Consider the following 46,344-nt stretch of genomic DNA (forward strand, 5'->3'; position numbering starts at 1 on the left):
GGCCAAGGTCTGGGTCCCGGTCGGCGCGAGCAGGAGAGTGGCCGTCAGTTCGGTCACCACCGCGATGAACACCAGCGCGGCACCGGCGCCGAGGCCGGGCGCGATCAACGGCAGGGTGACCCGTCGGAGGGTGGCGGTCCGCGACAGCCCGAGGCTGTGCGCGACGTCGTCGAGCACGGGCGGGGCCTGCGCCAGCGCGGCACGGACGTTCACCACAGCGCGCGGAAGGAACAGGATCACGTAGGCGGCGATGAGCAGGCTCGTGGTCTGGTAAAGCGCGGGGAAGGCGTGAACCCCGATGGTGACCAGTGCCAGTGCCACGACGATGCCTGGCAGCGCGTTGCCGAAGTAGGTGCTGCGCTCCAGCATCGTGGCCGGCCAGCCGGAATGTCGCACGTACAGCCACGCTACCGGGATCGCGAACACCACCGTGCAGACCGCCGCGATCGCACCGAGCCCGAGCGAACTGCCCGCGGCAGTGAGCAGATCGGCGAGCGTGACGTTGGCGGAGCGGCCCGTTACCAGCCAGAACACGAGGCTGCCCACCGGAACCGCGAGCGCGAGGGCGATCAGCGCGCCGAGACCCGCCAGCACCGGGGCGGTCCAGCCACGCAGCCGGAGCCTGATGGCCGGCCGGGCCGCTCCCGCGCCGACGCGGGCGTAGCGGGCGCGCCCGCGCAGTCGCAGTTCCGCGACCAGCAGCAACAGACAGCACAACACGAGCACCGCGGCGAGCATGTTCGCCGCCGGGCCGTTGTAGGAGGACTGGAACTGGTCGTAGATCGCCGTGGTGAAGGTGGGAAACCGCAGCATCTGCAGCGCACCGAACTCGGCCAGCAGGTGAAGCGACACCAGCAGGCAGCCACCGAGCAAGGCCGGCCGCAGCTGCGGCAGCACCACGGACACGAACGTCCGCAGACAGCCGTGACCGAGGGCGTAGGAGGTCTCCTCGAGCGCTGGGTCGAGCCCGCGCAGGGTGGCCACCACCGGCAGGTACACGAGCGGGAAGTACGACAGCGTGACGATCAGCAGGGCGCCCAGGTAGCCGCTGGCGCCGGGGAGCAGCGAAACCCAGCCATAGCTGTTGACGAAGGCCGGGATCGCCAGCGGCGCCACCAGCAGCACGTGCCAGATCCGCCGGCCCGGCAGGGTCGAGCGTTCCACCAGCCAGGCCGCGCCGGTACCGAGGACCGCGCACAGCAGCACGCACCCCCCGGTGAGCCGGACCGTGTTCCACAACAGCTCTGCGGTGCGCGGCCGGAAGATCAGCCGTTGGGTCTCGGCCCAGCCGGTACTGATCGTGTAGCCGACGATGAAACCCAGCGGCAGCAACGCGAGTATCGCCACGAGCGCTGCCGCCACGAGCGTGCCGACCGGGTATGAGGACCCGCGCGCACCGCGGAGAAGGGAGGGGAGGGGCGCCATGCCGCTCAGAGCAAGCCTGCCTGCTGCATGAGCTCGACCACCTTGGGGCCGTTGAGCTTGCTCATGTCGACGGCCGGCGGGTCCAGCTCCGACAGCGGCTTCAGCCTCGGGTTCGGGTTGACGTCCTTGCCGATCGCGTATTCCAGCGCGGTGCTGTCGGCGAGGATCTGCTGTCCATTGTGGCCGGTCAGGTACCGCACGAGCTGCTGAGCTTGTTCCTGGTTCTTGCCCGACTTCAGCACCCCGGCGCCGGAGACGCTGACGAAACCGCCGGGATCCTTGCCGCCGAAGAACTCCAGCTCCGTGTTGCTGCTGTTCGCGCCCGACTCCGCGCGGTCCTTGTACCAGTAGTAGTGGTAGATCACGCCGGCCGGTATCTCACCGGCGTCGACGGCTTTGAGCACGGCGCTGTTGCTCTGGTAGACCTTGGCGTTGCTCTTGAGCCCGGCCAGCCACTGCTGAGTCGCCGGCTCACCCTTGAGTTCGAGCACCGCGCTCACGATCGCCTGGAAGTCGGCGCCGGCCGCCGCGACCCCGATCTTGCCCTGCCATTCGGGCTTGGCCAGGTCCAGGATCGAGGCCGGCAACTGCGCGGGCGTGAGGGCCTTGGTGTTGTAGGCCAGCACGGTGGAGCGAGCGGCGAACCCGGTCCAGTTGTGGCTCGACGGCACGAACTGAGCAGGCACCTGGGCGAGCGTGGCATCGTCGATCTTGGCGAAGAGGTCCTTGCTCTCCACGAGGCTCATCGCGGGCGAGTTCTCCGTCAGGAAAACGTCGGCCGGAGACGCACCGCCCTCCTGGACGAGCTGGTTGGCCAGCTCGAAATCCTTGCCCGAGCGGAGGTTGACCTTGATTCCGGTCTCCTTGGTGAACCCGTCCACCATCGCCCTGACCAGATCCTCGTGCTGGGCGTTATATACGGTGAGCTCGCCGGGGGCGGACCCGCTGCCTGCCCCGCACGCCGTCGCGACCAGCGCGGCCGCCACCGCCACGATCGCCGCGATGACGGACCTTGACCGACGCATATCTCCTCGCCTCCGCTTCCCGTAACCATTAGGTTAGGCATACCTTAGGTTAGATCTTCGGGTTTGGGCACGGTGATGGGCGTCATAGTCGGTCGGCCGGGCGCGAAGCCGACGCCCGAATCCAAAGTGGACAGTCGGGTTCCAAGTGCCGAACACGCGCGAGTCCCACACTCCCGTAGCGCGAGTCCCACACTCCCGTAGCGCGAGTCCCACACTCCCGTAGTGCGAGTCCCACATTCCGGTAGACGGGAACGTGGGACTCGCGTGTCGGGAACGGGGGACTCGCGGGACTACGAGCCGGACGTCGGGACGGCGCCGGTCACGAACTGGGCGCGTTTTGTCCAACCCAGTGCGGTGTAGAGCTTCTCGCCGTCCGGGACGGCGCACAGCAGGCCGGTGGTGGCGCCGTGCGCGGTGGCTTCGCGGCACAGCGTGGACATGACCACGCTGCCGAGACCACGACGGCGATGCGCCGCTTCGGTGACGATGCCGTGGGCGACGGCGTCCTCACCGGCCAGCCCCGCAAGGCCGCGTGCGGCCACTTCGCCGTTCCCGTCGACCACCTCGACCCGGAGCACCGAGCCGGCCAGGGCCGAGCGCACGTGGTAGCCCTCGGGCACCGGCCGAACCGGATGCTCGGCCAACGAGATGCTCATCAGGTAGTCCAGGGTGCCGATCTGGCGCAGGCCACCGTCGGCGAAGGCGCGCAACGCCGGAGCGACATCGGCGGCGGGCACGCTCAGCCAGGTCGGCCGCTCGGCCTTGACCGTCTCGGGCACCAGCCAGTGCACCGCCTCCGGGTCGATCGTCACGAACTCCCGGTACCGCCCGGGCAGATCGAGCGTGACCTCGAGCGCTCGCGTTCCGTCCACGCCGGATATCGGTTCGGCCGGCGCCAGTTCCCGCGCCAAACCCCAGCCGTGTTGCCAACGGCGAATCAGATCAGCCTGCTCCACGCGCGATATCGTAGCTAGATCAACTGCCCTCCTTGGCCGGCTGCTTGGCCGGAGCCGGCGTCGGCGCGCTCGACACATACCGCCCGGCGAGCAGGATCGAAATCGTGCTCACGGCGGCGAGCGTCATGATCCAGAAGCCGGGCGCGAGCTTGCTGCCGGTCACGGCGATCAACCACGTCACCACCAGCGGGGTGAGCCCGCCGAAGATGGCGACGCCGATGTTGTAGCCGATGGACAACCCGGTGCTCCGGGTCCGCACCGGGAAGATCTCCGCCATCAGCGCGCCGAGCGGACCGCTGTACCAGACCTTGACCAGACCCATCAGCGTCACGACCACCGTCACGACGGCGAAGCTCGGAAAGCTCTTGATCAGCAGGAAGAACGGCAGGCTGGTCAGGAAGATCAACACAGCGGCGGCGGCGAGCATCCGGATCCGGCCGATCTTGTCCGAGAGGTGGCCGGTGAGCGGCGAGCACAGGGTGAGCACCACGCCGGTGAGGATGGTCGCGGCGAAGCTGGTGTTGGTGGGCATGCCGAGCTCGCGGATGGCGAACGTCGGCATGTACGAGAGCAGGTACGAGAACCCGGTGGCCACCGCGAGCACACCGATGGTGAGCAGTATCCGCGACTTCTGGGTCCGTACTACCGTGCGCAGCGGCTCCGGCTCGGCGCTTGCCTCGGCGCGTGCCTCGAGGAACTCCGGCGAGTCCTTCAGGTGCCGCCGGAGGTAGATGCCGACGGGCCCGAGCAGCAGGCCGATGGCGAACGGGATGCGCCAGCCCCAGGAGTCGAACTGCGCCGGGCTGAGCGTGCTGGAGAGCACCGCGAGGAGCACGGTGGCCAGCAGCGTGGACGCCGCCTGACTGGCCCCCTGGAAGCCGCCCATGAACCCGCGCCGGCCGGCGTTCTGTTCGATGAGGTACGCGGTGGCGCTGCCGAACTCACCGCCGGCCGAGAACCCCTGCAGCAGCACGGCGATCAGCATGCCGATCGGGGCGAACACGCCGATCGTGTCGTAGTCGGGAATGAAGGTGATGACGAACGTGGCCACCACCATGATCCTGATCGCGATCATCAGCGCCGGCATCCGGCCGGCCCGGTCGGCGTATCCGCCGAGCACGATGGCCCCGACCGGGCGGATGAAGTACGCCGCTCCGATGCTGGCCACGGTCAACATCAGCGAGGTCACCTGGTTGGTGGTCGGGAAGAACTGCCGCGCGATCACGTCGGCGAGCAGCGCGTACGAGCTGAAGCTCATCCACTCCAGCCCGTTGCCGATCGACGCGGCGGCGACCACTCGCGCCTGTGCGGTCACCGTTGTGCCCCGGCGATGCTGAGCAGCGCGCTCGCGGCCGTCACGATGCCCTCGTGGAAGCGGCGCAGCTCCAAGTTCTCGTTGGGTGCATGGTTGCGCTCGTCGACGTTCGCGAGCGGGATGCCGTAGCACGGCAGGCCGAGGCCGTCGGTCAGCGCGGCGATCGGCAGGCTGCCGCCCTGCGCCGGCACGAGCAGCGCGGGCTTGCCGGCCGCGTCGCCGACCCCATGCACCACCGCCTCGGCGAACGGCGCGTCCGGCAGCGTGCGCGACGGCTCCATCCCCACCTTGAACCGCACTTCGGCGTGCGGCAGGTGTGCCTGTACGTGCGCGCGCACCGCGTCCTGAACGGTTTTCACCCGCTGTCCGCACGCCAACCGCATGTCACAGCGCGCGACCGCGACCGCGGGGATCACCGTCCGGTGGTCGTCGCCGTCCAGGCAGGACAACGAGTTGATGCTGAAGGTGGGCAGTGCCAGGCGCTCGTTGTAGCCCGGGCCGTCCGCGGGGTCGGCGCCGTCCGGCGCCGGGTAGGCGTCCATCCTGTCCAGCCCGGCGCCGGCGAGCACGGCGGCCGTGTCGACCGGCAGCGCGCGCAACGCGTCCCGCTCCTGGCTGGTCAACGGCGTGACGCCGGCGTCGTGGCCGCGCATCGCGATCCGCCCGTCCGGCCCGCGCATGCTCGCGAGCAGCCACACCAGCTCCCACGCCGGGTTGGGCGCGACGTTGCCCCAGTTGCCCGAGTGCAGCGCGGTGTTGCCGCCCCGCACGATGATCTCGAAGCTCAGCGCGCCGCGCACGCCCAGCGACACCGTCGGCTCGTAGGCGTCGTGCACCGGCCCGTCGCTCCACACGGCGAGGTCGGCGTCGATCTCCTCGCGCAGGGAGGCGAGCGTGTCGGTCAGGTGCGGGCTGCCGATCTCCTCCTCACCGTCGAGCACCACCGTCACCGAGCACGGCAGGCCGCCCTGGTCACGCAGCGCCCGCAGCGCGAGCAGCTGGGCCAGGTGCTGTCCCTTGTTGTCACCGGTGCCGCGCCCGTACATCCGGCCGTCGCGGATGCTGGCCTGGAACGGCGGACTGTCCCACTCCCCGAGCGGACCCGGTGGCTGCACGTCGTAGTGGCCGTAGATCACCACGTGCGGGCTGCCGTCCGGCCCCGGTGCGTGGCCGGTCACCAGCGGCCAGCCGCCGGTCTCGACGATGCGCGGGGTCAGCCCGCTGCTCTCGACCAACAGACGCGCATGCTCGGCGGCCTCCGGCATGCCCTCGCCGGTCGCGCTCACGCTCGGCACCGCCACCCACTCCGCCAGTTCCTGCTCGTGCCGGGCCCGGTTCCGCTCGACGTACGTCCTGATCGCGTCCATTGGCGCTCCGATTTCATAAAGTGATATCGATCGCTATCTTGCGAATCGGTTGTGCTCCTGTCAATGGCCGGGCAGGCAGTGGTTACGCTCTTGTTGATGGCCGAGCAGGCAGCGCACGAGTCCGCGCCGCGTCCCCCGACGACGCCGGCGCAGCTCCGCGCACTCACGCATCCGTTGAGCTGGCGGGTGTTGCGGCTGTGCCTGGACGAACCGTGGACGAACCAGCAACTCGCGGACCGCCTCGGCGTCGCCCCGGCGACGCTGTTGCGCCGGGTGCGGGCGCTCACCGAGGCGGGCTTCCTGGTCGCCGAGGCGCCCCGGCAAGGCCCGCACGGCGCGTGGGAGCGTCCCTACCGCGCCACCGGGCGCACGTGGCGGCTCGACTTCGGTCCCGACGACGGGGAACACCTGCAAGCGAAGGTCGAGCTCGCGGTGCTCGACGCGCACCGGGCCGAACTGCGGGAGAACGACCCGGCGGCGCCTCAGCACGTCCGGCGCGCGGTGCTCCGGCTCGACGACGACGCGCGAGCCGAGCTGACCGCCAGGCTCGACGCGTTGCTCGACGAGTTCATCGCCCGCCCCGACTCGGGCGGGACCCCCGTCTCGATCCTGTGGAGCGCCGCGGAACGCAAGCCCGCCGCCGCGGACCCGCTCGACGTGGGCATCTCCCCGGAGCCTTCGGAGCCGGCGGACTAGTTCCGCTGTCCAGCGATCTTCCCCAAGCCCTCGGCGTCACCGATACATATCACGGCCGTCGCCCCCGTGCGGTGACGTTCGTACGAACGGTTGCCATAGGTGACCGAACGGCATGCAATTCGCGGCGAGAGGTGACTCCTTGCTGATGGAAACAGCGCATCGTACACTACGAGATTCACCATTTACCTCGCCCGTAACCTAAGGTCAACTTCTCCAGACGGGGGTTCGATGATTGAGGTACTCGCTCTCGGATTCTTTCTCAGTCTGGACAACTTCAGGTCGTCGATCGCGATCGGTACGATTCCGTTCGGCTTCCGCCGGGCCGTGCAGATCGCCCTCGTGTTCGGCATCTGGGATGGCCTGGCACCGCTGGTCGGAAGCGTGTTCGGCCACTACGCCGGCGAGGCGATCGGCCCTGTCGCCGACTACGTGGGACCCGCATTGCTGGGCATATACGGCCTGTACCTGCTGTTCGGGGCGCTTCGAAAGCCTGCGCCGGACGAAATCGACCAACCCTGGGTGACGCTGTTCGGCATGCCTCTTTCCCTCAGCGTGGACAATCTGCTCGCCGGTACGGGATTGGGACTGCTCGGATTCTCCCCGTTCATTCCCGCCGTGGTATTCGGTGTCATGACCGCGATAATGTCGCTGGCCGGGTTGTGTGTCGGGCGATTCGCGGCCCGCCTGATTCCCATACGCTCGGACATAGTGAGCGGGATTTCCCTCGTCGCCGCGGCGATCATCCTGCCGATAGTATTCGCCTGAGCGGGGCGGACCAGGCTCCGCGCGACCGGAGCGAACTCATTCTCGTCCGTGCCGCGATGTCCGGACCAGTGGCGTGGCTTCGACGTCTCTGCTGAAGTTCCCGGTGGAGAGGAGAAAGCCCCATGAAGTATATGATCATGTTGCCGCTGACGCAGAAGGACGTCGACGCGATGGCCAAGTGGTCGCCGCAGGACCTGGCCGCGTTGCACGGCTTCATGGCGAAGTGGAACAACGACCTGGTCGAGTCGGGTGAGTTCGTCGACGCCCACGGGCTGACCGCACCCGTGCACACCCGGCGAGTCTCGCTCAAGGACGGCGTTCCGGTGGTGACCGACGGTCCCTACGCGGAAACCCAGGAGGTCTTGGGCGGGTACACGATCGTGGACTGCGCCGGCTTCGACCGTGCGACCGAGATCGCGGCGAAGCTGGTGAACACGCCGCATCCGGCGGACGCGTCCCTCGTGCACGACTGGCACGTGGACATCCGGCCGATCGCCGAGCAGGCGGCCGAGTCGCTGGAATGACGGACATGATCCCCGAGGACCTGCTGCGTGAACTGGCGCCGCAGGTCCTCGGCGCGGTCGTACGGCGGTACGGGCATTTCGACACGGCCGAGGACGCCGTCCAGGAAGCCCTGATCGCGGCCACCCGGCAGTGGCCGCGGGAGGGCGTGCCGGACAACCCGAAAGCCTGGCTGATCACGGTCGCGTCCCGGCGGCTGACCGACCTGCTGCGTGCCGAGCAGGCCCGGCAACGCCGGGAGTCGGACCAGCGGCCGGTGGTCAGCGGGCCCGTCGCGGACGTCGACGACACGCTGATCCTGCTGTTCATGTGCTGCCATCCGTCGCTGTCGCCGGCATCCCAGATCGCGCTTACGCTACGCGCGATCGGCGGCCTGACCACCGGCGAGATCGCGCGGGCGTTCCTCGTGCCGGAGGCGACGATGGTGCGGCGGATCACCCGAGCCAAGCAGTCCATCAAGGACAGTGGGATCCCGTTCGGCCTACCCGCCGACCACACGGAACGGCTCGGCGCGGTCCTGCACGTGCTCTACCTGATCTTCAACGAGGGCTACGCCACCACGTCCGGCCCGCACCTGCACCGCGCCGACCTGTCCACCGAGGCGATCCGGCTGGCCAGGATTCTGCACCGGCTGCTGCCGGACGACCCCGAGATCACCGGCCTGCTGGCGTTGATGCTGCTCACCGACGCCCGCCGGCCCGCGCGCACCGGACCGGACGGCGCCATGATCCCGATGGACGAACAGGACCGCAGCCGGTGGCACACCGAGTTCATCACCGAAGGTGTCGCGCTGGTGAGCGAGGCGCTTCCGCGCGGCCCCGCCGGCCCGTACCAACTCCAAGCCGCGATCGCCGCCGTCCACGACGAGGCTCCCACCTCGGACGACACCGACTGGCCGCAGATCAAGGCGCTGTACGAAGTCCTGCTGCGAATCCACGCGAATCCGGTCGTGGAGCTGAACTACGCGGTCGCCGTCGCGATGGCCGATGGCCCCGGCGCCGGGCTCGATCTCCTTGGCCCGCTGGAGAAACCGCTCGCCAAGGACCACCGGCTGCATTCGGTCCGCGCGCATCTGCTGGAGATGGCGGGAGACAAGGAGGCGGCCCGCGCGTCGTACGAACACGCGGCCCGCTGCACCATGAGCCTGCCGCAACAGCGTTACCTGCTGGCCCGTGCTACGGCGTGTGTGCCAGACGGGACGCACTCGGCTCGATGTCGCCGCTGACGGCGACGAGGTGTTCCGCCGAGCTGACTTCACAAGACGTCATGTATGTCAAAAGACATTTCGTTTCATTTGTGCGCATAACGTATCGTTGCGTCCCTGCCGATGCTGGGGGGAACACGATGACGAGCACGCGCCGCAGTTATGACTTGGTGGCCCACCGCTACGCGACCGAGATCGGCGACGAGCTTCGGGACAAGCCACTTGACCGCGCACTGCTGGACACCTTCGCCGAAGTCACCGCCGGTGGCCCAGTTCTCGACGTGGGCTGCGGTCCCGGCCACGTGACGGAGTACCTGGCCGGCCGCGGAGCCCGCGCGGTGGGCCTGGACCTGTCGCCCGCGATGTGCGCGATCGCCCGCCGTTCGACGGCTTTGCCGTTCACCGCCGCGGACATGACCGCACTGCCGATTCGGGCACAGGCACTCGCCGGGATCCTCTGCGTCTACGCGGTGATCCATCTGGGCCCGTCGCAACGGAGCGCCGCATACGCGGAGTTCGCCCGCGTGCTACGCCCTGGCGGACACGCCTTGATCGCGTTCCACACCAGCGACGCCGATGCCCACGCCGGGCAGGCCAGGAAACTCGCCGACTGGTGGGGTCACGAGGTCGACCTGACCTTCCATTTCCTCGACCCGCAGGCGGAGACCGCCGCCCTCGCACGAGCCGGACTTCAGCTGACCGCGCGGGTGGACCGGGAGCCGCATCCGGGCGCGGAGCACGCCAGCCAGCGCTCCTACCTCCTGGTCCGACGCACCGACAACCCGACGCACAGCGCCGGTGCGCATGACAGCCGATGATCACGGTCCGGCGAGCGCGGCGCGGAGGGCCGGGAGATTGTCGAGCAGGGTGCGGACGCCGAGCCGGTTCGCGGCTGCCGCGGCATAGACGAACTGGATGTCCAGCCGCCAGCCGGTGAAGCGGAGGGGGAGTGCGACGGTGTGGCCGTCGCGCACTGATCGCGCCGCGACGAACCGGGGGACGATCGCGACGTAGCCGGATTCGGCGGCGAGCTGGATCGCCGTGGACGGCAGGCCCGTGGTGTGCACCGGGGCGTCGATTCCGCGGTCCGGGTGGTCGAACGAAGCGGCGAGGTCCTGCGCTTCGCGGCCCCACCGGTACACGATCACGCCGGTGCGGTGCAGGTCGTCGGCGCGCAGCCCGCGCCGTCCGGCGAGCGGGTGTTCCGGGCCGGCGAGGGCGACCAGGGACGCGCGGGCGAGCGATTCGGAACGCAGGCTGCGCAGTGGCACCTTGGGCACGACCACACCGGCGTGCACAGTGCCGTCGACGAGGCGTCCGATCACTTCGCCGCTGTGGGCGATCCGGCAGTGCACGGTGACCGCGTGGCCGGACACGGCGCGCAGCGCGGCCGGGAAGACGAGTTCACCGAGGCTGGCCGGTGCGGCCAGCACCAGCCGTTGGGTGTCCTGTGTGGACACTCCGATCGCGGCTTCGTCGAGCAGGTCGAGACAGCGCTGCGCGTAGTCGAGCAGGCGTTCGCCGGCCGGGGTGGTGGTGCTGCCACGGGCGCCGCGAACGAACAGTCTGGTGCCCAGTTTGCGTTCCAGGGCGGCGATCCGGGTGCTGACCGAGGGCGCGGACAGCCGGAGTTCGGCGGCCGCCGCGCCGAGGCTGCCGGTGCGGACGACCGCGGTGAACACCACGAGGTCCATCGTTTCGATATGGTGGCCGGTGGTGGGGAAACCTGGTGCAGTCATAGGCGGTGCCTAACTCTCGCCGTAGGAAGATTGTGTCTACCTAAAGCTTGTCGTGACGTCAATAGTGCTGGGTATGACAGAGACGTCACGCGAGCCCGGTTCGCTGTCCGCGACCGTGTCACCCGGCGAGGATGCTCGGCTGCGGCGCGGGCTGGGCACTGCTTCCCTTTCCCTGATCACGTTTTCCAGTGTGATCGGTTCCGGCTGGCTGCTTGCGCCGTACACGGCGGCGAAGGCGGCGGGGCCGGCGGCCTTCCTGTCCTGGACGATCGCGTCGGTGGCGACCTTGCTGGTGTCACTGGCTTTCATCGATCTCGCGTTCCGGCACCCGATGTCCGGCGGCAACGTGCGCTGGCCGCAGCTGGCTTCCGGTCCGCTGGTGGGGACCGTGGTCGGGTGGGCGGTGTTCCTGCAGGCGGTGTACGCGGCGCCGAGCGAATCGTCGGCGGTGGTGCAATACGCCAGCGGATGGCTGCCATGGGTGATGTCGGGCGAATCGTTGAGCTGGGCGGGCCGGTTGCTGGCCGTCGGCCTGCTCGCCGTGTTCTGCACGCTGAACCTGTTCGGGCTGCGCCTGCTGGCCGCGGTGAACAACGTGGTGGCGGCCGTGAAGGTGGTCATTCCGGCGCTGACCGTGATCCTGCTGCTGGCCAGCGGGTTCGATTCGTCGAATGTGGACCGTGGGGGAGGGGTCGCGCCCTTTGGCGTCTCGGCCGCGCTGACCGCGGTGGTCGGCGGTGGGCTGGTCTACTCCTTCACCGGGATCAACGCCGCCGCGGTGATGTCCGGCGAGGCGAAGAACCCACGCCGTACGGTACCGAGGGCGACCCTGATCGTCCTGGTCGGCTCCGTTCTGCTCTACCTGGGACTGCAGGCGGTGATGATCTTCTCGACGCCCGCCGGTCTGCTCGGTTCCGGGTGGCACGGGATCAACCTCAAGTCACCGCTGGCGGCCATCGCGACGCTTCTCGGGCTCGGCTGGTTCTCCACGGTGCTGCTCGCGGACGCGGTGTTCTCCCCGTCCGGGAGCCTGCTGATCGGGATCGGCGTCAAGGGCCGCTACACCTATGGCGCGGCGCAGAACGGCCTGCTGCCCGCCGCGCTGACCCGGGTGGACCGGCGGTTCGGCATTCCACGGCGCGCGCTGCTGCTGAACGTGAGCATCGGCTCGGTGATCGTGCTGGCGTTCGGGAACTGGAAGACCATCGCGAGTTCGCTGAGCTTCTACTACGGACTCAGCTACGCGGCGGTTTCGGTGGCAGTCACCGTGCTCGGCGCGTCGACTCCGGTGGAGAAGGGCTGGCTGCGCCGGTGGACGACGCCGGTCGGCTTCGCGTCGTTCGTGATCTCCGGGCTCATCCTGTACTGGTCGGCGTGGGAGAAGATCCGCATCGCCGTGCCGTTGCTGCTGATCGGGTTCGGCATCTACCTGGTGCGGTCGCGGGCGCGGGCCGGGTCGTGGTCGCGGATCCAGGCGGCGGGTGGTTGGCTGGTCGGGTTCCTGGTCATGCTCGTGGCCCTGTCCGGGCTCGGTTCGTTCGGCGGTACCGGACTGCTCGCCGCGCCATACGATTCGGTGGTCGTGGGCGTGCTCAGCGGCGGGATCTGGTGGCTGGCCCACCGATCCGGCCTGCGTCACCAACACCGGCTACAACAATCCACTGTAGACCTTCCGGACAACGAGACCGACAATGCGAGGAGCACGGCTTGACCGACACGACAATCGATCTCGGCTGGAGCGTCGAACGTTCCCGGGACCGGCGTACCAAACGCTGGTCCCAGTTCGACCGGGACACGATCGATCTGACCGTCGCCGAGATGGACCTCCCGACCGCCGAGCCCATCGCGGCGGCGGTCGCGGACGCGGTCGCGCGGCAGGCGTTCGGCTACCCGGTCCCCGACGAATCCAGCGGCGTGCCGGAGGCGGCGAGCGCCTGGCTGGCCGAGCGGCACGGGCTCGCCGTCGACCCGGACCGGATCCGGTTGCTGCCCGAGTTGATGCGCGGAGTCGTTCACGCGGTCAGGCAGCTGACCCGGCCGGGTTCAGCGGTGGTGGTGCCGACTCCGGTCTACGGCCGGTTCTTCGACGCGATCGCCGTCGCCGGGCGCCAGGCACGTCAGGTGCCGATGCGCGTGCAGAACGGCCGGTACCGGCTCGACCTCGACGCCATCGGCCAAGCCTTGGCCGACGGCGCCGGCAGCGTGCTGCTCTGCCACCCGAACAACCCGACCGGCACGGTGACCGAGCCCGAAGAACTCGCCGGTCTCGCCGCGCTCGCCGACCGGCACGACGCTCGCGTGATCAGCGACGAGATTCATGCGCCCTTGCGCTACGACACGGAGTTCACTCCGTTCGCCGCGGTCAGCGAGACCGCCGCCGAGCGGGCGATCACCCTGTTCAGCGCGACCAAGGCGTGGAACTTTCCCGGACTGCGGTGCGGTTTGATCGCGTTCACCAACCCGGACGACAGCGCCGTGTGGTCCGCACTGCCGCGCGCCGCGGTCGGCGGCGTGACTCCGCTCGGGATGGAAGCGACGATCGCGGCCTTCCGGCAGGGGCAGCCGTGGCTGCGCGAGGCCCTCGACTTTCTCGCGACCAACCGCGCACTGGTCGGCGACCGGCTCGCCGGCACCGGGATCGGCTACGTCGCACCGGAAGCGGGCTACCTCGCCTGGCTTGATCTCCGCCGGTTCGGCCTTGCCGATCCCGCGGGCTTCCTGAGGGAACAGACCGGTGTCGCGACCACCCCGGGCTCCGACCACGGAACCGCGGGGGAAGGGTTCGTCCGGCTGAACTTCGCCACCCCACCCGACGTGCTCGCCGACGCCCTCGACCGCATCACCGGCGCCCTGCCCCGGTAGGCCGTCGCCGGCGGACCGGGTCCGTGCTGGCCAGGAAAACGCGAAGCGGGTGGGCTCCGGACCGGAGCCCACCCGCTTCGCGTTTTTCAGTGGTGGTGTCCGCCGTGCGCGTGCGGCGCGGCCGGTTGTGCGACCGGGTGGCGGCGCTGGAGCCACACCGAGGCCAGCGCGGTCAGCAGTCCGGCGCCGCTGATGAGGCCGCCGACCCAGTTCACCGAGGCGACACCGAGTCCCGCGTCGATGGCAGCGCCACCGAGCCAGATTCCCAGCGCGGAGCCGAGGGTGAACGCCGAGATGTTGGCCGCCGAGGCGATGTCGGGCGCGTCTCCGGCCATCGTCATCACCCGCAGTTGCAGCGGTGCTACGACGGAGAACGCGGCGATACCGTAGAGCAGGACACCGATGGCCGCGGTGATCGGGTTGTGGATCAGCAGGGTCATGGCGAACAACATCACGGTCAGCGCCGCGACGGTTCCGACCAGCGCGCCGCGCCCGTTTCGGTCGGCGAACTTGCCGCCGAGGTGGTTCCCCGCGAACAGCCCCACACCGAAGAGCAGGAACATCGGCGTGACCCACGCTTCGCTCAGACCGGTGGCTTCGGTGATCTGCGGCGCCAGGTAGACGTAGCTGGTGAACACCCCGCCGTAGCCGAGCAGGGTGGTCAGCAGGCCCAGCAAGACGGACGGCCGTCGCAGCGCTCGCAGCTGCTTCTTCAGCGGAGCCGTACCACTGCCGCCCAGGTGCATCTTGGCGTGGGCATCGAGTTCGGCATCGTCTGCGGCGTGGGCGTCCGCATCGGCGTGGCCGTGGCTGTGGTCGTGATTGTGTTCGTGGCCGTCGGAGATCTGCCGGACCCGTGCGCGGCCGATGCTCCGGGGCACCAGGACCAGCAAGCCCACCAGCGCGATCGCGCCGAAGAGCACCAGGGTTCCGAAGGTGGCGCGCCAGCCCAGCGCGCGTCCGATCGCGGCACCGATCGGTGCGCCGAGAATGGTGGCCGCGGTAGAACCGGCGAACACGGTCGCGATCGCCCGGCCCTTCAGTTTCGGAGCCACCAGTTCGGCGGCGAACACGGCGGCGATGCCGAAGAAGGCACCGTGTGCCAGCGCCGCGACAACTCGTCCGCTCATGATCCAGCCGTAGTTGAGCCCGGTCAGGGAGATGACGTTGCCGACCAGGAAGATCCCGGCCGCGGTCAGCAGCATCGTGCGGCGCGACGCCTTGCCGCTGAAGGCGGCGAACAGCGGGGCGCCGATCGCGACGCCGATCGCGTAGGCGCTTTCGAACAGGCCGACCGCGCCGATGGTGACACCGAGCGCGTCGGCGATTTCTGCCACGACGCCGGCGACGATGAACTCGTCGGCGCCCATGGCGAAGGAAGCTATTACCAGGGACCAGATGGCCAGGGGCATTTTTCGCATTTCACACAACTCCTGTGTCGTGGTGCTGGGGGTGAACGTGCCTGCGGTCGGCAGCAGCAGTGGCAGGGCATGGTGGCCTTCCCGGGTTATTTGGTGGTGGTGGTGAATTGTGCGGTGTGGACGGTGTTGTTGTGTTTGAAGTCGAGGAAGAGTCGGTAGGTGCCGGGTCCGGGTACGTGGGCGTGGAAGGTGATGTCGGGGCCGGGTTGGGTGGTGCCGTCGTGGGGTTGGCCGTTGGGGTGGATGTGGAGGTAGGCGAGGTCTCCGAGGCGGAGGGCGACGAGGTGTCCGTAGGCGCCGAGGTAGGGCTGGAGGTTGGTGACGGGTGTGCCGTTGTGGTGGACGGTGAGGGTGAGTGGGTTGGTGTGGCCGGGCAGGAGTTCGCCGGTGAGTGTGATGTCGTAGTCGTCGGTCGTGAATACGGCGGCGATGTCGGGTACGGGGCGGGGTTGGTAGTTGCCGGCGACGGAGAGGTCGGCGCCGAGGGTGAGTCCGTGGGTTCCGGTGGCTTGGAAGTCGATGAAGGCGCGGTATTCGCCGGCTTCGGTGAGGGTCAGCGGTACTGACCAGGTGCCTTCGCCCTGGTCTTCGGGGTGGAGGTGCCAGAACCCGGTGAGGTCGCGGCGGACGATGATGAGGTGGATTTTCTTGCCGTGGACCTCGGTCAGCGAGGTCACCGCGGCGCCGTCGGGGCCGAGGATCCGGAACCGGTAGTCGACCCGCTCACCGGCGGTGGTCCGGGTCGTTTCCGGCGCGAAGGTGTAGCCGTCCTGGGTGATCTGAAGCCCCTGCGCCACTCCCGCATGTCCCTGATGCGCAGTCTCATGACCCTCGTGACCGTGGTGCTGGCGGCCAGTGTCCGTCGACATGTCCATCGTCTCCTCCTTGTTTGGTACCCCTAGGGGGTATCTCGTCAACACGGGGAACTATGCCAGCGATCTACTCGGGGTACAACGTGACCTGTGGCATACCCCGTCCCCGTATGGAGAACCGGGTAAGCCCTGGATGAAATACCCCCGGGGGTGTGTTACGTTTGAGGTCGGAGCGGCTGTTCCTCGTGCTCGCCTGAGTGCGACGCGCGACCCTCGGGGTTGTCTCCGGTGGGGTCGAGTGATCGTTATATACCCCCTAGGGTATGGGAGTTCTACCGTTGTACCTGGCAGTGGTGTTCGGCGCCGTAATCGGGCTGACCTTGGGATTGCTCGGTGCGGGAGGCTCGATCCTGGCCGTGCCGGCCCTGGTTTACGGCGTTGGTCAACCCCTGCAGACAGCGATCCCGACCTCGCTCGCCGTGGTCGCGCTGTCGTCGCTGGGAGGGCTCGTCCCGCGTGGACGTCGTACCTCGGTGCAGTGGCCGGTCGCGCTGGTCTTCGGCGTGGCCGGCACCCCCGCCGCCTTCGGCGGCACGGCGCTCGGGCGCCTGTTCCCGCAACGCTGGCTGTTGCTGGCGTTCGCCGCGCTCATGGTCGTCGTCGCGGTGCGGATGTTGCGGGGCGGCGAGAACCGGGCCGGCGCCTGCCGCACCCAGGGCGGCGGCGTCAACTGGCGCACCTGCCTGCCGAAGGCGCTGGCCGCGGGCACGGTCGTCGGCCTGCTGACCGGGCTCTTCGGCGTCGGCGGTGGCTTCGTCATCGTGCCCGCCCTGAGCCTGCTGCTCGGCCTGGGCGCGCAACAGGCGGTCGCCACCTCCCTGGTGGTGGTGCTGATCAACTCGGTGGCCGGCCTGGTCGCGCACGCCAGCGCCGCCGGCGAACTCGACTTCACCGTGCTGCTGCTGTTCGCCGGTGCATCGTTGCTCGTGTCCATTGTGGCCGCTCGGCTGTCCACGACGCTGAACCCGGCGACCGTGCGGCGCTGGTTCGCCTACGTCGTTTTCGCCGTCGCGGTTTTCGTCGCCGTGGCCGCTATCGTGAACCCCGCCGCACTGGGATGACGCCGGGTACCAGGATTAGTGTGCCAATAAGAAACGGATCGGTTTAAGAGGTGAATCATGTGTCGTCGAGTGCAGTGCCGGACGTGCGGAAAACCGACCTACGTGGGCTGCGGCCGGCACGTGGAGCAGGTGCTTGCGGACGTGCCGAAGGACCAGCGCTGCGCCTGCACCCCGGCCGAGAAGAGCGGCCGCGGCTGGGGCTTCTTCCACAAACTGTTCGGCCGCGGCTGATTGACCTGCCCCGGCGCCAGCTGTCAGTCGCAATCTGGCTCGTGCGTAACCGGAACTCGTCGACGCGTCGCTGAAACCGGCACACCGTACCGCTGCGGGTATGGCACGGTGAAGAAATGGATGATGGACGAGTTCGCGTGACTTTCGCGGGAGCCGGAGACGCGTTCGGCAGTGGCGGCCGGTTGCAGGCCTGCGTGCATATCGAGCGTGTCTCGGGGCCGCCGGTACTGCTCGACTGCGGGGCGACCTCGATGACCGCGTTGAAACGGCTGCAAATCGAGCCGAACGAACTCGCCGCGGTGTTCGTCTCGCATTTGCACGGCGATCATTTCGGCGGGCTGCCGTTCCTCATCCTGGACGGCCAGTTCCGGCGCCGGACCCAGCCGCTCGTGGTCGCCGGGCCGGTTGGCCTGCGGGCGCGGCTGGCCGAGGCGATGGAGGTGTGCTACCCCGGTTCTTCCACGGTGCGCCGGAAGTTCGAGGTCGAGGTGGTCGAGTTGCAGCCAGGTGAACCGGCGTCGGTCGCCGGGATCGGTGTTTCCGCCTGGGAAGTCGACCATGCCAGCGGAGCACCGCCGCTGGCGCTCCGGCTCGACGTGGACGACGTTGGCATCGCCTACACCGGCGATACCGCGTGGACCGACGCCATTGTGCGGGCCAGCGCCGGCGCTGGGTTGCTCATCGCCGAGTGCTATTACCTGGACAAGGAAATCCCGTACCACCTCAACCACCGCACCTTGCTCGCGCACCGCGACGACCTCGACTGTGCCCGCGTGATCCTCACGCACATGTCCGCCGACATGCTGTCCCACCTGGACGAGGCCGCCTTCGAAGCCGCGCACGACGGTCTGACCGTCGAACTAAAGGCTCACCGACGCTCGTGAATCGGGCGAGTTCTCGAGCCTCTTCTTGGCTGCGAATTTCGGGCTGTCCGCGAGCTTCAGCCAGACCACACCGGCGATGATGACGGCCAGCCAGCCGGCCCGGGCCGGGGTGAGCGGTTCGTCGAAGAAGACACTGCCGAAGATTGCGGCGCCGACCGACCCGATTCCTGCCCATACGGCGTAGCCGATGCCGACGTCGATCCTTTTCAGCGCGACGCTGAGGAAGTAGAGCGTCAGCAGGAAGAACACGAGGGCGGAGATCGACCAGCCCGGGACGGTGAAGCCTTCGCTGCCTCCGACGCTCAGCGCATAGCCTATTTCCATTGCGCCGGCCAGAAGCAGTACGAGCCAGGCGCGGGCGTTGTTCCGGTTTTCGCTTGCTGCCGTAGTCATATCTTGAGTCCTTTCACACGGAGACGAAGTACGCGGGGTGGTCTCGGTCGGCTGTCATGCCGCGCCGCTGAGCTGTAGTCCCACGACGCCGCCGACGACAATGAGGATGCCGAGCGCCCGTTGCCAGGTCAGCCGCTGCCCGAACAGCAGCGCGCCGAGGACGGCGATCCCGACGCCGGCGATCGATACCCAGATCGCGTATCCGACGCCGACATCGAAGGTCAGGAGTGCGAGGCTGAGGAAGAAGGTGCCGATTCCGCCGGTGACGAGAGTCGCGATGGTCCACCACAGGCGGGTGAAGCCCTTGGCGTTGTTCGCCGAGATCGCGAGCGTGATCTCGAAAATCGTCGCGATACCCAGATAGAGCCAGCTCATGTCATCTCCTTTGTCTTTTGTGGGGCAGTGCGTTGGCGGGGTACGTCGGGTGAATATTGGTTAGAGCTTGCATGTACATACATATATTTCGCCGGAACTCGGCCCCCTGTTGTGTCGTAGTGATCTTCTCTACTTGATGAGCCCGCCGATGGCGCCGAAAGCTCGGCCCAGCTCTTGCTGGTCGAGCTGGGGGTCGCGCTTCGCTGCGCCCTCGAGGAGTTCCTGAATCTTGGCCTGGTGTGGCTCGCCGGCTTCGCTCAGGAGCGCCTCGCCACGCTCTGCGATGACCGCATAAATCCCGCGGCCATCGTCCGGGCACGTATCGCGGTACGTCAGCCCTTTGTCCTCGAGCCGGCTCAGGAGGCGGGTCACCGAACTCTGGTTCAAGCCGACCTGCTGGGCGAGGTCGTTGACGCGCAACTCCTTGTCCGGAGTCCTGCTCAGGAGAACCAGGGCCCGGTACTCCGTGAGACCGATGCCATAGGTTGTGGTGAGCCACTTGTTGAGGCCGGCATCTACCGCTGAGACGAAGGCGGCCACCTGGGACCAGCTTCGGCTGAGGTCGCGGAGCGGCTTGTCCCCCTTCGCGCCAGCAGTTTTCTTGTACATACAGCTAATCCTAAGGTTGCGACCGGCCTTGCGACGTACGTGCAACCATAGCTGATGCATGTACATGCATCAAGTAGCTGCCAAGGCCTGGTCGCCAGCAGGATCCGGCCAGGCAGTCGTCGACAACGAGAAGCGCGGGGTCAGGCGGCGGGGTGGAGCAGGACCTTGGTCCAGCCGTCCTCCCGGCGGTCGAACTTGTCGTAGCCTTCCACGGCCTGGTCGAGGCCGAGTTCGTGGGAAACGAGGAACGCCGGGTTCGCCCGGCCGGCGATGATGAGGTCGCGCAGGTGCCGGTTGTAGCGTTTCACCGGGCATTGGCCAGTGCCCATGTGCTGGCCCTTGCTGAAGAAGGTGCCATATTCGAAGGCGATCCGGCCGCGCTGGGCCTGCTCGGTCGCGGCGCCGGGGTCCTGCGGCAGGTACACGCCGACGACGCCGATCCCGCCGGTAGAACGCACGGATTCGACCAGGTTGTCCAGTACCAGTTCCGGGTGTTCCTGGCCGGCCGAGTCGTGGGCCTGGTAACCGACGGCTTCCACCCCGCAGTCGGCGCCCTGCCCGCTGGTCGCGTCGAGGATTTGCTGGGCCGGGTCGGCTTGGGCGAGGTCGACGGGGTGGGCGCCGATCTTCTCGGCCAGCGCGAGCCGGTCGCGTTCCTTGTCGACCACGAACACTTCGGCGGCCCCGCGGATGATCGCGCTGTGCGCGGCCAGCAGCCCGACCGGACCGGCGCCGAACACCGCGACGCTGTCCCCGGGACGCATGCCGGCGAGTTCCGTCCCGTGCCATCCGGTCGGGAAGATGTCCGAGAGCATGGTGAAGTCGTTCTCGTGGTCCTCGCCCGGGGGCAGGTCGAGCAGGTTGAAGTCGGCGTAGGGCACGCGCAGGTATTCGGCCTGCCCGCCGTCGTAGGGGCCCATGTTGGCGTAGCCGTAGGCCGCGCCGTCCATGCCTTCGCTGGGGTTGGTGCGCAGGCAGTACGACGTCCAGCCGGCCTCGCAGTTCCGGCAGGACCCGCAGGCGATGTTGAACGGAACCGAGACCCGGCTGCCTGGCTTGATCCGGCTGACCACGTCACCGACCTCCGCCACGATGCCCATGTTCTCGTGGCCGAGGATCTTGCCCTGCTCCACCGAGGTGCGGCCTTCGTACATGTGCAGGTCCGAGCCGCAGATGTTGGTGGTGGTGATGCGCACGATCGCATCCGTCGGCTCCTGGATCGCCGGATCGGGCACCTGCTCGACGGCGACCTCGCGTGGTCCCCGGTACACCACAGCCCTCATGAGTCCTCCTTGCCGTCCCTGGTCCCCGCGGCCTACCCGTTCAGCCGATGCGGAAACGTCCCGAGGGGCCCGCCACGAGAGATTTCCCAGGCCCGGAACCGGGTAGCCACCGTTGTGAGGTCCAGCGCACCGGCTGCGTACCCGTCTTGCGCACGGACAACACGCTCCTCCCGGAGCGCCACCCAGGACGGAGCCACCGCGGACGGAAAGGAGGCGCCATGTCCGAGCACGGACTCCCCTTGCCCGACTTCGACCAACTCTCGATTGGTGTGCTGCAGCACCGCATCCGTTCCCTCGACGAGAGCCAGCTGCGCACTCTCGTCGAGCATGAACGCGCGCACGGCGGACGGGCACCGGTCCTGCAACTCCTCGAAGCCCGCCTTGATCAGCTGCGTCAGGGTGCGGAACCCGCGCCGGGGGACCCACGGGCGGCACCGCCCGTGAGCGGCACCCCGGGTGGTTCCCCGGTCAGTGAATCGACCGCGGCCCCCGGCGGGACACCGCTGCGCCACGGCGTCCACGAGCAGACGCCGGGACGCGGCCGCCCCTGATCGCTCCGGCACTCCCAGCGTCAGCCGGGAACGAGCGGGACCAGCAGCGTCGCGACGTAGCAGGCGGGCCATGAACTGGACACCGCAGGTCATGCCGGGCAGCCGGGTTGGCCAGCCGCCGACGGCACCGACGGTCAGGCTCACCACCCCGTTCCCGTCGTGCGTGTCCCCCATTCCTGTCGTGCGTGTCCCCCGTTCCCGTCGCGCGAGTTCCACGTTCCCGTCGTGGGAGTTCCATATTCCGGTCTACCGCAATGTGGAACACGCGCGACGCGAAGGTGGGACTCGCGCGACGCGAAGGTGGGACTCGCGCTACGGGAAGGTGGGACTCGCGCCGCAGCCTGCTGGCGCTCAACCATAGCCTCGGCGTGAGTGTCCTCAGTGGACAGTTTGTCGGCGAGGGGGCGCGAATCGTGCTGCGCCGGGAGCGCCCGGCGCAGCACGCGGCCTTTATATGAGGAGCACGCGGCCTTTATATGAGGAGCACGCGGCCTTTATATGAGGAGCACGCGGCCTTTATATGAGGAGCACGCGGCCTTTATGTGAGGAGCACGTGGCCTTTATGTGAGGCTGGGGTAGCCCTCGTAGCGGGCGGTGAGCGCTTCCAGGTGGTGACCGGCCGGATCGTCGAAGTAGACGCCCCGTCCGCCGTGGTTGGTGTTGATCTCGCCCGGCCTGCGCATCTGGGGGTCGGCCCAGTATGTGACACCCCGCGCTCGGAGACGTTCCATGATTCCGTCGAACGTGTCGTCGTTGACCAGGAAAGCGTAGTGCTGGCCGGGGAAATCGATCGGCGGTGCGGCGAAGTCGAGCACCCGGCCGTCCGTCAGGCGCACCTCGACGAAGAACCCGGCCTCCCGCGGCTCATCGGGCAACCCGAAGATTTCGGTGAAGAACCGTGCGGACTCGTGCTTGTCCCGGGCGGCGATGATCGTGTGGTCAAAACGCACATCCACCTGTGGATGCTGCATGTGAAAACTCCTTCCTCCGTGGACTTTCGATCTCGTGCCGTCACGGAGGAGGGCGGGCCCCGGGCCCGCCACGCGATCAAGTAGCCGCCGGAAACCCTTCTCGCTCAGGCCTTCTGGCCAACCCGGCAGTCACGCCGCCGATGTTATCAGGCATCTGCGGGCACCCATCAGGTTCACCGGGCGAGCTGGAGCGCGAGTGTCGCCGCGGCCGGTGCGAGGTAGAGCACGGGGAACACGGTGGTGTTGTACGAGTGTGCCCGGATGGTGGTCGCTACCGCGCCGAGGAAGTAGAGGATCAGCCCGACGGCCGCCGCGACGCCGATGGCCGGGACGAAGAACCCGGCGAGTAGGCCCAACGCGCCCGCCGATTTGGCCATGGCCAGCCAGTTCCACCACGACCTCGGCACCCCGTACTGCTCGAGGGGCTCGACGACGAACTGCTGCTTGGTGAACAGTGAGTAGCCCGAGAATCCGATCCACAGGGCCGCGACGATGCCGACGATGTAGTAGGCGGTGTTCATCTGAAACCAGTGTCCCTTCAACGGTTTTTCGTGTTCACCTCCCTGACACCCCGGATCGCGGGAACGTGACAAGCCCGCACGAGATTTTTGAAAAGAGGCGGCCAGAATGGTGATCAGGACGCCGTGATCACCACCCCAGGCCGCCTCTCCCGCGGCCGGTCAGCCGGCTCGGTGGCGAGGCAGCAACGTGCTGGCCAGTGCAATGGTCAGGCCGAGTCCGGCCGCTACCAGGAAGACCAGGTCGTAGCCGGCGGCGAGGGCGGTGGCGGTTGGAGGGTTCCCGCCGGCTTCCGCCCCGGCTGTGGCGCTGGCGGCCGTCGCGAGCACTGCCAGGCCGATCGATCCGCCCACTTGGCCGGCGGTGTTGGCCAGGCCGCCGATGATTCCCGCGTCGGCCTCGGGGGCGTCGGCGGTCGTTGCGGCCATGAGGGTGGGGAAGGTCAGCCCGATGCCAACCGCGATGAGCAGCGTCGGCCCGAGCACGCTGGTGAGGTAGCCGGCACCGGCACCGGCCTGCGAGAGCCAGCCGAAACCGGCCAGGAAGAAGGCGCTGCCTGCCAGGACGAGCGGGCGCACACCGGTTCGCGGCAGCAGGGTGGAGCCCCAGCGCGCGATCACCATGAACGTCACTGCCGCGGGTGTCTGCCCGAGCCCGGTTTGAAGCGCGCCATAGCCGAGCACGTTTTGCAGGAACAGTGACGTGAAATACCACATCGCGATGGTGATCCCACCGAACAGCAGCAGCATGAGGTTGCCGGCGGCCACCCGCCGGATCTTGAACAGCCGCAGGGGCATCATCGGTTGGGTGGCGAAGCGCGCCTCGACCACGGTGAAGACGACGAGCAGGAGCAGCCCCGCCACGATCGGCCCGGCGACCGGCACCGACGTCCAGCCATGATCCGCGGTCTGCATGACTCCGTAGACCAGCGCGGCCAGCCCCGCCGTCCCGGTGACCGCGCCGACGACGTCGAGCGATTCCCGACGGCCGGTGCGCGTGCCGGCCAGCGAGAGGAAGGCGACCGTGATCAGCAGCGCGCCGATCGGCACGTTGATCAGGAAGACCCACCGCCACGACAGACCGGTGGTGAGGGCACCGCCCGCCAGCGCGCCGGCCATTCCGCCGACACCGCCCGAGGAGGACCACGCGCCGAACGCCCGGGCACGCGCGCGCGGTTCGGTGAAGCTCGTGTTGAGCACTGCCATCGTCGCCGGGGCCAGCATGGCGCCGCCCACGCCCTGCACGAGACGGGCGGCCACCAGGACCTCCGGAGCGGTCGCCAGGCCGGCGACCAGGCTCGAAGCGGCGAACAGGAACAGCCCGGTGATCAGCACCCGGCGATGGCCGAACAGGTCGGCGGCGCGGCCGCCCAGCAGCATGAAGCCGGCGAACGTGAGCAGGTAACCGTTCACCACCCAGGCCAGGCCGGTGGGCGTGAAGTGGAGGTCCTCCTCGACCGAAGGCAGGGCGACGTTCACGATGGACGCGTCCAGGATCACCATGAACTGGGAGGCGCACGCCAGGGCGAGGACCAGCCAGGCAGGGACGGAACTCGATCTCGACCGCCGAGGCGCGGTGCTGGTCGTTGTCATGGCTGTTTCCTTCTTTCTGATCCGCTGCTCACGCGGTCTGGAGGGTTGTTCCGGCTTCGGTCGCGGGGGCGTTCCCCGCGGTGACGTGGGTGCCCGCCAGCAGCCGGGTCGCGATCCGGGCCAGCCGCCGTCCCTGGTACCGGGCGGCTTCCAGCGCCGCGGTGTCTGTGCCGTCTCCGGTCGGGCCGGTCACGGCGGAGGTGCCGTAGGGGTTGCCGCCGGCCGCGTACACGGTCGGATCGGTGAATCCGGGCGGGACGATCAGCGCGCCCCAGTGGTAGAACACGTTGGCCAGCGACAAGATCGTGGCCTCGTTGCCGCCGTGCCGGTTGAACGCCGAAGTGAAGGCCGTCACCGGCTTGTCGGCCAGGCCGCCTTTCCGCCACAGCTCGCTGGTCTGGTCGAGGAAGTGCTTGAGCTGCGCGGCCGGCGCGCCGAACCGGGTCGGCGTCCCGAACGCGAACGCGTCGGCCCACGCCAGGTCATCGACCGATGCCTCGGCGATCGAGGCGGTGGCGTCCGCGTGCCGCCGCCACGGTGGGTTCTGGTCGATCGTGCTGTCGGGCGCCAGCTCGGCGACCCGCCGCAGCCGTACCTCGCTGCCGGCCGAAGCGGCGCCATCGGCGACGGCCTGTGCGAGTGCGTGCACCGAGCCTGTCGCGCTGTAGTAGATGACGGCGACCTTCGTGGACATGTCCGGTTCCCTCTCGGTTAGAATTAGTTATGCGGATAAATATTATGCGCATAACTAACTCTGTCAAGGAGGGTCCATGGACTTCGACCAAGCCGACGCGGTCAACCAGGCCATCCGCCAGTTGAGCCTGCGTCACCGGGCCAGGACCGCGGCTCTGCTGGCCCCGCTCGGCCTGCACCCCGGTCAGGAAGTGCTCCTGCTCGAACTCGCCCGGACCGGCCCGATGATCCAGGCCCAGCTCAGCGACGCGCTTGGCATCGAGCCGCCCAGCGTCACGCTCATGACCCGCAAGCTCGAAGCGTCCGGGCACATCAGCCGCACACCCGCCCCTGCCGACAAACGCGCCAGCATCGTCGAACTCACCGACAGCGGCAAGGCGCTGGCCGAACGGGTCAAGCAGATGTGGTGTGCGCTGGCGGAGGAAACCGTCGCCGGCCTGCCCGCCCGGACCGTGGCGGAACTTCCCGGCGTGCTCAAAACCCTGGCCGGCAACGTCGACACCAAGCGCTCCCGTTAGCCGCGTGGCCTTGGTCACGGCTGAGGCTGTCGCGTGCTGGCGGGGCCTGCTTCTCGCGACGTCGCCGGTCAAGGGCAGCGCGGAACCGTTGAGGCGCCGCCCTGGCAGCGGCCGATGTTGCGCGCTGCCTGTCACGGGGTTTCGGCGTGGCGAACTGCGGGGTGTCCCCATGCCGCACCAGGGTTTTCGCGTCTTCGCGATCTTGAGTGACGGTTGTGGTAACCCGTTCGGCGATGCTGAAGTGGGTGTGTTCCGGAGGGGAGTAGCCCGGCACTACCCACTGATCGACATGCTGAACACCCCGGCGCGGGGGTTCCGGTCGTGGGGCCCGCCTTCAGGCGGGTGGGCGAGACCTTCGGTCCCGAATCGATGGCGTAGTGGTCGCCGTCGCGCGGGATCGAGGTCGCCTTGGTCCGGTGCGGCGCGCGGCATAAGACGGGGACGGTTGCCGTGTGGCATTTCGTGTTGCTGGTCGTGTGCGCGGCCGCGATCTACTTCTCGTGTGAGTGGTTCGTCAATGCCGTGGAATGGCTCGGCCGGCGCATGAACGTCGGCCGGATGGCGGTCGGCACCATCCTGGCCGCGTTCGGCACCGCGCTTCCCGAATCGGTGGTCACCCTGATCGCCGTCACCACCGGTGGTACCGCGGAGGCTCGTGATATCGGGGTTGGTGCTGCGATGGGCGGACCCCTCGCGCTGGCCACGGTCGCCTACGGCGTGACCGGTGTCGTGTTGCTGGCCCGCCGCCGCAAGGTTCGCGCGCAGGCCCTGGTCGCCGCGGGCGGCGGCGGCAGCGAGGATGCGCGGCGGGACGAGGTGCTGACCGAGCCGGGACAGGCCCGTCGGTTGGCGAAGGACCAGCGGTGGTTCGTCGCGGTCTTCGTGGTCAAGGTGGTGCTCGGCCTGGTCGCGTTCGCCATCAAACCGTGGCTGGGGCTGCTGTTCTTCGCCGCCTATGCGGTGTATTTCTGGCGGGAGATGCGGGGCGGTCACGGCGAGCAGGGTGCGGACGAGGCGCTGGAGCCGTTGAAGATCCAGCCCCGCCGGGAGTCACCCGCGACGTGGGCGGTGGTGGTGCAGACGCTGGCCACCCTGGGCGTCATTTTCGTGGCCTCGCAACTGTTCGTGCACCAGCTCGACGCGATCGGTCCGATGCTGGGGCTGTCCGGCGCGGTGACCGCGCTGCTGCTGTCCCCGATCGCCACCGAGCTGCCCGAGATCATGAACGCGATCATCTGGGTCCGTCAGGGCAAGATCAGCCTCGCACTGGCCAACATCTCGGGCGCGATGATGATTCAGGCCACGGTGCCCAGCGGGCTCGGCTTGCTGTTCACCGACTGGCGCTTCGACGGCGCCCTGCTCTGGTCCGGGATCGTCACCATGATCGCCATCGCCTACCTGCTGACCATCCTGCGCACCGACAAGTTCACCCCCGCCCGGCTGAGCCTCGCCGGCGGCCTGTATCTGGTGTTCGCGGTCGGCCTGGTACCCGTGCTCACCTGATGTCGTAACGGAGAACACAAGAAGGCGGACGTGCCGAGCGACATCCACGGCGGGGCGAGGAGCGACTCTTCGGGCGCGACACGCTTCCTGGCCTCGCGAAGCCCACGCGGACCGCGAAACTCAACAGTCGGTAGAACTTCTCGTTGAACGGGCTAAGGTCCACACCCCGGCGTGGTCAAGGTCCACTTGGTCCCCCGCCCGTGCCTACTACTCCAGCCGAACTTCGTAATCGGGGCCCGTGGGCTTTGCTGCCTGGGCGACTGGCGACCAGCTCCATGGCGCCGACCCGGGCCTGCGCGCCGCGGTCTTCTTGGCCGTCGTCGAGGCCTGTTCGACTTTCGTCCAGGCGACGCGTTGGAGGGTCCTGGGCTTGACCGCGTCCTTCACAAAAGCGCCGCGTATGGGCGTTGGCGGGATGTGAGGGTCGGGTTCGGCTTGGTCTTTGCCTTGTTCGCCTTGTTTGCCTGTGGGTTCGGCTTCGTCTTCGACTTGCTCGCCTTGGGTGCCGGCTTGTTCGCCTGTGGGTTCGGCTTCGGTTTTGGGGTCTGTTTGCCCTTCACCTCGGCGTCGTTCTTGCGCTGCATTGAGGCGGCTTTGTTTTTGGCCGCCTGGTGCGCGGGGTCCACCTTCGCAGTGTGCACGATCCCGTTGCTGGTGCCGATCGGGGCGGCGGAGGCGCTCGGCGTGGAGAAGATCGCGAGAAGCAGCCATAGCGTGACCGCGCCCAGCACGCCGGCGCTCAGGAACCACAGCGCGCGCCGCAGTAGGTGCGGCATGCCGTGGTGGGTGTGGGTGACAGACATGGGCGGGCAGCTCCTGACGATCGGCCGATCGGTGCCGGTCAGACACCGCGGCACAGCGAGAAAAGGAGGAAGAAGGAGAGAGCACAAGGCGGCGGACGCGCGGAGCGGCATCCACGGCAAGGCGTGGAGCGACTTTTCGGGCGAGTGGACAGCCCGACACGCTCCCTGGCCTCGCGAAGCCCACGCGGACCGCGAAAGTCAACAGCCGGTGGAACTTCGTGCCGGACAACCTATATTCGCGTCGCGACACTGTCAAGATCCACCAGGTTGCCGCCCCGCCCCCTGGGCGCTTACGCTGCCCTCGGTTCTCCGGTCGTGCTGACGTGGCGCGCGGTCGGAGGCCAGGTGTGGTCGTGGTGAGGACGCCCGTGGACACACTGTCTTTCCTTTGTCATTTCCTTGGTTATTTCGTGAAGTATCGAGGAGTTTCTGACATGCCACGTCAGATCATGGTGGTATTCGGGTTCCTTTTCGGAGCCGTAGCGCTGTGGCTGGGCCTGTCGCTGTGGTCGGGGAATTCGGCCTCGGCAGCCGAACAGAGCGGGCATCCGCCCGTTCAGGCCACCCATCAGGTTCACGGCGCGAAACACGCCGAAACGTCCCGGGCGCAACACGGGAACGCTCGCAAGAGCCAGCCGAAGACGCCGGGCAAGGGTGAACGGCGGAAGGGAGACAACCAGCGGAAGCCGGACAGGCCCCGGCGGGTCGAGAGCTGCCACCCCTGGCCCGAGACACACCCCTGTACCGGCGACCAGAAGACCCAGCCGAAGATGCCGGGCAAGGGTGAGCAGCGGAAGGGAGACAACCAGCGGAAGCCGGACCAGCCCCAGCAGGGTGAGAACCGCCGCAACGGGCACGGGCACCCCTGGGACGAGACACACCCCGGTATGCCCGAGGCGCACCCCGGGAAAGAGACACTCCCCGGTCTGGACGGGATGCGGGACTGGCTCAACCCCAAGCGCAGTGAGGACGGTCGCTTGATCGTCTGGTGAGGCCGACCGTCGGCAGGGCCCTTGCGGGGGGCTGCCGGCGGCGGTAGCTTGATCGGGATCGGTCTCTGGTACCGGTGGTGCTGTGTATGGCGCGCCATCGGATGCGGGGCGCCGGTCGATGTCCTGGTGTGACTACGCCATCGGGATCCCTTCATCGATTTCTCTCTTGATCTGTTGGATGGATCCGTTATGCCTATTCGCAAAGTCGTTTCCGCGGTTGCGGGCAAGACCCGCAAGGTGCGGCAGCGCACCGTGCTGATCGTTGTGGCGGTCGCACTCGTCGCTTCCGGGATCGGTGCTGTGGTGCTGTCCGGGGCGGGTGAGGCGGGCAGCCGGCCGCAGGCTGAGGCTGTTGCGCCGGCCCTGGTGCCGCAGGAGGTGCCCCAGGCTCCGGTCGAGGTCGCTCCGGTGGTCGACACGACCCGTCCGGCGGTGGTGGTCGTGCAGCGGGGTGAGACCTTGTGGGGTCTGGCTCAGCAGTACGACACCACGGTCGGTGCGCTTCAGCAGGCCAACCACCTCGGCCACTCGACGCTGATCCGCACGGGTCAGACGCTGGTGCTGCCGCCCGCGGGTGTACCCGCCCCCAAGACGGCTCACAAGGCCGCCAAGACGCCGGCTCGCAAGTCGTCGAAGACCACGGTCACCAAGACAGCCGTCACCAAGACTGCTGCGACCAAGACGAAGACGACCAAGACGAAGACGACCAAGATGGCGAAGAGCAAAACCGTCAAGCCGGCCGTAGCCAGCGGGACCGCGAAGCTCGCGGCCACCGTGGAACGCGTCGCGAACGCGCTCCCGAGACACCTGGCTCGCGAAGCCCACCGGCTGGCAGTGAAGATCGCCGCTGTCAAACTGCCGGCTGTCACCAAGAAGCACCACATCAAGAAACCGGTCATCAAGCAGCCGGCAAGCAAGAAACACCACAGCAAGAAAACGGTCACGAAAAAGCCGATCGTGAAGAAGCCGGTCATCAAGAACCCGATCGTGAAGAAGCCGATCGTCAGGCCTGTCATCAACAAGCACGACGGCAGGAAGTACGACGGCAAGAAGGAAGACAAGAAGCACGAGGGGGCCACGGCACACCACGGCGGGCAGGGGCATCCGCACCCCGTCGTAGCCGCGCATCTGATCAAGAAGGTGCCGGTTCGCTGAATTGCATGTGACAGACCCGCCAGTAATGTCACTGGTCTAATCAAAACCTTTGCTGGTCTAGATCAAGGCTCTGGTGTTGCTGGCGGGTCGTAGGTAACCTTGTCCTGAATTTTGATCGATCGTTGAACAAGCCCACGTTCAGGATACAGGAATCGAGGTTGGGCCGACCATGGCAGACGATGCGCAACTCTGCGCGTTGCCAGGCTGTCAAACCGTCGTCGGGGAATCACGTGTCTACTGTTCCCCGGAACATCGACGTGATGCGCGACGGCTACGGCAGCGGGATCGCGTGACATGTCCGGAGATCGACGCGAAGGAACCGGGTACGACGCCGGAGATTCCGCGGGCGCGTTCGAATGGATCGAACCCGAGGGGGTCGAAGACCGCGTCCGGACCGAAGACACGGCCTCAACCGCCTCGCGCACTGCGGAAAAGGGTTGGCACCATTGGCGCGGCCTTCGCGCTCGGTGCGGCCGGGATAGCGGTGTTCGTTTCGGCGGAGCCCACCTCTATCCCGGTATCGCTGCCCGCGATCGATGCGCCCGTGGTGAGCACGCCGGTGGACACGGCGGCGTGGGCGGAGCAGGCGCGGTCCGCGCTGGACTCGGTCAACCGGGAACTCCAGGACGTGTCCGCCGCGGAGGCAGCGATCAACGCCCTGCCCAAGGAACGTCGCGAGGCGCTCGCCGGCCAGGCGAACGCGCTCGCCGCGCACAAGGAGGCGCTGGCGAGGCAGTTGGCCACGCTGAACACGGCACTGACCGCGCACACGCAACTTCCCGACACCCAGACGAATTTGAAGTCGGCGGAGCAACAACTCCAGTCGGTCGAGGCCACGCTCTCGCGTGATTCCGGCAGTCAGCAAGAGATCCTCAACGCGCAACGGGATTCGCTGCGACAGGCGGTCGAGTCGATGCGAGCCAGCGTGGAGGGTTTGCAGCGCACCCTCGCCGAGGCGACCAAGATGAGTCTGCCGTCGGAGAGCGACCTCGAAAGCATCAAGCGGCTCGCCGACAACGTGATCGCCCTGGCCAAACCCGAGGGCAACAACGGCAAGGGCAACAACGGCGAAGGTGACAACGGCCAAAGCAACGGTCGCCAGGACACCACGCCGGGTCAGCAGGGCACCGTGCAGGGCCTGCCCGCGGAGCAGGACCGCTCCAAGCGTGCGCAAAACCAGGTCACCACGGCCGCGCCGCCGAGCCCGAAGGCGCCCACGAAGACCGACACGGAGACGAGCAAGAAACCGGCCGACGAAACGGCGAAGGCGCCGGAGGCCGGGAAGAACACCAATCCCACCACGCCGGAGCCCACGACCACCGCTCCGGCCGCCACCACCCCGGAGGCGCAGCAGCAGGCCCAACAGGCGGCCGCCGACCTCCAGGCGGTGATCGCTCAGGCCGCGCAGGTGGCCGAGAAGGCCGCGCAGCTGGCGGACACCGCGGAGAAGAGCACCAGCAGCGACAGCGGAAGCAACGGCAGCGGAAGCAACAACGGCGGAAGCAGCAACTGGAGCGGCAGCCGCAGCGGAAGCGGCGGAGGTAGCAGCAGCCACGGCGGAAGCAGCAACTGGAGCGGCAGCCGCAGCGGCGGCAGCGACCAGAGCATCAGCCTCAGCAGCAGCGGCGACTGGAGCGGCAGCAACGGCGGGAGCAGCGGAGATACCAGCGACTGGAGCGGCAGCCACAGTGGCGGCAGCGACCAGAGCATCAGCCTCAGCAGCAGCGGCGACTGGAGCAGCAGCAATGGCGGCAGCAGTTCGGATTGCCCACCGCCGGAGGACTGCCCACCCTGTCCGTAGTGGACGATCTCGGCGGAAGCCATCGGCGTGTGCCCTCACCGGCGCTCGAAGGAGCGGGAGGGCCGGCCGGTGGCTTTTGCCATGTCGGAAAGAACCCGCGATTCGTCGAATGCGCATCGGCGTGGAACTGGGCTGGCCGGCACGGCGAACTGATCGGCGCGACGGCTGCCGTTACCGGTCGAGGACGGCCAGGTCGAGTTCCTGAAGCCGGATCGGGTCGGCGACGAGTTCGTACCCGGCGATCCGCTCGCCCTCGACCGTGACTGTGAGGACGAGCGCCAGGCGAGCACGCGGCGCTACCACGATCCCCACGACACCGTTGACCAGCGCCGGCTCCGCGAACTGCGCGTTCCGTCCGAAGACGACGATCTCTTCCGCCACGGCGCGCGCACCACGGACCTCGGTTGCCCGGCCCGTCGGCAGGGCGGCCTGGTCCGCCCTCCGCACGACGTCGGGAACCAACACCGCGAGAACCGCGTCGACATCACCGGCCCGCGAGGCAGCCAGGAACGCCTCGATCACGTGCCGCTGCCGGGCAAGTTCGACACCAGGAACCGAGGGAGTACCGCGCACCTTCTGGCGTGCGCGGCTGGCAAGCTTCTTCGTGGTGACCGTGGAGCGATCCACGATGGGCGCGATTTCGTCGAACGGGACGGCGAACATGTCGTGCAGCACGAACGCGATCCGCTCGGCGGGTCCCAGCCGGTCCAGCACGACCAGCAGTGCGCGGCCGACCGAGTCGGCGAGCAACGCTTCCTGAGCCGGGTCGCCGGCCGGAGCGGGGTCCGGGCTCTGGTCGGAAACCTGGTGGCCGGCAAGTTCCTCTCGTCGGGACTCACGGGCGCGCAGCATGTCGAGGCATACGCGCGACACGACCGTTGTCAGCCATCCGCCGAGGTTATTGATGCTGTTGGCGTCGACACGCATCAACCGCAACCAGGCTTCCTGGACTGCGTCCTCCGCCTCGCTCAGCGAACCGAGGATCCGGTAGGCGACTGTTCGTAGGTGATCGCGATGCGCGTCGAAACGGGCCGCGAGCCCGTCGTCCCTTTTCACCGGTCACCTCTCCGCGTCGCCACCCGTCAACACTAGAGAAGCCCAAGAAGGCGGGTGACCGACGACCCGTTCGACCAGTACAGGAGGTAGCTGCTTTTGGACGTCTACCAGGCAGTTTCGAGCCGGCGAGCAGTACGCGCGTTTACTGACGAACCTGTTCCGCGAGAGGTGCTCGAGCGGGTGCTCTCCCATGCTGTCCGCGCACCGTCCGGGTCGAACCTTCAGCCGTGGAACACCTACGCGCTGATCGGCGCACCCTTGGCCGAGTTGAAGAAGCGCACGGCCGAGCGAGTGGCCGCGGGCGATCCCGGGGATGAGCGGGAGTACCAGATGTATCCGCCCGAGCTGAAGTCCCCATACCGCGAGCGCCGACTCGCCGCCGCCGAGCAGCGCTGTGCCGCTCTTGGGATTCCACGCCAGGACAAGCGGGCACGAGCTGAGGCGGTCGCTGCGAACTGGGACTGTTTTGGTGCGCCCGCCGCCCTGTTCTGCTACATCGATCGCGACCTGGGGCCGGCCCAGTGGGCCGACATCGGGATGTACCTGCAGACCATCATGTTGCTACTCCGCGCGGAAGGGCTGCACAGCTGCCCGCAAATGGCGTGGTCGGTGTACCGCGAGACGGTGGCGGAGGTTGTTTCACCGCCCGACGGGTTCATCTTGTTCTGTGGCATGTCGATCGGCTTCGAGGACACCTCCGCGAATCACGCCCGCATCGAGCGCGCACCGCTCGCCGAGACCGTCACGTTCCTGGACGGCTAGGGCCTGTGTCGAACTCGGCTGGGCCGGGTCGGGCTGATTTTGACGTTTTGCCCGAACCCAGAACTCGCCCTCCCGAGCCGGGGACACGCCAGCACCTGGCGTGTCCCCGGTTCAGGCACGCGAGTTCCCGGTTCAGGCACGCGAGTTCCCGGTTCGGCCGGGCGTGTCCCCGGTCCAGGCACTTGAGTTCCGGCTTCCGAACACAGACACCGACGGCAAACCGCTCGCGCTGCACGGCATGACCGCCCAATTCCGCGTGCAGGCCCGGCAACCCCGGCAGAACGACTAGTGGGTAAGGAAGAAGTCCCGGACGTCCCCGGCGAGCAGATCCGGCACCTCCATCGCGGCGAAGTGGCCACCGCGCTCGAACTCCGACCAGTGCCTGATGTCGTACAGCCGCTCGGCCAGCGGCCGCACCGACTGCGTGATGTCGTGTGCGAACACCGCCACGCCGAGCGGCACCCGGCACGGCTGCTGGCTCCCCCGCGGGGTGTCGTGGTGGAACCGGCCGGAGGAGGCCGCGGTCGCGGTCAGCCAGTACAGCGAGACGTCGGTGAGCAGCCGGTCGTCGCTGACCGGCGTGGCGGGGTCGGTCCACTGTGCGAATCGCTCGGCGATCCAGACCAGTTGGCCGACCGGCGAGTCGGTCAGCGCGTAGCCGATGGTCTGCGGGGTGAGCGCCTGCAGAGCCTGGTACGGCGGGCGGTTCGCCATCAGCTGCCTGACCTTGTCCAGCCGGGCCTCATCCGCTTCGGACAGCTCGACGTCGGGGTCCGGCCGGGTCGGCAGGTAGTTGACGTGCACCCCGACGACATGCTCGGGCGCGACCGCGCCGAGTGCGATGGAGATGCCCGCGCCGAAGTCTCCGCCCTGCGCGCCGTAGCGCTCGTACCCCAGGCGGTGCATCAGCTCGGCCCAAGCCCGGGCGACCCGGACGGCGTCCCAGCCGCGCTCGTGGGTCGGCCCGGAGAACCCGAAGCCGGGGATGGACGGAATCACCAGGTGGAAGTCGCGCGACAGCGGTTCGATCACGTCGAGGAACTCCAGGAACGAACCGGGCCAGCCGTGGGTGAGGATCAGCGCGAGTGCGTCCGGCTTGGCGGACCGGACGTGGACGAAGTGGATGTTCTGGCCTTCGATCTCGGTGGTGAAGTGCGGGAGCTCGTTGAGCTTGGCCTCGTGCTCGCGCCAGTCGTAGCCGGTGCGCCAGTATTCGGCCAGCTCCTGCAGGCGCGCCAGCGGGAAGCCGTAGTCCCACCCGGCGTCGGCGACCTCGTTGGGCCAGCGGGTTCGGGAGAGCCGGTCGGTCAGATCGTCGAGGTCGGCCTGGGGGATGTCGATGTGGAAGGGCTTGATCATGGTCTTGACTCCAGAGATTCATTCGTCGTGAACAGGTCGGCGATCTCGATACGGTCGGCGATCGAAGGGTCCGTGGGCATGGGCATCCATTTCGTGGGCGAGACCAACATTGGCGGCGCCAACCATACACAGATTCGTTGGCTACGCCAACGGTGTATGGTGGCTGCGTGGACGAGACACCCGCACGCCTGGCCGTGAAGCCGAGCTGGCTGCTCACCCAGTTGGCAGTGCACGCCCACCGGTTGTCGTCCGGTGGTTTCGCCGAGGTGGGTGCGCGCGGGTACCACTACCGCATCCTGGCCGCGCTGGCTGAGTTCGGGGTGGCCAGTCAGGCCGAGCTTGGCCGGCGTTGCAGCATGGACCGCAGTGACGTCGTGGCGGCGATCAACGAACTGGCCGAGCAGGGTTTCCTCGAGCGGACGCCGGACCCGGACGACCGAAGGCGCAACATGGTGACCCTCACCAAGCCGGGCGATCGGCAACTGCGGCGCCTGGACCGAGCGCTCGACAAGGTGCAGGACGACCTGCTCGGACCGCTTTCGGCCGAGGACCGGCAGAACTTGACCCGCCTGCTCACGCGATTACTGACGCACCACCAAGGCAAATGAACAGGGTTGTTCGCGTATCGCGGCACCCCGAGCGGCGATCACTCCGCGGCGCGGTCGCCTTCGGCGCGAAGCTCGGCTGCTTCGGCAGAGCGGCCCAGTTGGTCCAGTGCGGTGGCCAGTGCCGTTCGCGCCGCTTCGCCGGCCCTGGCCTCGCCGCTCAACGCGTCGTGCGCGCTGCGCAGCCAGGGTTCGGCCTCCTCGGCACGGCCCGCCTGCAGGAGCAGGTTCCCCAAGGTCAGCTCCGCGCCGGGAATCCGGTGTGTGGCACCGGATACGCGGAAGCCGTCCACCGCGCCGCGCGCGTGGGTCACCGCGTCGTCCAGCCGGTCCGCGGCGTGCAGAATGCGTGCGCCGTTGGCGCCCAGCTGTGCTTGGTGGTACGCCTTGACGCCGGGTTGCTCGTCGGGCAGATCCGCGACGGCTTGCTCTGCCTCGGCCAACACCTCGACGGCACGTGGCACGTTCCCGGACCACATCAGGGAAAGCGCTTCCTGGTAGCGGCAGTACGCGGCGTGGAAAGGATCAGCTGATCGCTGCGCGAGATCGGCTGCCTCCCGATACCGCTGCGCGGCCATCGCGTCCTGGTCGAGCCGGTCCAACAGTTCCGCCGTGTCGACCAGAACCTGGGCCAACAGATCCGTTTCCCCGCGTTGCGTGGCGTGTGCGATCACCTCGTCGTAGCGCGCCAGAGCCGGTTCGGCCTCACCGAGGTCCGCGTGCGCCCGGGCCAGCAGGTACCGGCATCGGTCGGCCGCCTGTGCCTCGCCGAGTGCCTCGAACGCGTCGAGCGCCTCCTCGGCCAACTCGGCACTGTCCCACGGTTGCCCGGTCGCGTGGTAGGCCACGGCGAGCAGGTGCCTGCAGTGCGCGGACAGCTCCGCTTCGTCCGCGAGCGTCGCGAGCCCGACCGCGTCGAACAGACCTGAAATGGCTTCGGCCGGCCGGTTCGCCTGCATGAGCAGTTCGGCCTGACCATGCAGCATGGAGGCACGCAGCGCCGGCGACGCGTCCGCGGGCAGCGCGTCCAGGGCGGTCCGGTACTCGGCCAGCGCACCGTCCAGGTCTCCCACGACCTGCCTCAGCCGAGCCAGCCGGGCACCGGTGCCGGCGACCATGATGGGGACGTCCGCTTCGCGGAAGGCGGCCGCGGTCGCCTCGGCGACCACGATCATGGTCTCGGCCTGACCGGCCGCGCCGTCATAATGGTCCAGCCGTTCCAGCCCGACAGCGCCGATGGCCAGCGGATCGCCGCACTCCCGCGCGATCGAGTCGGCTTCCGCCAGCAGCTGTTCGACCTCGGCCGGCTCGCCGGTGGCGACCAGTCCGTCGATCAGCCGTAGCCGAGTCCAGACCCGCTGCGCTCCGTCCCCGGCCGCGTCGAAGTAGGTCACGCCTGCCCGGAGCAACGGTATGCCCTCCGCACCGCGATCTGTTCGACAGAGTACGACACCCAGCCTGCTCAAGGTGTTCTGCCTTCGGTCCTCGTCGCCGGCGGCCTCGAACAACGCGACCGCCGCGCGCAGGTCTCCTTCGGCGGCGCTGCCCCTCGGGTCCGTCGCGAGCCTGGCTCGTAGCACCATGATGCGTCCGGCCAGCACCGGATCTTCATCGGGTTTGAGAGGTTCGTGCCTGCGCAGGACTTCCTTGGCCACGGCCGGATGCTGGCGCAGCAGTTCCCGTTCGGCCCGCTCGACGAGTTCCTCGGCGGACTTCTCCGTCAGGTCCTCGGTCGGCGCCGGTGCGGTGGTTCTGGGGGTGGGCTGCCGGGGGATCGCCGACAGTGGGATGCCCTCGGCGACGGGTTCGGCGTCCAGCAAGGCCTGGACGCGCGCGGTCTGGTACCCGGTGGCGTTCCGCACGTCGAACCGGGCCGCGGTGTCCAATGCTTGGCGCGCAAGGGTTTCCCGCAACTCGGCGACCGTCGGCTCGGTCGCGGGCCGGTCGCCATCGGCCGGTCGCCGCACCCGCTGCGTGCCGTGGCCCGCCTGCTCGATCCGGCGCAGCAACAGCGCACCGGACGCGGCGAACTCCATGCCCGCGTACGGGCTGGACGCTCGGTCCAACCAGCCCAGATGCCGCTCCAGCAGGGTCAGGCCGGCCACCTCGTTCCCGGTGCGCGCGCAGAACTCCAGGTGGTGCGCCAGCATCTCGATGTCCTGCGGCTTGGTACGCAGCAGCCGGTAGGCACGCCGGTGCGCGTCGCGGGCCTCGGCAAGGCGGCCGGTCCGTGCGTACGGCAGCAGCAGCGCTGTGAGGATGTGCTGCGGCTGCTCGCTGCACGTCAGGTGTTCGTCGTGTAGCACGGGCTCCGCGACCGCGATGGCTTCCTCGTCCCGGTTGCGTGAGCTGAGGTAAACCGCCTTGTCGGTCGGCTCGCAGCCGATGCAGTCGGACAACACGTCCCGAGGGGCCTGCGCCCACCGGTCGTACCACTGGTCCGCGGCCGGCAGGTCGCCCACGTGCTCGGCGGCGTGATGCCGATAGGTGTACACGGCGTGCAGGCTGTGTCCGCCCGCGCGGAACCGTCGCTCCATGTCGTCCAGCGCGGTCTCCACCCGGGCCAGCGGCACTTCCGGGAACTTGGTCATCGCGCTGACCACGTGCTTGAACGACCACAGCAGCGAGTGCGACACCCAGGGCTCGTACTCCGCCGGATTGGCGTCGTAGTCGGCAAGGCAGCGGGCGAACGGCACGAACAGCCGAACCCGCGCCGGGCCCATCGCGTAGGAGCCGATCAGCTTCATCCGGGTGTCGAAGGCGAGCCGGGTGAACTCGCCCGCCTCGGCATGCCGCAACACGTTCTCCAGGTGTGCATCCCTGGTTTCCCCGTACGGCAGGCTGCTCGCTTGCTGAAGCAACTCGCGCAGGTCGGACTCGGTCGGGCTCACGCGATCTCTCCTTGCGGATCGTGCACGGCCCACTCGAGCAGGCCGGCGAACGAGCGGTTGAGCAGCGCGGTGTCGGCAGGCCGCAGCGGATGCTGGCCGAGCAGCAGCGACTGTGCGTAGAGGGACTCGACGGCCAGCACGGCCAGGCGGGGGTCCGGCACGGCGGCGATCCGTCGCAGCAACGGGTTGCGGTGGTTGAGCACCAACTGCGGGCGGTCCGGCTCGTCGCCCGCATCGAACGCGCTCAGCACGTCCGCCCACAGGTCGTCGGCGACCTTGCGGGTCGCGCGCAGTTCGGCACGATGCTGGTTGTCCCGGTCGACGAGATATAGCGCGGGCAGCGACGGCGGGTCGAAGGCGCGGAGCGCCACCTCGCAGTCCAACCGGTCGAGTGCCCGTTGCGCCGCGGTCAGGAAGGGCCGCAGGCCCAGTTCCGTGGCCGGGTCGACCAATTCGAAATGGGTGGCGAGTTCGGCCGGATCCAGCCGGCTCACCCGGATCGCGGGATCCAGCACGGGCAACCGTTGAAGGATCTCGGTGTCGTAGGTGTAGCCGCCGTTGACCACCCCGATGCCCTGCGCGCCCGCGACGGCGGCCAGTTGGCGGAACTCCTCGACCGACGTGGTGTAGCGCAGGGTGTCGAACCGGCGGCGGAACTCCGCCAATGGCAGGGCACCGGCGTTGGTCTCCAGCGGCAGCCAACTGTCCACCAGCCGCAGCATTTCGTCGTCGTGGAGGGCCAGCGCCTTCACGCCGAGCTGGTGCACCCGGAGAAACTCGGCCAGCCGGCCGGGGTCGGTAGTGGACAGTTCCATCAGCCAGTCGCGAATCCGGTCGCCGAGACGCTCGCGGGTGGCGTCCAGCAGTTCGTCGTCGTACAACGCCTCCCGGCTCGCGGTCGGTCGCAACTCGGTCACGTCCACGACGCAGCGAACGAAGAACGCCCAGTCCGGGAGCAGCCCCTCGACGTTCTCGGCGAGCAGCATCCGCTTGAGATACACGCGGTGGCCCGCATGGGCCGCGGGATTGGCGGCCTGCGGCAGGACGAACGCCAGGCCGGTCAGGCCGGCCTCGGGCACGGCCAGGTCGAGCACGGCGAACGGGGTGAACCCGAACAGGTCCTCGGCGTAATCGGCCAGCGCGTGCCGCCGGTCGGCGGTGGTGGGGTAGGGGACCAGCCACGGCGGTCCGTCACCGGTGACCGGCCTGCCGTCCACCGTGACCTCGATCGGCAGCAGCCCACCGAACAACTCGGCCAGTTCGGCCATCACCGTGGCGCCCGACCACTGCTCCACGCCCGGTCGTGCGCGCAGGATGACCGTGCTGCCCGGCTCGGCCCGCTCGGTGGGCGCGGGTGCGATCTCGTAGCGGCCGTCGGCGTGACCGCGCCACTCCATGGTGGCGCCACCCGCCGCCGACCGGGTGAGCATCCGGACCTCGTCGGCGACCAGGAAACACGCCAGCAGGCCAATGCCGAACTGGCCGAGGAACTCGTGCCGGCTGAAGCCGAGATCGTCCCGCTTGGAGCTGCGGCCGATGGTGGCCAGCAGTTCGTGTATTTCGGCCTCGGTCAGGCCGATACCCGTGTCGTGCACCCGCATCGTGCCGTCACCGGTGCGCTCCGGCGACTCGATGTCGATGCGCGCGCAGTCCGGCTCGGCCGACCGCCGCGCGGTGATCGCGTCCACCGCGTTCTGCAGCAGTTCTCGCACGTACACCCGTGGGCTGGCGTACAGGTGGTGGCTCAACAGATCGACCACTCCACGCAGATCGACCTGGAACGCGCGCTCGACCACACCACTCCTTGCCGTAGATGAGAAGGCGCCGCAGAATACGGCGCGCACAACGGTAAGCGATCAGGGGCCCTGGTGGAAGCGCTTTCCGCGCATCTCGGCAGCCGCCGACGCGTGTCATCTCGTGGTTGATTCATGACGAGGGTTGCCGGATAGTCGTGAAGCACACCCGGTATCGCCAGAAGAAAAGGTAGCGAGGAGATGGCCAAAGGAACCGTCAAATGGTTCAACTCCGACAAGGGGTTCGGCTTCATCCAGCGTGCGGATGGTGGGCCGGACGTGTTCGTGCACTCCAGCGAGATCTCCTCGTCCGGGTTTCGAACCCTCGAAGAGGGTGATCACGTCGAGTTCGAGCTCTCGAACGACGGACAGGCGCGCCGGGTACGCGTCGGAGTCGGCGGGGGCGAGGACCTCCATCGCGGTGAGCTGCCGGTATCGGCTGACAGCGGGCCTGCGCCCGAGGTGCCGCCTGTATCTGAGGCGCCGCCGGTAACTGGGGCGCCGCCGGTAACTGAGGCGCCGCCGGCGCGGGAGCACAGCCCGGCTTTCGACGAGATTTTCGCGACTTATTCGGCGGCCAAGGCAGGCCGTCGTCGCATATTCCAGGACATGTCCGCACTTTCCCGAACGCTTCCCGGCGACATCTACCTGCCGATCTCGGTGTTCCTGTCGTCCGAAGCGAACGCGAGCGAAGTCGAACTCGCGCTGGTCGATCTGCTGGACGAGGCCGGCATAGATATCACCGGGTCGATGCCGCCGATCATCGGTTCCTGGTTGGGTCTGATGCTGGGCCGGCTCAAGAACTGGGCCACCTCCTCCCAGGCCGAGGAGGTCCTCGCCCGTATCGAGCGGGCCGTCGAAGTGCGGCTGCTGGACCAGCCTCAGGCTGATGTCGACGTCAAGCAGGCCGACGCGGTCGCACGGCTCATGAGTGCCCTGGACAAGCAGGAAAGCGCCTGCATCCAGGTCGGGTCGCTGTTCCTGATCAAGGTGGACGGCACGGTGATCGTCCGGAACCTGACGCCGAGCGAGATGTCCTTCCTCAGCGACCATCCGACCGCTCTCGCCACGCCCCGCCAGGTACTCAGCGCTCTGGAGAAGTACTCGAGGCGATCATCGCCGGAGGACTTGCCCTCGGGCAAGCATCGCGTCGAACACCCGGTAGCACTGCCGCCACCGGGCGAGCGACGGCGACCACTCTGACTGCGGACGTGTCCTACCGCAGCGCCGCCAAACGACATCGTGTCTGGCCATGTCGGCGGGTCACTGGTTGTCCTGCAGTAGCTGTTCGGTTCGGGCCAGAAACGCCTGGCGTACCTCCTCGGGGTGCAGTATCCGCAATGGCCGGCCGAGGCTGAGCAGGTAACGGGCCAGCCCGTCGGCGTCCGGCCCGCCGATTTCGACGATCGTGGCGTCGTCGCCGTCGGGGCGGTGGGCGCCGACGGTGGGTGGCACGAGGCGGCGGGCTTCGTGGGCCGGCACCGCGAGCCGGACAGTCACCCGCACCGGGTACGGGCGCCGCGCGATGCCCTCGCCGACCATGTCCGCCGCGTCCGGGGTGTCCGGCAGGGTCACCGGCTGCCCGGTGGGGGTGGCCCTGCCGACGCGGTCGGCTCGGAAGGTTCGCCACTCCTGGCAGGTCACGTCGTAGGCGACGAGGTACCAGCGGCGACCGGTGTAGACCAGCCGGTACGGGTCCACCGGGCGGGTGGAGGTCGTTCCGCCGCGATCGCGGTAGGTCAGGTGGACGCGTTGTCCGCGCCGGCAGCCGGTGGCCAGGTCGAGCAGCAGCGCGGGGGAGATCTGGTCCTCGTCGGGTAGCGGAGTGTGGGTGACCGCGGCGTCCAGTTCGCCGAGCCGGTCGGCAATGCGGGCCGGCAGCACCTGACGCAGTTTCAGCAGCGCCGACAGGGCTGCCTGATCACTGCCGGAGACGCCGCTGAGCGCCGCGGCCCGCATCCCGACCGCCACCGCCAGGGCTTCCTCGTCGTCGAAGACCAGCGGCGGGATTCTGCTGCCCCGGCCGAGACGGTAGCCGCCCCACGGTCCCGCCGTGGACTCGATGCCGTAGCCGAGTTCACGCAGCCGGGCGATGTCACGGCGGACGGTGCGGTCGGTGATCTCCAGTTGCGCCGCCAGTTCGGGACAGGTCCAGGACCGGCCGGAGGACAGCAGCGACAGTAACCGTAGGAGCCGGGCTGAGGTGTGCACCACAGTCGCAAGTTTCCCCGACGACCAGGACCGCAACTGTCCTGGTTGCCTTCTAACGTGACCGGCCATGAGCGAGAACTCGACTACATCACCTTCGGCCGCATCGACCAGCGGACGCGTCAAGGTCCGTTATGGGGCGGTCAGTTTCGACTGTGCCGACCCGGGCGAGCTGGCGCGGTTCTACGGCAGCGTGCTCGACCTGCCGGTCCTCTACAGCAGCGACGATTTCGTCGCGCTCGGGTATGCCGGGCAGCCAGGTATCGCCTTCGTTCGCATCGACGGATACCAGCGACCCACCTGGCCGCAGCCCGCGGTACCGAAGCAGGCCCACTTCGACTTCGGGGTCGACGACCTGGACACCGCACAGGCCGAGCTGATCGCGCTCGGAGCCACCGAGCCACCGGCCCAACCGCAGCCGGACCAGTGGCGCGTCCTGTTGGATCCCGCCGGTCACCCGTTCTGCATCTCCACCAGCATCTGACCGAAGGAGTCCCGATGAGCACCGCGACCAGGGCCGGCCGGCTGATGACCATGAACGCACGACCAGGACGAGGCGACGACCTCGCAGCCGCCCTGGTCGCGGTCGCGAACGGCCTGCGCGACTTCCCCGGCTGCGAGGCATACGTGATCAGTCAGGACCGCGCGGATCCGGATACGGTCTACGTCGTGGAGATGTGGGCCGACGAAGCGGCTGCCGATGCGGCGCTCGACGCGGCCCGCACCGCCACCGGCGACGGGGTGAGCATCTCCGACGTGCTGGCCATGCTCGCCGGCCAGCCCCACCGCGTCGACCTGATCCCGCTGGGCGGGGTCGGGCTCACTGCCGACCGAAGGCCGGAATCGGCGTCGAACGTTGCGGAGGCCCGATGACGACCGGGGATCAACTGCCGGAGTTGGTCGTCGCCGACGCTGGCGCGTGGCGGGAATGGCTCGACGCGCACCATGACAGCTCAGCAGGGGTGTGGCTGGTGCTGGCCAAGCAAGGCACGACTCGACCCACCAGCCTGACCTATGACCAAGCGCTTGAACACGCGCTCTGCCACGGCTGGATCGACGGCCAGCTACGGCGCCGCGACGACACCACCTTTCGCCGGAACTTCACACCCCGCCGTCCCCGCGGCCCGTGGTCGGCACGCAATGTCTCACTCGTCAACCAACTGATCACCGCCGGCCGGATGCATCCGGCCGGTCTCGCCGAGGTCGAGCGCGCCAAGGCCGACGGCCGCTGGGACGCCGCCTACGCCGGGCAGACCAACATCGAGGTGCCGGACGACCTGGCCACCGCGCTGGCCGCCGAACCCCGGGCACAGGCCATGTTCGACATCCTGACCTCGCAGAACCGCTATGCCGTCATCTACCGGGTGACCAGCGCCAAACGCGCCGACACCCGGGCCCGGCGCATCGCCCAGTTCGTGGCCATGCTCGCGCGCGGCGAGACGATCCACCCCCAGAAGCGAACCCTCGACGACTGAACTTTTCGGCTCCGGCCAATCAGCTTGAGAAGGCAGGCAGAGCAGCGAGGGATCGTGTTCAGGCCGGGGGCTGCTGACGAGTGGCCGGGAGATCAGTTGAGCAGGTCTGAGAGGGTTGTGCCGGCAAGTCGTCTGGTTTCGCGGGCAAGGTGGGGTTGGTCGGCGTAGCCGACGAGCGCGGCGGTTTCGGCCAGCGGCGTGCCGGATCGCGCGAGGCGCAGCGCACGTTGGAATCTGCGGATCGACATGAGCGTTTTCGCACCGTACCCGAACAGCCGGTTACTCAGTCGATGCAGTGATCGCTCGGAGATGCCGTGTTGCTCGGCAATGTCACGCACGCTGCGTCCCGCACGTGCGGCTTGGTCGAGTGAGGCTGCGAGGGCGAGTTCCGCGGGGTCGATGGTGGTTCGTTGCCAGAGGGTTCGTGCAATGTCGTTCAGGCTGATGGCGGGGTTGTCGTACGCGGAGTCGATGATCGAACGGGGGAGGGCCACCAAGTCGGCAAGGTCGATGCGCTCGTTCACGAGTTCTTCGGCGGGGATGGCGAGTAGGGCGTGGGCGACGCCGGGCGCGAGGCGTAGTCCCCAGGTGACGGCACCGGGTGGACTGGTAACCGAAGTGGCAACCGTGTCCGGTCCGGCGAACAGCAGCCGGTCGCCGGTCCACACGAAGTCCATTACGCCATCAGGGAGTACCCGATGCTCGGTGCCATCCGAGACGACGTGCCACAGCGTCCCGACAGGGCTCGCGCTGGGCCGGGCATGGTGCTCGCTCTGCACGTCCCTCCCCGTCTTGTCGCTCGGGACCATTTTAGGCGGAAGCAGCAGGTGGCTGATTTGTTCAAGACGCTCGTGAGGCTCGCCCGAGATGATGGAGGCCACGAGACCGGCGGATGAGACGAGAGGGCAAGCGTGGGCGAGAAGATCGGTGCACTTGCGGCGAGGTTCACGATGGTGGAGTTCCCGACGACTTCGGCGCAGGGATCAGCGGAGTTCATGCAGCACCTGTTCGGCTTCGGCAGCACCGCCTACGGCCCGGACTACACCGACGTGGACATGGGCGGGGGCCGCTTGCTCGGCTTCCAGGCGGATCAAGACGAGGCACCAGCCGGCCCGCTGGTGGTTTTCCAGGTTGATGACCTGGATGCGGCCCGTCGTGCCGTTGTCGATGCGGGCGGGCAGGTGACCGTCGAGCCGTTCGACTTCCCCGGTGGGCGCAGGTTCCACTTCCGCGAGCCCGGCGGTAACGAACTGGCGATCTGGACACCCGCCCTGCCGTCTGAGTGACGACGCAACTATGGACGAGGCCACTCGCGTCGCCGCCGAGGACTTCCTCGACGTTCTCTTACCGCTGGATGCGCGCATGAAGCCGATGTTCGGTGGGTACTGCGTCTACGTCCAGAACAAGGTCGTTGCGCTGGTGTGCGACGGTGACGTGTTCATCAAACGTTCCAAAATGGACGCCGCCCTCCAGGACTGGACTTCGCTCGGCGTGGCGTATCCCGGAGCACGCGAGTCGTGGCACCTCCCCGCAAACGGTGCATGTCGATCAGCCCGTCCTTACGGCAGCCGCACTTTGATCTCATCGCTTTCGATTCGGGCTCTGGCGCCCCGTGATTCGGTGTGAGCCGGGTACAGGACAGGGACAGCGCCCGGGCGACGGTGGCGTCTGTCCGGGTGCTGACCCTGTGGTGTCATGCGGCTTGTTGGTATCTGGGTGGGGTGGTGTGCGCGAGGTTGCGCATGGGTCTTCGCTCCTGGTCGATCCAGGGTGGTGGGATGAATTCGGGTAGATGCCCGTTCATCCGTACTTCCCACTGCGTGTGGTGGATCATTCGGTGATGGCGAGCACACAGGAGCACGAGGTTGTCAGCATCGGTGCGCTTGTCCACTGACCAAGCCACCACGTGATGCGGGGTTGTCCACTTGGGACCACGAGTGCAGCCCGGAAACGTACATCCGCCGTCTCGGGCGGTCAGGTAGCGACGCTGAGCCGGGGTGGCGAACCGGGAAGCATCCCCTACATACAGGGGTGCGGCTTGGTTGCCGAAGATCGCGGGCACCACCTTCGATTCACATGCCAGGCGCCGGAG

Annotated in this window: 48 protein-coding genes and 1 pseudogene (1 of these 49 running past the window's edge); 25 read left to right on the plus strand and 24 right to left on the minus strand. The window is 68.2% G+C overall.

Annotation, left to right across the window (positions count from 1 at the left end; genetic code table 11):
• The 5 genes from A3CU_RS44070 to A3CU_RS0109125 form a co-directional block, all read right to left on the minus strand.
• Positions 1-1,425, minus strand: the 5' portion of a protein-coding gene (locus A3CU_RS44070; protein WP_052371573.1) for an ABC transporter permease. Its footprint begins 132 nt before the window's first position; the window shows 1,425 of its 1,557 coding nt (coding positions 1-1,425); the start codon lies at positions 1,423-1,425; its stop codon lies off the left edge, out of view.
• Between the two features lie 5 nt (positions 1,426-1,430).
• Positions 1,431-2,450, minus strand: a complete 1,020-nt coding sequence (locus A3CU_RS0109110; RefSeq protein WP_027942021.1) for an iron ABC transporter substrate-binding protein — start codon at positions 2,448-2,450, stop codon at positions 1,431-1,433.
• 290 nt (positions 2,451-2,740) lie between these two features.
• Entirely contained in the window at positions 2,741-3,406 is a 666-nt protein-coding gene (locus A3CU_RS0109115) for a GNAT family N-acetyltransferase (protein WP_052371574.1), read from the minus strand.
• Between the two features lie 19 nt (positions 3,407-3,425).
• Complete coding sequence (locus tag A3CU_RS44075) at positions 3,426-4,721, minus strand: MFS transporter (protein WP_052371575.1); 1,296 nt, start codon at positions 4,719-4,721, stop codon at positions 3,426-3,428.
• Positions 4,718-6,088, minus strand: coding sequence for a M20/M25/M40 family metallo-hydrolase (locus A3CU_RS0109125; RefSeq protein ID WP_043840816.1), 1,371 nt, complete (start codon positions 6,086-6,088; stop codon positions 4,718-4,720). The genes A3CU_RS44075 and A3CU_RS0109125 overlap by 4 nt, the downstream gene beginning before the upstream one ends.
• A gap of 96 nt (positions 6,089-6,184) precedes the next feature.
• Here A3CU_RS0109125 and A3CU_RS44080 point away from each other — a divergent pair, with 96 nt between their 5' ends.
• The 5 genes from A3CU_RS44080 (at position 6,185) to A3CU_RS44090 (ending at position 10,093) form a co-directional block, all read left to right on the plus strand.
• Positions 6,185-6,784 (plus strand): ArsR/SmtB family transcription factor, encoded by a 600-nt coding sequence (locus A3CU_RS44080; protein WP_052371590.1) that lies wholly within the window; start codon positions 6,185-6,187, stop codon positions 6,782-6,784.
• Between the two features lie 228 nt (positions 6,785-7,012).
• Positions 7,013-7,549, plus strand: coding sequence for a manganese efflux pump MntP (locus tag A3CU_RS0109135; RefSeq protein WP_027942024.1), 537 nt, complete (start codon positions 7,013-7,015; stop codon positions 7,547-7,549).
• A gap of 122 nt (positions 7,550-7,671) precedes the next feature.
• On the plus strand, positions 7,672-8,073 hold the full coding sequence (locus A3CU_RS0109140; RefSeq protein WP_027942025.1) for a YciI family protein: 402 nt from the start codon (positions 7,672-7,674) through the stop codon (positions 8,071-8,073).
• Positions 8,070-9,296: an RNA polymerase sigma factor gene (locus A3CU_RS44085; RefSeq protein WP_043840817.1), complete on the plus strand. Its 1,227-nt coding sequence runs from the start codon at positions 8,070-8,072 to the stop codon at positions 9,294-9,296. The genes A3CU_RS0109140 and A3CU_RS44085 overlap by 4 nt, the downstream gene beginning before the upstream one ends.
• A gap of 119 nt (positions 9,297-9,415) precedes the next feature.
• Entirely contained in the window at positions 9,416-10,093 is a 678-nt protein-coding gene (locus tag A3CU_RS44090) for a class I SAM-dependent methyltransferase (protein ID WP_052371576.1), read from the plus strand.
• Here the strand turns inward: A3CU_RS44090 and A3CU_RS0109155 are convergent, their stop codons facing one another.
• Positions 10,094-11,014: a LysR family transcriptional regulator gene (locus A3CU_RS0109155; protein ID WP_084143171.1), complete on the minus strand. Its 921-nt coding sequence runs from the start codon at positions 11,012-11,014 to the stop codon at positions 10,094-10,096.
• A 73-nt stretch (positions 11,015-11,087) separates the two neighbouring features.
• Here A3CU_RS0109155 and A3CU_RS44095 point away from each other — a divergent pair, with 73 nt between their 5' ends.
• Positions 11,088-12,725 carry an APC family permease gene (locus tag A3CU_RS44095; protein WP_052371577.1) on the plus strand — a complete coding sequence of 546 codons (1,638 nt, stop codon included), beginning with the start codon at positions 11,088-11,090 and terminating at the stop codon, positions 12,723-12,725.
• Positions 12,722-13,876, plus strand: coding sequence for a MalY/PatB family protein (locus A3CU_RS0109165; RefSeq protein WP_027942027.1), 1,155 nt, complete (start codon positions 12,722-12,724; stop codon positions 13,874-13,876). Before A3CU_RS44095 ends, A3CU_RS0109165 begins: the two co-directional genes overlap by 4 nt.
• A gap of 86 nt (positions 13,877-13,962) precedes the next feature.
• On the opposite strand, the gene A3CU_RS44100 is transcribed toward A3CU_RS0109165, so the two are convergent.
• Positions 13,963-15,297 carry an MFS transporter gene (locus tag A3CU_RS44100; protein ID WP_084143172.1) on the minus strand — a complete coding sequence of 445 codons (1,335 nt, stop codon included), beginning with the start codon at positions 15,295-15,297 and terminating at the stop codon, positions 13,963-13,965.
• An 86-nt stretch (positions 15,298-15,383) separates the two neighbouring features.
• Entirely contained in the window at positions 15,384-16,172 is a 789-nt protein-coding gene (locus A3CU_RS44105; RefSeq protein WP_052371579.1) for a hypothetical protein, read from the minus strand.
• A 260-nt stretch (positions 16,173-16,432) separates the two neighbouring features.
• On the opposite strand from A3CU_RS44105, the gene A3CU_RS0109180 reads away from it, so the two are divergent.
• The 3 genes from A3CU_RS0109180 (at position 16,433) to A3CU_RS0109190 (ending at position 18,345) form a co-directional block, all read left to right on the plus strand.
• Entirely contained in the window at positions 16,433-17,230 is a 798-nt protein-coding gene (locus A3CU_RS0109180; protein WP_043840818.1) for a sulfite exporter TauE/SafE family protein, read from the plus strand.
• Between the two features lie 57 nt (positions 17,231-17,287).
• Positions 17,288-17,461, plus strand: coding sequence for a hypothetical protein (locus A3CU_RS53425; RefSeq protein WP_169739608.1), 174 nt, complete (start codon positions 17,288-17,290; stop codon positions 17,459-17,461).
• 137 nt (positions 17,462-17,598) lie between these two features.
• Positions 17,599-18,345, plus strand: a complete 747-nt coding sequence (locus A3CU_RS0109190) for an MBL fold metallo-hydrolase (RefSeq protein ID WP_211246377.1) — start codon at positions 17,599-17,601, stop codon at positions 18,343-18,345.
• Here A3CU_RS0109190 and A3CU_RS44110 read toward each other — a convergent pair.
• From A3CU_RS44110 to A3CU_RS0109210, 4 genes are all read right to left on the minus strand, one after another.
• Positions 18,322-18,738 carry a DMT family transporter gene (locus A3CU_RS44110; protein ID WP_052371580.1) on the minus strand — a complete coding sequence of 139 codons (417 nt, stop codon included), beginning with the start codon at positions 18,736-18,738 and terminating at the stop codon, positions 18,322-18,324. The genes A3CU_RS0109190 and A3CU_RS44110 overlap by 24 nt on opposite strands.
• Positions 18,739-18,792: 54 nt before the next feature.
• On the minus strand, positions 18,793-19,113 hold the full coding sequence (locus A3CU_RS0109200; protein ID WP_027942030.1) for a DMT family transporter: 321 nt from the start codon (positions 19,111-19,113) through the stop codon (positions 18,793-18,795).
• 129 nt (positions 19,114-19,242) lie between these two features.
• Positions 19,243-19,653, minus strand: coding sequence for a MarR family winged helix-turn-helix transcriptional regulator (locus A3CU_RS0109205; RefSeq protein ID WP_245616957.1), 411 nt, complete (start codon positions 19,651-19,653; stop codon positions 19,243-19,245).
• 209 nt (positions 19,654-19,862) lie between these two features.
• On the minus strand, positions 19,863-21,005 hold the full coding sequence (locus A3CU_RS0109210; protein ID WP_027942032.1) for a glutathione-independent formaldehyde dehydrogenase: 1,143 nt from the start codon (positions 21,003-21,005) through the stop codon (positions 19,863-19,865).
• Positions 21,006-21,223: 218 nt separating this feature from the next.
• On the opposite strand from A3CU_RS0109210, the gene A3CU_RS55940 reads away from it, so the two are divergent.
• A complete protein-coding gene (locus A3CU_RS55940) occupies positions 21,224-21,556 on the plus strand; it encodes a DUF8129 domain-containing protein (RefSeq protein ID WP_084143173.1) in 333 nt (110 codons plus the stop codon).
• 560 nt (positions 21,557-22,116) lie between these two features.
• On the opposite strand, the gene A3CU_RS0109220 is transcribed toward A3CU_RS55940, so the two are convergent.
• The 4 genes from A3CU_RS0109220 to wrbA form a co-directional block, all read right to left on the minus strand.
• The gene (locus A3CU_RS0109220; RefSeq protein ID WP_342668901.1) at positions 22,117-22,527 is read right to left on the minus strand and encodes a VOC family protein; all 411 of its coding nucleotides are present in this window, start codon (positions 22,525-22,527) and stop codon (positions 22,117-22,119) included.
• 173 nt (positions 22,528-22,700) lie between these two features.
• A complete protein-coding gene (locus tag A3CU_RS0109225) occupies positions 22,701-23,048 on the minus strand; it encodes a DoxX family protein (RefSeq protein WP_027942035.1) in 348 nt (115 codons plus the stop codon).
• A gap of 159 nt (positions 23,049-23,207) precedes the next feature.
• Positions 23,208-24,638, minus strand: coding sequence for an MFS transporter (locus A3CU_RS0109230; protein WP_027942036.1), 1,431 nt, complete (start codon positions 24,636-24,638; stop codon positions 23,208-23,210).
• A 28-nt stretch (positions 24,639-24,666) separates the two neighbouring features.
• Positions 24,667-25,332, minus strand: coding sequence for an NAD(P)H:quinone oxidoreductase (wrbA, locus tag A3CU_RS0109235; protein WP_027942037.1), 666 nt, complete (start codon positions 25,330-25,332; stop codon positions 24,667-24,669).
• A 76-nt stretch (positions 25,333-25,408) separates the two neighbouring features.
• Between wrbA and A3CU_RS0109240 the strand changes: the two genes are divergently transcribed.
• Both A3CU_RS0109240 and A3CU_RS0109245 read left to right on the plus strand, forming a co-directional pair.
• Entirely contained in the window at positions 25,409-25,849 is a 441-nt protein-coding gene (locus A3CU_RS0109240; protein WP_027942038.1) for a MarR family winged helix-turn-helix transcriptional regulator, read from the plus strand.
• 450 nt (positions 25,850-26,299) lie between these two features.
• Positions 26,300-27,352, plus strand: coding sequence for a sodium:calcium antiporter (locus A3CU_RS0109245; RefSeq protein WP_027942039.1), 1,053 nt, complete (start codon positions 26,300-26,302; stop codon positions 27,350-27,352).
• 383 nt (positions 27,353-27,735) lie between these two features.
• Here A3CU_RS0109245 and A3CU_RS0109250 read toward each other — a convergent pair whose 3' ends face one another.
• Positions 27,736-28,155 (minus strand): hypothetical protein, encoded by a 420-nt coding sequence (locus A3CU_RS0109250; RefSeq protein ID WP_027942040.1) that lies wholly within the window; start codon positions 28,153-28,155, stop codon positions 27,736-27,738.
• A gap of 434 nt (positions 28,156-28,589) precedes the next feature.
• Between A3CU_RS0109250 and A3CU_RS0109255 the strand changes: the two genes are divergently transcribed.
• From A3CU_RS0109255 to A3CU_RS49700, 3 genes are all read left to right on the plus strand, one after another.
• A complete protein-coding gene (locus A3CU_RS0109255) occupies positions 28,590-29,147 on the plus strand; it encodes a hypothetical protein (protein WP_027942041.1) in 558 nt (185 codons plus the stop codon).
• Between the two features lie 237 nt (positions 29,148-29,384).
• Positions 29,385-30,302 carry a LysM peptidoglycan-binding domain-containing protein gene (locus A3CU_RS49695; RefSeq protein ID WP_156960298.1) on the plus strand — a complete coding sequence of 306 codons (918 nt, stop codon included), beginning with the start codon at positions 29,385-29,387 and terminating at the stop codon, positions 30,300-30,302.
• 484 nt (positions 30,303-30,786) lie between these two features.
• Positions 30,787-32,103 carry a hypothetical protein gene (locus tag A3CU_RS49700; protein WP_027942042.1) on the plus strand — a complete coding sequence of 439 codons (1,317 nt, stop codon included), beginning with the start codon at positions 30,787-30,789 and terminating at the stop codon, positions 32,101-32,103.
• A 171-nt stretch (positions 32,104-32,274) separates the two neighbouring features.
• Here A3CU_RS49700 and A3CU_RS0109270 read toward each other — a convergent pair whose 3' ends face one another.
• Entirely contained in the window at positions 32,275-33,159 is an 885-nt protein-coding gene (locus A3CU_RS0109270; protein ID WP_027942043.1) for a sigma-70 family RNA polymerase sigma factor, read from the minus strand.
• Between the two features lie 96 nt (positions 33,160-33,255).
• On the opposite strand from A3CU_RS0109270, the gene A3CU_RS0109275 reads away from it, so the two are divergent.
• Entirely contained in the window at positions 33,256-33,921 is a 666-nt protein-coding gene (locus A3CU_RS0109275) for a nitroreductase (RefSeq protein WP_027942044.1), read from the plus strand.
• Positions 33,922-34,021: 100 nt separating this feature from the next.
• Entirely contained in the window at positions 34,022-34,210 is a 189-nt protein-coding gene (locus A3CU_RS0109280; protein WP_027942045.1) for a hypothetical protein, read from the plus strand.
• On the opposite strand, the gene A3CU_RS0109285 is transcribed toward A3CU_RS0109280, so the two are convergent.
• The gene (locus tag A3CU_RS0109285) at positions 34,207-35,280 is read right to left on the minus strand and encodes an epoxide hydrolase family protein (protein ID WP_027942046.1); all 1,074 of its coding nucleotides are present in this window, start codon (positions 35,278-35,280) and stop codon (positions 34,207-34,209) included. The genes A3CU_RS0109280 and A3CU_RS0109285 overlap by 4 nt on opposite strands.
• A 167-nt stretch (positions 35,281-35,447) precedes the next feature.
• On the opposite strand from A3CU_RS0109285, the gene A3CU_RS0109290 reads away from it, so the two are divergent.
• Entirely contained in the window at positions 35,448-35,888 is a 441-nt protein-coding gene (locus A3CU_RS0109290; RefSeq protein WP_027942047.1) for a MarR family winged helix-turn-helix transcriptional regulator, read from the plus strand.
• A gap of 38 nt (positions 35,889-35,926) precedes the next feature.
• Here the strand turns inward: A3CU_RS0109290 and A3CU_RS49705 are convergent, their stop codons facing one another.
• Complete coding sequence (locus A3CU_RS49705; RefSeq protein ID WP_052371582.1) at positions 35,927-38,776, minus strand: hypothetical protein; 2,850 nt, start codon at positions 38,774-38,776, stop codon at positions 35,927-35,929.
• Positions 38,773-40,572 carry an HSP90 family protein gene (locus A3CU_RS0109300; RefSeq protein WP_027942048.1) on the minus strand — a complete coding sequence of 600 codons (1,800 nt, stop codon included), beginning with the start codon at positions 40,570-40,572 and terminating at the stop codon, positions 38,773-38,775. The genes A3CU_RS49705 and A3CU_RS0109300 overlap by 4 nt, the downstream gene beginning before the upstream one ends.
• Before the next feature lie 198 nt (positions 40,573-40,770).
• Here A3CU_RS0109300 and A3CU_RS54390 point away from each other — a divergent pair.
• Positions 40,771-40,956, plus strand: a pseudogene (locus A3CU_RS54390) (cold-shock protein); the annotation flags it as partial.
• A gap of 876 nt (positions 40,957-41,832) precedes the next feature.
• Here the strand turns inward: A3CU_RS54390 and A3CU_RS0109310 are convergent.
• Positions 41,833-42,783, minus strand: coding sequence for a helix-turn-helix transcriptional regulator (locus A3CU_RS0109310; RefSeq protein WP_027942049.1), 951 nt, complete (start codon positions 42,781-42,783; stop codon positions 41,833-41,835).
• A gap of 64 nt (positions 42,784-42,847) precedes the next feature.
• Here A3CU_RS0109310 and A3CU_RS0109315 point away from each other — a divergent pair, with 64 nt between their 5' ends.
• From A3CU_RS0109315 to A3CU_RS0109325, 3 genes are read left to right on the plus strand one after another with little or no spacing between them, the layout of a single operon-like run.
• Positions 42,848-43,261 carry a VOC family protein gene (locus A3CU_RS0109315; RefSeq protein WP_027942050.1) on the plus strand — a complete coding sequence of 138 codons (414 nt, stop codon included), beginning with the start codon at positions 42,848-42,850 and terminating at the stop codon, positions 43,259-43,261.
• Between the two features lie 14 nt (positions 43,262-43,275).
• Positions 43,276-43,650: a putative quinol monooxygenase gene (locus A3CU_RS44145; protein WP_052371583.1), complete on the plus strand. Its 375-nt coding sequence runs from the start codon at positions 43,276-43,278 to the stop codon at positions 43,648-43,650.
• The gene (locus A3CU_RS0109325; RefSeq protein ID WP_027942051.1) at positions 43,647-44,252 is read left to right on the plus strand and encodes a YdeI/OmpD-associated family protein; all 606 of its coding nucleotides are present in this window, start codon (positions 43,647-43,649) and stop codon (positions 44,250-44,252) included. Before A3CU_RS44145 ends, A3CU_RS0109325 begins: the two co-directional genes overlap by 4 nt.
• Positions 44,253-44,344: 92 nt before the next feature.
• On the opposite strand, the gene A3CU_RS0109330 is transcribed toward A3CU_RS0109325, so the two are convergent.
• Positions 44,345-45,133, minus strand: coding sequence for a helix-turn-helix domain-containing protein (locus A3CU_RS0109330; RefSeq protein ID WP_211246379.1), 789 nt, complete (start codon positions 45,131-45,133; stop codon positions 44,345-44,347).
• Between the two features lie 30 nt (positions 45,134-45,163).
• On the opposite strand from A3CU_RS0109330, the gene A3CU_RS0109335 reads away from it, so the two are divergent.
• Complete coding sequence (locus A3CU_RS0109335) at positions 45,164-45,538, plus strand: VOC family protein (RefSeq protein ID WP_245616959.1); 375 nt, start codon at positions 45,164-45,166, stop codon at positions 45,536-45,538.
• A 10-nt stretch (positions 45,539-45,548) separates the two neighbouring features.
• On the plus strand, positions 45,549-45,878 hold the full coding sequence (locus A3CU_RS44150; protein ID WP_043840821.1) for a hypothetical protein: 330 nt from the start codon (positions 45,549-45,551) through the stop codon (positions 45,876-45,878).
• A 67-nt stretch (positions 45,879-45,945) separates the two neighbouring features.
• Here A3CU_RS44150 and A3CU_RS53900 read toward each other — a convergent pair.
• On the minus strand, positions 45,946-46,344 hold a 399-nt coding region (locus tag A3CU_RS53900; protein WP_211246380.1), incomplete at its 5' end, for an HNH endonuclease signature motif containing protein.

This window comes from Amycolatopsis taiwanensis DSM 45107, assembly GCF_000519205.1.
Lineage (GTDB): Bacteria > Actinomycetota > Actinomycetes > Mycobacteriales > Pseudonocardiaceae > Amycolatopsis_E > Amycolatopsis_E taiwanensis.

Bases quoted from the DNA above. Each gene is read 5' to 3' on its own strand.
- A3CU_RS44110 (WP_052371580.1), bottom strand. From the start codon at position 18,738: ATGACTACGGCAGCAAGCGAAAACCGGAACAACGCCCGCGCCTGGCTC.
- A3CU_RS0109315 (WP_027942050.1), top strand. From the start codon at position 42,848: ATGAGCGAGAACTCGACTACATCACCTTCGGCCGCATCGACCAGCGGA.
- A3CU_RS44100 (WP_084143172.1), bottom strand. From the start codon at position 15,297: ATGCGAAAAATGCCCCTGGCCATCTGGTCCCTGGTAATAGCTTCCTTC.
- A3CU_RS44095 (WP_052371577.1), top strand. From the start codon at position 11,088: ATGACAGAGACGTCACGCGAGCCCGGTTCGCTGTCCGCGACCGTGTCA.
- A3CU_RS0109255 (WP_027942041.1), top strand. From the start codon at position 28,590: ATGCCACGTCAGATCATGGTGGTATTCGGGTTCCTTTTCGGAGCCGTA.
- A3CU_RS0109220 (WP_342668901.1), bottom strand. From the start codon at position 22,527: ATGCAGCATCCACAGGTGGATGTGCGTTTTGACCACACGATCATCGCC.
- A3CU_RS0109200 (WP_027942030.1), bottom strand. From the start codon at position 19,113: ATGAGCTGGCTCTATCTGGGTATCGCGACGATTTTCGAGATCACGCTC.
- A3CU_RS0109140 (WP_027942025.1), top strand. From the start codon at position 7,672: ATGAAGTATATGATCATGTTGCCGCTGACGCAGAAGGACGTCGACGCG.
- A3CU_RS44105 (WP_052371579.1), bottom strand. From the start codon at position 16,172: ATGGACATGTCGACGGACACTGGCCGCCAGCACCACGGTCACGAGGGT.
- A3CU_RS0109285 (WP_027942046.1), bottom strand. From the start codon at position 35,280: ATGATCAAGCCCTTCCACATCGACATCCCCCAGGCCGACCTCGACGAT.
- A3CU_RS0109325 (WP_027942051.1), top strand. From the start codon at position 43,647: ATGACGACCGGGGATCAACTGCCGGAGTTGGTCGTCGCCGACGCTGGC.
- A3CU_RS44150 (WP_043840821.1), top strand. From the start codon at position 45,549: ATGGACGAGGCCACTCGCGTCGCCGCCGAGGACTTCCTCGACGTTCTC.
- A3CU_RS0109125 (WP_043840816.1), bottom strand. From the start codon at position 6,088: ATGGACGCGATCAGGACGTACGTCGAGCGGAACCGGGCCCGGCACGAG.
- A3CU_RS0109240 (WP_027942038.1), top strand. From the start codon at position 25,409: ATGGACTTCGACCAAGCCGACGCGGTCAACCAGGCCATCCGCCAGTTG.
- A3CU_RS0109230 (WP_027942036.1), bottom strand. From the start codon at position 24,638: ATGACAACGACCAGCACCGCGCCTCGGCGGTCGAGATCGAGTTCCGTC.
- A3CU_RS53425 (WP_169739608.1), top strand. From the start codon at position 17,288: ATGTGTCGTCGAGTGCAGTGCCGGACGTGCGGAAAACCGACCTACGTG.
- A3CU_RS0109210 (WP_027942032.1), bottom strand. From the start codon at position 21,005: ATGAGGGCTGTGGTGTACCGGGGACCACGCGAGGTCGCCGTCGAGCAG.
- A3CU_RS0109135 (WP_027942024.1), top strand. From the start codon at position 7,013: ATGATTGAGGTACTCGCTCTCGGATTCTTTCTCAGTCTGGACAACTTC.
- A3CU_RS0109225 (WP_027942035.1), bottom strand. From the start codon at position 23,048: ATGAACACCGCCTACTACATCGTCGGCATCGTCGCGGCCCTGTGGATC.
- A3CU_RS44145 (WP_052371583.1), top strand. From the start codon at position 43,276: ATGAGCACCGCGACCAGGGCCGGCCGGCTGATGACCATGAACGCACGA.
- A3CU_RS0109155 (WP_084143171.1), bottom strand. From the start codon at position 11,014: ATGACTGCACCAGGTTTCCCCACCACCGGCCACCATATCGAAACGATG.
- A3CU_RS44085 (WP_043840817.1), top strand. From the start codon at position 8,070: ATGACGGACATGATCCCCGAGGACCTGCTGCGTGAACTGGCGCCGCAG.
- A3CU_RS0109180 (WP_043840818.1), top strand. From the start codon at position 16,433: ATGGGAGTTCTACCGTTGTACCTGGCAGTGGTGTTCGGCGCCGTAATC.
- A3CU_RS0109250 (WP_027942040.1), bottom strand. From the start codon at position 28,155: ATGTCTGTCACCCACACCCACCACGGCATGCCGCACCTACTGCGGCGC.
- A3CU_RS55940 (WP_084143173.1), top strand. From the start codon at position 21,224: ATGTCCGAGCACGGACTCCCCTTGCCCGACTTCGACCAACTCTCGATT.
- wrbA (WP_027942037.1), bottom strand. From the start codon at position 25,332: ATGTCCACGAAGGTCGCCGTCATCTACTACAGCGCGACAGGCTCGGTG.
- A3CU_RS0109110 (WP_027942021.1), bottom strand. From the start codon at position 2,450: ATGCGTCGGTCAAGGTCCGTCATCGCGGCGATCGTGGCGGTGGCGGCC.
- A3CU_RS44090 (WP_052371576.1), top strand. From the start codon at position 9,416: ATGACGAGCACGCGCCGCAGTTATGACTTGGTGGCCCACCGCTACGCG.
- A3CU_RS44080 (WP_052371590.1), top strand. From the start codon at position 6,185: ATGGCCGAGCAGGCAGCGCACGAGTCCGCGCCGCGTCCCCCGACGACG.